49 protein-coding genes and 1 pseudogene (1 of these 50 running past the window's edge) are annotated in these 57671 nt (G+C 59.2%); 16 read left to right on the forward strand and 34 right to left on the reverse strand.

Translation table 11 applies throughout. The annotated features are described in order from the left end of the window. From AC1DNI_RS10070 to lexA, 3 genes are all read left to right on the forward strand, one after another. Positions 1–2775: DUF7507 domain-containing protein (locus tag AC1DNI_RS10070; protein WP_477691795.1), on the forward strand; the 2775-nt coding region annotated here is incomplete at its 5' end. Continuing rightward, the gene (locus AC1DNI_RS10075) at positions 2772–6590 is read left to right on the forward strand and encodes a TonB-dependent receptor (protein ID WP_477691796.1); all 3819 of its coding nucleotides are present in this window, start codon (positions 2772–2774) and stop codon (positions 6588–6590) included. The genes AC1DNI_RS10070 and AC1DNI_RS10075, both read left to right, overlap by 4 nt. A 168-nt stretch (positions 6591–6758) precedes the next feature. Then, positions 6759–7478, forward strand: coding sequence for a transcriptional repressor LexA (lexA, locus tag AC1DNI_RS10080; protein ID WP_477691797.1), 720 nt, complete (start codon positions 6759–6761; stop codon positions 7476–7478). On the opposite strand, the gene AC1DNI_RS10085 is transcribed toward lexA, so the two are convergent. Further along, entirely contained in the window at positions 7472–8593 is a 1122-nt protein-coding gene (locus AC1DNI_RS10085) for a ComEC/Rec2 family competence protein (protein WP_477691798.1), read from the reverse strand. The genes lexA and AC1DNI_RS10085 overlap by 7 nt on opposite strands. Next, positions 8524–9774, reverse strand: coding sequence for a ComEC/Rec2 family competence protein (locus AC1DNI_RS10090; RefSeq protein WP_477691799.1), 1251 nt, complete (start codon positions 9772–9774; stop codon positions 8524–8526). Before AC1DNI_RS10090 ends, AC1DNI_RS10085 begins: the two co-directional genes overlap by 70 nt. Positions 9775–10031: 257 nt before the next feature. Between AC1DNI_RS10090 and gltX the strand changes: the two genes are divergently transcribed. The 3 genes from gltX to AC1DNI_RS10105 all read left to right on the forward strand — a co-directional run bounded on the left by gltX (position 10032) and on the right by AC1DNI_RS10105 (position 13356). After that, the gene (gene gltX / locus AC1DNI_RS10095) at positions 10032–11456 is read left to right on the forward strand and encodes a glutamate--tRNA ligase (protein WP_477691800.1); all 1425 of its coding nucleotides are present in this window, start codon (positions 10032–10034) and stop codon (positions 11454–11456) included. Between the two features lie 148 nt (positions 11457–11604). Then, the gene (gltA, locus tag AC1DNI_RS10100) at positions 11605–12897 is read left to right on the forward strand and encodes a citrate synthase (protein WP_027232616.1); all 1293 of its coding nucleotides are present in this window, start codon (positions 11605–11607) and stop codon (positions 12895–12897) included. Between the two features lie 108 nt (positions 12898–13005). After that, positions 13006–13356: a P-loop NTPase family protein gene (locus AC1DNI_RS10105; protein ID WP_477691801.1), complete on the forward strand. Its 351-nt coding sequence runs from the start codon at positions 13006–13008 to the stop codon at positions 13354–13356. A gap of 177 nt (positions 13357–13533) precedes the next feature. On the opposite strand, the gene lpxB is transcribed toward AC1DNI_RS10105, so the two are convergent. The 14 genes from lpxB to AC1DNI_RS10175 form a co-directional block, all read right to left on the reverse strand. After that, positions 13534–14709 carry a lipid-A-disaccharide synthase gene (lpxB, locus tag AC1DNI_RS10110; RefSeq protein WP_477691802.1) on the reverse strand — a complete coding sequence of 392 codons (1176 nt, stop codon included), beginning with the start codon at positions 14707–14709 and terminating at the stop codon, positions 13534–13536. Next, entirely contained in the window at positions 14699–15586 is an 888-nt protein-coding gene (locus AC1DNI_RS10115; protein ID WP_477691803.1) for an LpxI family protein, read from the reverse strand. Before AC1DNI_RS10115 ends, lpxB begins: the two co-directional genes overlap by 11 nt. After that, a complete protein-coding gene (gene lpxA / locus AC1DNI_RS10120; RefSeq protein ID WP_477691804.1) occupies positions 15570–16403 on the reverse strand; it encodes an acyl-ACP--UDP-N-acetylglucosamine O-acyltransferase in 834 nt (277 codons plus the stop codon). The genes AC1DNI_RS10115 and lpxA overlap by 17 nt, the downstream gene beginning before the upstream one ends. Further along, a complete protein-coding gene (gene fabZ / locus AC1DNI_RS10125; protein WP_091949539.1) occupies positions 16403–16888 on the reverse strand; it encodes a 3-hydroxyacyl-ACP dehydratase FabZ in 486 nt (161 codons plus the stop codon). Before fabZ ends, lpxA begins: the two co-directional genes overlap by 1 nt. Continuing rightward, positions 16881–17936 carry a UDP-3-O-(3-hydroxymyristoyl)glucosamine N-acyltransferase gene (lpxD, locus tag AC1DNI_RS10130; protein WP_477691805.1) on the reverse strand — a complete coding sequence of 352 codons (1056 nt, stop codon included), beginning with the start codon at positions 17934–17936 and terminating at the stop codon, positions 16881–16883. Before lpxD ends, fabZ begins: the two co-directional genes overlap by 8 nt. Positions 17937–17988: 52 nt before the next feature. Then, positions 17989–20364 carry an outer membrane protein assembly factor BamA gene (bamA, locus tag AC1DNI_RS10135; RefSeq protein WP_027232610.1) on the reverse strand — a complete coding sequence of 792 codons (2376 nt, stop codon included), beginning with the start codon at positions 20362–20364 and terminating at the stop codon, positions 17989–17991. A gap of 230 nt (positions 20365–20594) precedes the next feature. After that, complete coding sequence (gene rseP, locus AC1DNI_RS10140; RefSeq protein ID WP_477691806.1) at positions 20595–21725, reverse strand: RIP metalloprotease RseP; 1131 nt, start codon at positions 21723–21725, stop codon at positions 20595–20597. Between the two features lie 69 nt (positions 21726–21794). Beyond that, positions 21795–22622, reverse strand: coding sequence for a phosphatidate cytidylyltransferase (locus AC1DNI_RS10145; RefSeq protein WP_477691807.1), 828 nt, complete (start codon positions 22620–22622; stop codon positions 21795–21797). Beyond that, complete coding sequence (locus AC1DNI_RS10150; RefSeq protein WP_027232607.1) at positions 22619–23338, reverse strand: isoprenyl transferase; 720 nt, start codon at positions 23336–23338, stop codon at positions 22619–22621. The genes AC1DNI_RS10145 and AC1DNI_RS10150 overlap by 4 nt, the downstream gene beginning before the upstream one ends. A 47-nt stretch (positions 23339–23385) precedes the next feature. Beyond that, positions 23386–23946 carry a ribosome recycling factor gene (gene frr, locus AC1DNI_RS10155; protein ID WP_027232606.1) on the reverse strand — a complete coding sequence of 187 codons (561 nt, stop codon included), beginning with the start codon at positions 23944–23946 and terminating at the stop codon, positions 23386–23388. A 47-nt stretch (positions 23947–23993) separates the two neighbouring features. After that, positions 23994–24713: a UMP kinase gene (gene pyrH, locus AC1DNI_RS10160; RefSeq protein ID WP_027232605.1), complete on the reverse strand. Its 720-nt coding sequence runs from the start codon at positions 24711–24713 to the stop codon at positions 23994–23996. Between the two features lie 98 nt (positions 24714–24811). Further along, positions 24812–25735, reverse strand: coding sequence for a translation elongation factor Ts (gene tsf / locus AC1DNI_RS10165; RefSeq protein WP_477691808.1), 924 nt, complete (start codon positions 25733–25735; stop codon positions 24812–24814). A gap of 117 nt (positions 25736–25852) precedes the next feature. Beyond that, on the reverse strand, positions 25853–26638 hold the full coding sequence (rpsB, locus tag AC1DNI_RS10170; RefSeq protein WP_027232603.1) for a 30S ribosomal protein S2: 786 nt from the start codon (positions 26636–26638) through the stop codon (positions 25853–25855). Positions 26639–26836: 198 nt separating this feature from the next. After that, positions 26837–27601, reverse strand: a complete 765-nt coding sequence (locus AC1DNI_RS10175; RefSeq protein WP_477691977.1) for a cell envelope integrity EipB family protein — start codon at positions 27599–27601, stop codon at positions 26837–26839. A gap of 177 nt (positions 27602–27778) precedes the next feature. Here AC1DNI_RS10175 and AC1DNI_RS10180 point away from each other — a divergent pair, with 177 nt between their 5' ends. From AC1DNI_RS10180 to AC1DNI_RS10195, 4 genes are all read left to right on the forward strand, one after another. Continuing rightward, positions 27779–28243 (forward strand): RidA family protein, encoded by a 465-nt coding sequence (locus AC1DNI_RS10180; RefSeq protein ID WP_477691809.1) that lies wholly within the window; start codon positions 27779–27781, stop codon positions 28241–28243. A gap of 2 nt (positions 28244–28245) precedes the next feature. Further along, entirely contained in the window at positions 28246–28965 is a 720-nt protein-coding gene (locus AC1DNI_RS10185; protein WP_477691810.1) for a glycerophosphodiester phosphodiesterase, read from the forward strand. 116 nt (positions 28966–29081) lie between these two features. Continuing rightward, positions 29082–30266: a GNAT family N-acetyltransferase gene (locus AC1DNI_RS10190; protein WP_477691811.1), complete on the forward strand. Its 1185-nt coding sequence runs from the start codon at positions 29082–29084 to the stop codon at positions 30264–30266. Between the two features lie 80 nt (positions 30267–30346). Continuing rightward, positions 30347–30781, forward strand: a complete 435-nt coding sequence (locus AC1DNI_RS10195) for an HIT family protein (RefSeq protein WP_477691812.1) — start codon at positions 30347–30349, stop codon at positions 30779–30781. A gap of 28 nt (positions 30782–30809) precedes the next feature. Here the strand turns inward: AC1DNI_RS10195 and AC1DNI_RS10200 are convergent, their stop codons facing one another. The 6 genes from AC1DNI_RS10200 to AC1DNI_RS10225 all read right to left on the reverse strand — a co-directional run bounded on the left by AC1DNI_RS10200 (position 30810) and on the right by AC1DNI_RS10225 (position 36330). Further along, positions 30810–31736 carry a phosphatase PAP2 family protein gene (locus tag AC1DNI_RS10200; RefSeq protein ID WP_477691813.1) on the reverse strand — a complete coding sequence of 309 codons (927 nt, stop codon included), beginning with the start codon at positions 31734–31736 and terminating at the stop codon, positions 30810–30812. 68 nt (positions 31737–31804) lie between these two features. Next, entirely contained in the window at positions 31805–32146 is a 342-nt protein-coding gene (locus tag AC1DNI_RS10205; protein ID WP_477691814.1) for an AzlD domain-containing protein, read from the reverse strand. Beyond that, positions 32143–32907 carry an AzlC family ABC transporter permease gene (locus tag AC1DNI_RS10210; RefSeq protein WP_477691815.1) on the reverse strand — a complete coding sequence of 255 codons (765 nt, stop codon included), beginning with the start codon at positions 32905–32907 and terminating at the stop codon, positions 32143–32145. The genes AC1DNI_RS10205 and AC1DNI_RS10210 overlap by 4 nt, the downstream gene beginning before the upstream one ends. Positions 32908–32973: 66 nt before the next feature. Beyond that, the gene (gene clpA, locus AC1DNI_RS10215) at positions 32974–35436 is read right to left on the reverse strand and encodes an ATP-dependent Clp protease ATP-binding subunit ClpA (protein WP_477691816.1); all 2463 of its coding nucleotides are present in this window, start codon (positions 35434–35436) and stop codon (positions 32974–32976) included. A gap of 6 nt (positions 35437–35442) precedes the next feature. Next, positions 35443–35796 carry an ATP-dependent Clp protease adapter ClpS gene (gene clpS / locus AC1DNI_RS10220; protein WP_081815938.1) on the reverse strand — a complete coding sequence of 118 codons (354 nt, stop codon included), beginning with the start codon at positions 35794–35796 and terminating at the stop codon, positions 35443–35445. A gap of 201 nt (positions 35797–35997) precedes the next feature. Beyond that, positions 35998–36330: a phasin family protein gene (locus AC1DNI_RS10225; protein ID WP_091949502.1), complete on the reverse strand. Its 333-nt coding sequence runs from the start codon at positions 36328–36330 to the stop codon at positions 35998–36000. A 302-nt stretch (positions 36331–36632) separates the two neighbouring features. Between AC1DNI_RS10225 and AC1DNI_RS10230 the strand changes: the two genes are divergently transcribed. Both AC1DNI_RS10230 and AC1DNI_RS10235 read left to right on the forward strand, forming a co-directional pair. Beyond that, positions 36633–37940 (forward strand): D-alanyl-D-alanine carboxypeptidase family protein, encoded by a 1308-nt coding sequence (locus AC1DNI_RS10230; RefSeq protein WP_091922687.1) that lies wholly within the window; start codon positions 36633–36635, stop codon positions 37938–37940. Positions 37941–37988: 48 nt separating this feature from the next. Continuing rightward, the gene (locus AC1DNI_RS10235; RefSeq protein WP_051615159.1) at positions 37989–38258 is read left to right on the forward strand and encodes a hypothetical protein; all 270 of its coding nucleotides are present in this window, start codon (positions 37989–37991) and stop codon (positions 38256–38258) included. Between the two features lie 12 nt (positions 38259–38270). Here AC1DNI_RS10235 and AC1DNI_RS10240 read toward each other — a convergent pair whose 3' ends face one another. The 3 genes and pseudogenes from AC1DNI_RS10240 to AC1DNI_RS10250 form a co-directional block, all read right to left on the reverse strand. Beyond that, entirely contained in the window at positions 38271–38708 is a 438-nt protein-coding gene (locus tag AC1DNI_RS10240) for a DUF1489 family protein (protein WP_477691817.1), read from the reverse strand. Positions 38709–38881: 173 nt separating this feature from the next. Continuing rightward, positions 38882–40354, reverse strand: a pseudogene (locus AC1DNI_RS10245) (nucleobase:cation symporter-2 family protein); the annotation flags it as partial. 208 nt (positions 40355–40562) lie between these two features. Next, positions 40563–41963 (reverse strand): L-serine ammonia-lyase, encoded by a 1401-nt coding sequence (locus AC1DNI_RS10250; protein ID WP_477691978.1) that lies wholly within the window; start codon positions 41961–41963, stop codon positions 40563–40565. A 240-nt stretch (positions 41964–42203) separates the two neighbouring features. On the opposite strand from AC1DNI_RS10250, the gene AC1DNI_RS10255 reads away from it, so the two are divergent. Continuing rightward, positions 42204–42920, forward strand: a complete 717-nt coding sequence (locus AC1DNI_RS10255; RefSeq protein ID WP_477691818.1) for a DUF599 domain-containing protein — start codon at positions 42204–42206, stop codon at positions 42918–42920. Here AC1DNI_RS10255 and AC1DNI_RS10260 read toward each other — a convergent pair. Then, positions 42915–44114 (reverse strand): MFS transporter, encoded by a 1200-nt coding sequence (locus AC1DNI_RS10260; RefSeq protein ID WP_477691819.1) that lies wholly within the window; start codon positions 44112–44114, stop codon positions 42915–42917. The genes AC1DNI_RS10255 and AC1DNI_RS10260 overlap by 6 nt on opposite strands. Positions 44115–44332: 218 nt before the next feature. Here AC1DNI_RS10260 and AC1DNI_RS10265 point away from each other — a divergent pair, with 218 nt between their 5' ends. Further along, positions 44333–45304 (forward strand): heparan-alpha-glucosaminide N-acetyltransferase, encoded by a 972-nt coding sequence (locus AC1DNI_RS10265; protein ID WP_477691820.1) that lies wholly within the window; start codon positions 44333–44335, stop codon positions 45302–45304. Positions 45305–45309: 5 nt separating this feature from the next. Here the strand turns inward: AC1DNI_RS10265 and AC1DNI_RS10270 are convergent, their stop codons facing one another. From AC1DNI_RS10270 to AC1DNI_RS10295, 6 genes are all read right to left on the reverse strand, one after another. Beyond that, positions 45310–45696: a MerR family transcriptional regulator gene (locus AC1DNI_RS10270; protein ID WP_027232585.1), complete on the reverse strand. Its 387-nt coding sequence runs from the start codon at positions 45694–45696 to the stop codon at positions 45310–45312. A gap of 123 nt (positions 45697–45819) precedes the next feature. Continuing rightward, complete coding sequence (gene mgtE / locus AC1DNI_RS10275) at positions 45820–47232, reverse strand: magnesium transporter (protein WP_153667529.1); 1413 nt, start codon at positions 47230–47232, stop codon at positions 45820–45822. Positions 47233–47347: 115 nt separating this feature from the next. After that, a complete protein-coding gene (locus AC1DNI_RS10280) occupies positions 47348–48796 on the reverse strand; it encodes an aldehyde dehydrogenase family protein (protein WP_477691821.1) in 1449 nt (482 codons plus the stop codon). A gap of 149 nt (positions 48797–48945) precedes the next feature. After that, positions 48946–49542: an anthranilate synthase component II gene (locus AC1DNI_RS10285; RefSeq protein WP_477691822.1), complete on the reverse strand. Its 597-nt coding sequence runs from the start codon at positions 49540–49542 to the stop codon at positions 48946–48948. Beyond that, entirely contained in the window at positions 49539–50942 is a 1404-nt protein-coding gene (gene pabB, locus AC1DNI_RS10290; RefSeq protein WP_477691823.1) for an aminodeoxychorismate synthase component I, read from the reverse strand. Before pabB ends, AC1DNI_RS10285 begins: the two co-directional genes overlap by 4 nt. A gap of 27 nt (positions 50943–50969) precedes the next feature. Next, a complete protein-coding gene (locus AC1DNI_RS10295) occupies positions 50970–51395 on the reverse strand; it encodes an Lrp/AsnC family transcriptional regulator (RefSeq protein WP_027232580.1) in 426 nt (141 codons plus the stop codon). Positions 51396–51565: 170 nt separating this feature from the next. Between AC1DNI_RS10295 and rocF the strand changes: the two genes are divergently transcribed. Beyond that, a complete protein-coding gene (gene rocF / locus AC1DNI_RS10300) occupies positions 51566–52555 on the forward strand; it encodes an arginase (RefSeq protein WP_477691824.1) in 990 nt (329 codons plus the stop codon). A 24-nt stretch (positions 52556–52579) separates the two neighbouring features. Next, positions 52580–53788, forward strand: coding sequence for an ornithine--oxo-acid transaminase (gene rocD / locus AC1DNI_RS10305; RefSeq protein WP_477691979.1), 1209 nt, complete (start codon positions 52580–52582; stop codon positions 53786–53788). A gap of 48 nt (positions 53789–53836) precedes the next feature. Here the strand turns inward: rocD and AC1DNI_RS10310 are convergent, their stop codons facing one another. Together AC1DNI_RS10310 and AC1DNI_RS10315 are read right to left on the reverse strand one after the other, a co-directional pair. Next, on the reverse strand, positions 53837–56281 hold the full coding sequence (locus AC1DNI_RS10310) for a GcvT family protein (RefSeq protein WP_477691825.1): 2445 nt from the start codon (positions 56279–56281) through the stop codon (positions 53837–53839). After that, on the reverse strand, positions 56278–57671 hold the 3' portion of the coding sequence (locus AC1DNI_RS10315; protein WP_477691826.1) for a GcvT family protein. 1054 nt of this gene lie beyond the right edge of the window; 1394 of the gene's 2448 nt are visible here — the last part of the coding sequence; its start codon lies off the right edge, out of view; it ends in the stop codon at positions 56278–56280. Before AC1DNI_RS10315 ends, AC1DNI_RS10310 begins: the two co-directional genes overlap by 4 nt.

Below are 57671 nucleotides of genomic sequence, written 5' to 3' on the forward strand. Positions count from 1 at the left end.
GTGCTCGAAAAGAAGGTCACATCGCTGTCGGGCAATACGGTCGGCTCCACCATTGCCTATAGCTTCACCGTCAAGAACACCGGCAATGTGACGCTGAAGAACATCAGGCTCACCGACAAGCTTGCCGATGCCGTGGTCAGCGGCGATGTCATTGCCGAGCTCGCCCCCGGGGCTTTCGACGACACGACCTTTACCGCGCTCTATACGCTGAAGCAGGCCGACATCGATGCCGGCAAGGTCGACAATGCCGCCACCGTCACCGCAACGCTGCCGTCGGGCGACGACATCAGCAGCGACGGCGCGGTGACGACGCCGATCACGGCAGCGCCGGGGCTCAGCCTCGAAAAGAAGACCGGACCGCCATCGGGCACAACCGCCGGCTCGACCATTGCCTATAGCTTCACCGTCAAGAACACCGGCAATGTGACGCTGAAGAACATCAGGCTCACCGACAAGCTTGCCGATGCCGTGGTCAGCGGCGAGGTCATTGCCGAGCTTGCGCCGGGGGCATTCGACGACAAAACCTTCACCGCGCTCTATACGCTGAAACAGGCCGATATCGATGCCGGCAAGGTTGAAAACACGGCGACAGCTTCCGGAACGCTGCCAGACGGCAAGGTCACGACAAGCAATGCCAGTAAGGTCACAACCACCTTCAGCCAGGGCGCGACGCTCGAACTCTTAAAGACCGCAAGCCTGCCAACCGGCAACGTTGCCGGGGCAACAATTGCCTACAGCTTCACCGTCAAGAACACCGGCAACGTCACTCTCACTGACGTCAAGCTCACTGAAGCGCTGTCCGGCATCGTGGTCAGCGGAAATCCCATCGCTTCGCTCGCACCGGGAGCGACCGATTCGACAACATTTACGGCGATCTACACGCTTACTCAGGCCGATATCGATGCCGGCAAGGTTAAAAACACGGCGACAGCCACCGGCACCATGCCCGATGGCAAGTTCGCGACAAGCAACGCCAGCACGGTCACGACCAATCTCGGCCAGGGCGCGACGCTCGAACTCTTAAAGACCGCAAGCCCGCCATCCAAAAATGCCGCCGGCGCAACGATCACCTATTTCTTCACCGTCAGGAACACCGGCAACGTCACGCTCAACAATATTTCGATCAGCGACGATCTGCCGAATGTCGTAGTCAGTGGCGGACCCCTCGCCTTGCTGGCGCCGGGGGCGGAAGACACAAGCACTTTCACGGCGCGCTACACGCTGACGCAAGCCGATATCGATGCCGGCGGGGTTGCCAACACAGCGACCGCCACAGCGAGGGTTACAGGATCGCCAACGACGGCGACTGTAACCAGCACGGCCAGCGAAGTGCGGACGCCCATCGAGCAGAACGCGACGATTGCGTTGGTCAAAACTGCCAAGCTCAACGATATCGATGGCAGTGGCCTATACGAGGCGGGCGAAACGATCAGCTATCGTTTCGAAGTTACCAATACCGGAAATGTCGTCGTCAACGACGTCATTCCCACCGATCAGGGTCCGACGTTCAACAAGCAGCCTGCCACCAACAAACTCAGCGCGGTTACGCCGGGGCCGACCGCCCTTGCCCCGAAACAGACGCAAGTGTTCGAGGCGACCTACACGCTGGCGCAGTCCGATATCGATGTGGCTGCAGGTATCGCGAACGGGATTGTCAACAAGGCAAAAGCCGAAGGCACCTATACGCGGCAACAAGCTCCAGAAAGCAATGCCGGGCGCGGCTTTGCCTACACCAATCCGGGGCAAGGCAAGATCACCGTCGTCGATTCGGCCGAGGCGACTGCAGTTCTCGAATTGCCAGCGGCCCAAGCGTCTTCCGTAACGATCACCAAACAGGCCGGACTGCGGCAGATACGCCGCGGCGAGAAGGCGCCGTTCACGATCAAGGTTACCAACAAGAACAACAGCAACGTCGCAGGATTGATGGTTCTTGACCGTCTCCCCGCAGGCTTCCGCTATGTCGACGGATCGGCGACGCTCGATGGCAAAGCCGTCGAACCGCGCATTGACGGTTCCAACTTGCGTTTTGACAATCTGACGCTTGGTCCGAAAGGCGACGCAGTCATCCGCCTGCAAATGCTGGCGCTGAGCACGGCCGGACCGGGCAAGCACGTCAACAAGGCGCAAGCGCTTGGTGCAAGCGGCAAAAGGCTCGCCCCCGAGGCGAGCGCTGCCGTCGAGATCATGGTCGAACCGGTCTTCGATTGCGGCGATCTCGTCGGCCGCGTGTTCGATGACCTTAACAGCGATGGCTACCCGAACGACGGCGAACCGGGCCTGCCCGGGGTGCGTATTGCAACCGTGCGCGGCTTGCTGGTGACCACCGACGAATTTGGCCGCTTCCACGTTGCCTGCGCTGATCTTCCGGATGCGCGTATCGGCTCCAATTTCATCATGAAGCTGGATACGCGCACCCTGCCTGCCGGCTACCACCTGACCACCGAGAACCCGCGGGTGATCCGTCTCACCGCCGGCAAGATGTCGAAGCTCAACTTCGGCGCGGCGCAAGGCCGCGTGGTGCGGCTCGATCTCAAGGACGAAGCCTTCGAACCTTCTCTCACGACGCTGAAGCCGCGATGGGACAAGGGCCTGGATGCGTTGATCGAGATGCTGATGCAGCAGGAGGCAACGCTGCGGATCAGTTACCCCACGCGTTCCGGCGACCTCGCCACCAAACGCATGCAAGCGATTGAGGACGCCATCGCCAAGCGATGGCAGGCCGCCGGAGGCCGGTATGAGCTCAACATCGAAACGCGGGTGGAGGCGGGTCAATGAGCCAAGACCGCTTTGAAGTGTCCACCCGGCCTCAAAATCACGCGGTTGCATGGCGCAAAGCGCGGTTGCTTATGGCGGGTTGTACCGTTCTCTTGGTGCATCTCACGACGTCCAGAGCCACAGCGCAGGAAGGAGCGGCGGCAGCGAAGCCGAGCGCCTGCATAGAGACCGATTGCGCTGCCGGGACAGTGCAAACCGCTCCAGTAGCCAAAGGCTCCCGCGTCACGGTGCCTGATGCCCGGTCCGCATTCGATAGTGCTGGGGACATTCCCTTTGCGATCAGCGTCGAGGGTGAGACGGTCGTCAAAAGCAATGAACCGCAGCCCGGGATCGGGCCCAAGGAGAGCAACGCACGAACCCACTCTGCAGTGCAGGCTGGATCTGACAGAGCCACGCCAAAACAAGGGCTCAACGCGGTCGATATCCAGGTCAAGTTCGATGGGCTGGACGCGCGCCCGGTACTCAATGTTTCGACGTCGCCGGTGCGCACAGCATATCGGACGGGCGAGCCGATCCGCTTCCTTGCGACCAGCAACTACCCTGCCTTCATCCAGCGTTCCGAAATTCGCGTCTTCGAGGATGACGAGCAGCTCACGGACAAGCCGGTCGCAGTCATTGCGATTCCGGTCAACGGCGAAGCCGGCTGGACCATGCCGGCAACCGAGAATGACGACCAGCGCTTCAAATACGTGCTGCGGGTCTATGATGCCGACAACCGCTATGACGAGACGTTGCCGCGCCCGCTTCGCCGCATGGATCGCGACCTGCCACGGGAAGAGGAGAATGCGGTCGCGCCGGGCATGACCGAGGATAATACCGGATCACGCGACATCCCGGTTCGTGGCGGTGCTGTCACCGTCTACGGCCGCAACGTTCCGGAAGGCTACAGGGTGCAGGCGCTCGACGATACGATTCCCGTCGATCGCGAACGTTCCTTCGTCATGCAGCGCATTTTGCCGCCCGGCGATCATGATGTGGACGTGACTGTCGTCGGCGCGAAGGGCAGCGCCCTCGACTTTCGCCGCCAGATCAACATCCCCAATAATGACTGGTTCTATGTGGCGCTGGCTGACCTCACCATCGGCAAGAATAGCGGCAGCAATCATATTGAGACCGTGCGGCCGGGCGAATATGACGACATTTATACGAAGGGTCGCCTCGCCTTTTACGTGAAAGGCAAGATCAAGGGCAAATATCTGCTGACCGCCTCGGCCGACACAGGAGAAGACAGTCTCGATCATATGTTCCGCGGACTCGATGCCAAGGATCCGCGGCAATTGCTGCGGCGGCTCGACCCGAACGACTATTACCCGATCTATGGTGACGATTCCACGGCGATCGACGACGCTCCCACCAAGGGCAAATTCTACGTGCGGCTCGAGCGCGGCGACAGCCAGGTCCTGTGGGGGAGCTATAAGGCGATCATCCAGGGTACGGAGTTCATGCGCTCGGACCGTGCACTCTACGGCGCGAGCTCGGCCTATCGCTCGGAGAAGACGACGCCGTTCGGCGAGCGCAACACCGAGGTGACGATCTATGCCGCGCAACCGGATACGCTGCCGCAACGCGACGAATTCCTCGGGACCGGCGGATCCGCCTATTTCATGCGCCGGCAGGACATAACGATCGGCTCCGAAACCGTGACGGTGGAAGTCCGCGATTCGACAACCGGACAGATCATAGAGCGGCGCACCTTGCGCTACGGCGAAGACTATTCGTTCGATTACCTGCAGGGCATGCTGATCCTGAAGCGGCCGCTTTCCTCTTCGACCGGGACGACGGGCCCGGTGCGCGAAGGCGCGCTTGGCGGCAACAAGGTCTATCTCGTTTCCCAATACGAATACACGCCCATCGCTGGCGACCTTGACGGCTATGCCTATGGCGGACGGGCGCAGCAGTGGTTGGACGACAAGGTCCGGGTCGGCGTCACCGGCATGAACGAAAATACGGGCCTCGCCAACCAGAAGGCCTATGGCGCCGACATCAAGGTCCGCCATTCCGATACGACCTTCATCGAAGGCGAAATATCGCGGTCCGATGGACCGGGCTTCGGCACGTCCCGCTCCACCGATGGCGGGTTGACCTTGAGCGACGTGCAGACGACGGGCACGCGGGGCCGTCTGGCGACGGCGTGGCGCACACGGGCACAGCTCGACCTGGAGGATATCAGCAAGAGTGGTATCAAGGGCACGCTCGGCGGATATTTCCAGGAAAAGGATGCGGGCTTTTCCACCCTTTCGGAACAGGTCGCTGCGGATCAGCGGATCTGGGGACTTTCGGCAGATATCGATATCAAGAAAGATCTGAGCCTCGACCTCACCTATGACGATTTCAAGGAAGGTGAAGCGACCGATGATTTCTACGATCAGGCCGTCGGCGGCAGGTCGAAGCGCAAGGGCGCTGCCGCGATCAGCAAGCAGCTGAACGAATACTGGAAGGCCTCGTTCGGCGTCACCTATCTCGAACTCAGCAATCCGCTGGCAACCGCTTCGAACAAGTCCGGCTATGACGGGTCGCGGCTCGATGCCGGCGCTCGTCTGGAATATGCACCCGATGCCGACCATACCTATTACGGTTTCGGCCAGGGAACTTTGTCGCGATCCGGCGACATCGAACGCGGCGACCGTCTGGGCGTCGGCGCCGAATATCAGATCACCGAAAAGATCGGGCTGAGCGGCGAAGTCTCCTATGGCGCGACCGGGCTGGGCGCCCTCGCCGCCGTCACCTATGAGCCGACAGCGGAGGATAGTTACTATCTCGGCTACCGCCTCGACCCGGATCGCGCCTTCGACCTTGACCGTAGCTACGATCTTGATGGGACTGATTATGGCGCGATCGTCATCGGTGCGCGGCGCAAGCTTGACGATTATTGGTCGACCTATGCTGAAAACAATTACGACCTTTTCGGCAGGCGCAATTCGCTCGCCCAAACCTACGGTGTCGTCTATACGCCCGATGCCAAATGGACGGTCGATGGCGGGCTCGAGATCGGCACAGTCGAAGACGATACGATCGATCCCTCCACAAATCTCGAACGTTCCGATTTCGACCGCAAGGCGATCTCCCTGTCGGTCGGCTACAAGGATGAGGATCGCATTGCCGCGCGCATTCGCGGTGAGACTCGTTTCGAAGATTCCGACGATGATACCCGCGATCTCAACACCTACCTCTTCGCAACGGGCTTCAGCTGGAAAACGAACGACAACTGGCGGCTGCTCGTCAATATCGATTCAGTTCTCTCAGACTCGAACGGTGATGGTTCGTTCAGGGATGGCGACTATGTCGAAGCCTCGCTTGGATATGCCTATCGTCCGATCACGAATGACCGGCTGAACGCCCTTTTCAAATACACCTGGCTTTACGATCTTCCGGGCGAGGATCAGGTCAGCGCGGTAACTGGCGACGAATACGGGCCAGCACAGCGCAGCAACATTCTTTCCGCCGATTTCACCTACGATCTCGTTCCCTGGCTGTCCGTCGGCGCGAAATATGGCTTCCGCTACGGCGAAGTGCGCGAGCGGCTTCAGGACGATCTCGACGCATTCTCCGATTGGCAGACTTCGTCGGCGCATCTCGGCATTGTTCGAACCGATTTTCACATCGTCAAGAAATGGGACGCCTTGCTTGAAGGGCGCGTCATGTACATGGCCGAAGCGGATACGACGGACCTTGGTGTGCTCACCGCCGTCTATCGCCACGTCGGCGATAACTTCAAGGTCGGCGTCGGCTACAATTTCGGCAATTTCTCGGACGATCTGCGCGATCTGACGCTCAACGACCGTGGTGTTTTCTTCAACCTCGTCGGCAAGTACTGACACATCGTCATTATTTGCGTCGCTGTGGTACCGGCGCGGGGTCATTTCCGCGATTTTCGATATCGGCGCACTCCTTCTACACGACATATTAATACTTGTGGAACACAACTGGAACAGATAGTGTTTGTTCTGGTTTTGTTTTTCCGATTCCGTTTCGAAGGATCGCCGATGCTCACGCGTAAACAACACGAACTTCTGCTCTTCATCCATGAGCGCCTGAAGGAAACCGGCATCCCTCCATCCTTTGACGAGATGAAGGATGCATTGGACCTTGCGTCCAAATCAGGCATACATCGGCTGATAACGGCGCTCGAGGAACGTGGATTCATTCGCCGGCTTGCTAACCGCGCGCGGGCGCTGGAAGTTCTGCGCTTGCCGGATTCGATTGCGCCTGGCCTCAATGCGCAAAAGAAATTTTCGCCAAGTGTGATCGAGGGAAGCCTCGGCCGCAACGTGGCCCCGCCCCGCCCGCAGCCGCGCGCTTCGGATGATGAGGGTGCGCCGACGATCATCAACATACCCGTCATGGGCCGGATCGCGGCTGGTGTGCCGATATCCGCCATCCAGAACCAGACCCATATGATCGGCCTGCCGCCGGACATGATCGGCAGCGGCGAGCACTACGCGCTGGAGGTCAAGGGCGATTCCATGATCGAGGCGGGCATCTTCGACGGCGATACGGTCGTCATCCGGCGCGGCGACACGGCCAATCCCGGTGAAATCGTGGTAGCGCTGGTCGATGACGAAGAGGCAACCTTGAAGCGCTTTCGGCGCAAGGGAGCGTCGATTGCCCTCGAGGCCGCCAATCCGGCCTATGAGACACGCATATTCGGGCCGGATCGGGTGCGCGTGCAGGGCAAGCTGGTCGGTTTGATCCGCCGTTACTGACGTATCGGATTTTCCTGATCGTCTGCCGGTGGCTTGGTCTTTGCAGCACGCCGTTGCGGTTTTTGCTCCGCAAGATTACGGGCGGTGCGGGAAAAGACCCGATAGGCATTCCATGGGCGCTCCGGAGAGCTTACGGCGTAGGTGGTTTTCGCAGACTGGAGGCGTGCCTGCAGTTGTTTTAAAGTAATTGTAGCCGCATCAAGGCCGGCGGGTGAATCGACCTTGCTATCGCCGAGCCTTATTTCTGCGGAACCGCGTAACGCCAACTCCTGCGCCGTAATTACAAGAAGTTCCCCCGGGTCGCAGGTTGCAGCGGGACCGGTGAAGGCAAGGACAACGATATCGCCCTCGGCACAAGCCGTTGATTTTTTGGTCGCATCATCCGTATAGGCGACAATCAGGCCGCCGGTTTCCCTCGCTAGGCAAACGCCGTCCACGCACTCAAACTGCCCGTCGGTCGGCGGTGCACCATTCTTTGCCGGCGTGAGCACTTGATTTGCGCCGTACCCCTGCTGCCAGTTATCGAGGGTGAAACGGCTTGCCGTGCCGCGGTTCACCGTCAGCGCGTCGTCGGGGGCGCTCAAGGCGACAAGCCTGCCCTCTTCGGCAATCACTATATCCGGCGGACGTGCCGAGAGGAGCGGTACTATCGCTAGGGCCATCACCGCGAATCCGACGAGCCGCAGCCGTGTTGTCAGCAACATAAGCAGGACCAGTCCCGCGGTCATCAAAAGCAGGCTCGTTTGCGGCATTGATCCCAAACTGCCGCTTGGCGAATGCGCGCTGACGATCTTCGCGATCGCAATGACCCATTCGATGCCGTGTTCCATGACCGCAAACGGCAGCCAATCGAGATCAAATGGCATCGCAAGAACAGCAAGCACCGCAAACGGCATCACAAAGATCGAGACAACGGGCAGCGCCAGCGCGTTGCCCACAAGCCCGAGCGGCGCTGTGTTGTTGAAATGGTAGGCGGCGAAGATCGAGCTCGCCGTCCCGGCAACCAACGACGTCATGGCGATGGCGCCGACATGGCTTGCCGCCATCATCGGCAAACGCAGAAGAAGTCCCTCGCCTTTCGTCCGGTTGACCTGTCCTTCCGGCGCGATCTCCATCCGTAATATGCGATGAGCGCGCCTGTCGCCGAATATGACATCTGGAAACTCGGCCCCAGAATTTCATGCGGCAGCAGCGCTATCGTTATCAAAGCGCCGATGGCGAGATTGCGCATGGAGATTGCCGCGCGATCGGCCATCATGGCAATGAGCATCACCGCCAGCATCACGAAACTGCGCTGCGCCGCGACATCGGCGCCGGACAGTAGAAGATAGAAGCCGGAACCGGCAAGGGCGACGAATGCCGCCAGTTTTTTCATCGGATAGCGGGCGGCAAATCCGGGAAAGAGGGCCATGCTGGCGCGAAGCGAGCCGACGATGATACCGGCGACCAGCGCCATGTGAAAACCGGAAATCGAAAGAATATGCGAAAGGCCGCTCAGTCGCATTGCATCGTTCGTCGCCTCGCTAATGCCGTCGCGCTGGCCGGTAATCAGCGAAGCCGCAATATCGCCCGGCTCCCCCTTGATACGGGAAAGCACGCGCTGGGTAAGTTGTTGGCGGATATTGGCCACCGTCTGCCAGGCTTGAGACGCAAGCGCCTCATCGGCCGGCACTGCGGCGAGTTGAGGTTTTCCGAGGAAAAAACCGTTGGCGCCTATGCCCTTATAGTAATTATTGAATGCAAAATCGTAATTGCCGGGCCGTACCGGACCTCGCTGCGGCCGCAGGTGGACGAGGCCCTGCAGTCCCGCTCCGATCTTCGTTCCAGCAGGCACTGATCGCGCCGACACGACAACCCGTTGCGGCGAATAGCGGAGCGTCGGCCGCTCGGTTGCAACAATATCGAGGGTGACGCGCCACCCGCCTCTTGCGTCTCGGGCCATGGTCACGACGCGCCCGGTCAAACGGGTGGTAATCTCCGACCCCAGCATCCTCGTATCCGCACGCATGGTTTCGAGCTTGCCGGCGACCATTCCCGCGACAACGGCAACCGCAAAGGCGAGCGCCAGTCTGGTCCTCGGACGGGCGTGTGCGAGCTGCATCAGCCCGACAAGCAGGGTCAGCCCGAACAAAATGGCGCTCAGTCTCGGCTCCGCAGATACGCCGAAATAGATGATGGCGCCGATGCCGCAACACACCGGGAGAAACAAAAACAGCGTGCCGCACTCGATCTCCTGGCTAAAAAGCGTCGGCGCTTTGATGAAGGCGCGCCTCGTCGCCGCCATGGCAATCGCCATGGGTCGCCTACCCGCAGAGAGTTCGGTCCCTCGGCCCAGAACGCCCGTTGCTGTGCCTGGATAGGTCACAACGGCGTTCTCAGTGTCGTGAGCACTGAAAAAGAATAGCCGCTCATCGATTTTTGATCTGGTCTGCGGCTCCTCCATTTGCCCCCAAGCACCAATACCCTTGCACCTCAGCGGTGCTATGCTACATGAACGCCAGATCAATTCGATTGGACGTTCGTCTGATAGTGCGACGCGTCCCTGGAGCTCCCATGTCGTCCCCTGTCGTTACACGTTTTGCCCCATCCCCTACCGGCTACCTCCACATTGGCGGTGCCCGCACGGCACTGTTCAACTGGCTCTATGCAAAGCATACGGGTGGCAAGATGCTGCTGCGGATCGAGGATACGGATCGCGAACGTTCGTCGGAGGCGGCGGTAACCGCCATCCTCGACGGTTTGACGTGGCTCGGCCTCGATTGGGATGGCGAGGCAGTGTCCCAATACGCCCGCGCCGGTCGCCACCGCGAGGTCGCCGAGGATCTCGTTACCAAGGGCAAAGCCTATTATTGCTACGCATCGCCGGCCGAACTTGAAGAAATGCGCGAGAAAGCCCGCGCCGAAGGCCGGCCGCCGCGTTATGACGGACGCTGGCGCGACCGCGATCCCAAGGAAGCACCTGAGGGCATCAAGCCGGTCATTCGGGTCAAGGCGCCGCAGGAAGGCGAAACTGTCGTGCACGATCAGGTGCAGGGGGACGTACGTTTCCCTAACAAGGATCTCGACGATTTCATCATCTTGCGCTCAGATGGTACGCCTACCTATATGCATGCAGTGGTCGTTGACGACCACGACATGGGCGTTACGCATATCATTCGCGGTGACGACCACCTGACCAACGCAGCGCGTCAGACCGTTATTTATAACGCCATGGGTTGGGATGTACCGGTTATGGGCCATATTCCACTCATTCACGGCGCGGATGGCGCCAAGCTTTCGAAACGCCACGGTGCGCTCGGGGTTGAGGCGTATCGCGCAATGGGCTACCTGCCCGCCGCACTGCGCAATTATCTCGTCCGCCTGGGCTGGAGCCACGGCGACGACGAGATCATGTCGGACGCACAGATGATCGAGTGGTTCGAGATATCAGACATTAATCGCGGTGCCTCCCGCTTCGATTTCCAGAAGCTCGAGGCAATTAACGGCCATTATATGCGCATCACGGACGATGCCGCGTTGGTCGATGCCATGATCGCTATCCTGCCCGAGATCGAGGGCGGCGAAGCAATTCTCGCCCGGCTCAACGATACGACGAGGCAGCAACTCGTGGCGGCCATGCCCGGCCTCAAGGAGCGCGCAAAGACGCTTGTCGAACTTGCCGACAGCGCGAAATATCTTTTCGTTGATCGTCCGCTGACGCTCGACGACAAGGCAGCGGCACTGCTGAATGACGAAGGTTTGGGCGTGCTGGCCGGCGTGTTGCCCGAGCTTGCTGCGGTCGATGACTGGACGGCGTCCGCGCTCGATGCCGCAGTGCGGGTCTATGCCGAAAAAACCGGGCTCAAACTCGGCAAAGTGGCACAGCCGCTGCGTGCCGCATTGACAGGAAGAGCAACGTCTCCGGGTGTTTTTGACGTACTTGAGGTGCTGGGAAGGGACGAATCCCTCGGCCGGATCAAGGACCAGGTAAAAGGATGAGAAGTGCGTCCTTCAGGCGAATTTTGCATTGCAACATCGCGCCGTTTGAGTACGGTGTCGTGCCTGAGGAATTCACGATCTACGGCCTCGCTTGAGGCAAGTGCTTTTGCGCTGGATCAGCGCAAGCTGAAGCAAGAAAGGAACGGCAATGTCTGAAAACAACGTCAACATCGATCTAAATGGTCACCAGTTCTCAATGCCCGTGCGCAAGGGGACCATTGGACCGGATGTCGTGGACATTGGGACACTCTACAAGAACACGGGCGCGTTTACCTATGATCCCGGTTTCACGTCCACGGCGTCCTGCGAGTCGCAGATAACCTATATCGACGGCGATGAAGGCATCCTGCTGCACCGCGGCTATCCTATCGAGCAACTGGCCGAGCATGGCGATTTTCTCGAAGCCTGCTATCTGCTGCTCTACGGCGAACTGCCGACGAAGAGCCAGAAGGCCGATTTCGATTACCGCGTAACGCATCACACGATGGTGCACGAGCAGATGTCGCGTTTCTTCAGTGGTTTCCGCCGCGACGCGCATCCCATGGCGGTCATGGTCGGCTGCGTCGGCGCGCTGTCCGCGTTCTACCACGACTCGACCGATATTTCCGATCCGCATCAGCGCATGGTCGCCTCGATCCGCATGATCGCCAAGATCCCGACCCTCGCTGCCATGGCCTACAAGTACCACATCGGCCAGCCATTCGTTTATCCGCGCAACAACCTCGATTTCGCGACCAACTTCCTGCACATGTGCTTTGCCGTGCCCTGTGAAGACTATGTGCCAAATCCAGTGCTTGCACGCGCGATGGACCGGATCTTCATTCTTCATGCGGATCATGAGCAAAACGCGTCGACGTCAACCGTGCGCCTCGCAGGCTCTTCCGGCGCAAACCCGTTTGCGTGTATCGCAGCAGGCATCGCCTGCCTGTGGGGTCCTGCCCATGGCGGCGCCAACGAAGCCGCACTCAACATGCTCGGCGAAATCGGCTCGGTCGACCGCATTCCGGAGTTTATCGCCCGCGCCAAGGACAAGAACGATCCGTTCCGCCTTATGGGATTTGGCCACCGGGTCTACAAGAACTACGATCCGCGCGCGAAGATCATGCAGCAGACCACCAAGGAAGTCCTTGGCGAACTCGGCATCAAGGACGATCCGCTGCTCGACGTTGCCATGGAGCTCGAGAAAATCGCGCTAACAGATGAATATTTCATCGAAAAGAAGCTTTATCCGAATGTCGACTTCTATTCGGGTATTACATTGAAGGCTCTCGGCTTCCCCACCACCATGTTCACCGTGCTTTTCGCCGTGGCACGTACGGTTGGCTGGATCGCCCAGTGGAAGGAGATGATCGAGGACCCGCACCAGAAGATCGGTCGTCCGCGCCAGCTATACACCGGTGCGACACAGCGCGACTATGTCAGCGTCGAGAATCGCAAGTAAGCTGCCTGCAGCCGTAATGAATAAAGGGGCGCCGTTTGGCGCCCTTTTTTGCTCCAACTACATTTTTTCATTCGTGTTTTGCAAAAGCTATTAATAAAGGTGCGCAGCATGAAGCGCGTATTGGTTGTTGGTTGTTCCGGTGCCGGTAAATCAACGGTGGCGAAGCAACTTGCGGAGATTACCGGACTTCCGCTGATCCACCTCGACCGCCACTATTGGTTGCCCGGATGGGAAGAGCCCAGCAGAGATGCCTGGAGGGTCATCGTAGAATCTCTGTCGGCTCAGCCGGAATGGATCATGGATGGGACTTACAGCGGCACGCTTCAGCAAAGGCTCGCTCGTGCCGACGATTATTCACCTGGATTATCCTACTTGGTGTTGCCTTTGGCGCGTCATTCTAAGAACGGCCCGTGGCTTAGGAGAAATCCGGGGCAACGAACTTGGGCCTGGATGTCCTGAGCGCTTCGATTGGCAGTTTCTGCGCTATGTCATTAGGTACAGAAGAGATCATCGCGAACGCGATCTCGCGCGAATGAGTGGATTTTCAGGTAAAGTTTACCGGTTTACGACGCCGTCAGCCCTTGCATCATTCGTTAAGCTTCAACGTGAACGTCTTTGCAGCGGCAAGCGTTCAGCTTAGCTGCGCTTTGCCAGCTCCAGCACTTTCTGCGCTGCGATTTCGCCGGACGGGCGTTCGGTCTGCATCAGACTGGAAATCTTGTCGAAACTTTCGAGCTGAGCGCTGCGGCGATGGCCGGGAACCAGCAATTGTTCGAGCTGGCGGGCCAGAGATCCAGCGCGAACGAACACGTTAAAGTATTCCGGCACGACCGGTGCATCTGCGATGATGTTCGGCAGAGCCGCGCTCCAGATGGTAATGCGCGGTGCCAGAAAGGTGCGCGCGAGCCAGTCCGGCCGGTAAGAGAGAACGGTCGGGATGCGGGCGAGCGCAAGCTCAAGCGACACGGTGCCGGACGCCGCAAGCGCGGCATCGGCGGCCGCAAAAGCATGCAGACGCTGTGCCTCGCCGACGACTATGTCCGGCTGGATTTTCCAGCCCGCTGTAAGCTCCCTGACCAGTGGCTCGATCTTCGGCAAAGTGGGCAGCGTCACCTTGATCCGATTGCCGCGTTTGGCGAGAAGTTCGATGGCTTCTCCAAACGGCTCCGCAAGGCTCGTTACCTCGGACCGGCGCGATCCCGGCAAGACAACGAGATTCTTTTCGGTGCGTTCGCCAAGCTGCGCTTCGCGCGAGCGGTTCTGCCGGGCAGCTTCAAGAAGCGGCGCGTGCGAAACGAGCCGATGGCCGACATAGGTCGCAGGCGGACCGTCAAGATCCTTCAAGGCCTCCACTTCGAAAGGCAGGATTGCAAGCACATGGTCGATATAGGATCGCATCGCCTTGGCCCGCTCCGGCCGCCAGGCCCAGACCGAGGGGCTTATGTAGTCGACGATAGGGATCGAAGGGTCGGCCGCCCTCACCTTGCGCGCTACGCGATGCGTGAAGTCGGGGCTGTCGATGATCACCAGGCAATCGGGTTTGGCGGCGACAATCGCATTGGCAAGTTGAGATATGCGCCGGATGAGTTGCGGCAGCTTCTTGACGATGGCACTCAGGCCCACAAGGGCGATTTCATGCTGATCGAACAGGCTGTCGAGACCAAGTGCGGCAAGATGCTCGCCGCCAACGCCTGTCAGCGTCACGGCGCCGGGGAAGCTGCGACGCAGTGCCTCGACGAGATCGGCACCGAGCAGATCACCGGATTCCTCGCCCGTTACGATCGCGAGGCGCAGCGGTTTTTCAGCTGCCATCGGTGCGCGTCTCCTGGACAAAGGTCTCGACGAACAGGCCGGCCTCATTGGCGGCCTTTATCGTTTCCTCGTAGCCGAGGATCAATGTACGCCCGCTCTCGATGGCGATGCCTTTGAGGCCGGCCTTTGCGGCATTCTCAATGGTGCTGATGCCGATCGCCGGAAGATCCACCCGCACCTCCTGCTGCGGTTTGGCGCATTTGACGAGCACGCCGCCCGTGCTGTGTATGCGTTTCGCCAGACGCAACTCAGCGACGCGCTGCAGCATTGCGTCGGTTCCTTCGACCCCCTCGAGCGCAACTACGCGGCCACCCACCGCAACTGCCCCCTGGCCGATATCGAGCGCGCCGATGGCAGCAGCAGCCCGCCGAGCGGCCTGCATATTGGCGATGCTGTCCTGATCCGGCTGTTTGCGCGTAAGCGTCGATGGCTCAGGCGTTAGAATGTCAGGGACGATCTCATGGGCGCCCACAACCCGAAATCCATAGGATTCGATGGTTGCGATAACGGCGCGCAGAAGCCCGTCATCACCAAGCCGGAACGCGCGCAGGAAGCGGTAGAGGGCCACAAGATTGCCGTTGCCGGGGCGCAAGGCGTGGCGAAACTCCGGGCGGTGACGAACGCCGCCCGCCAGTACCACATTCGTGATGCCTTCGGCCTTCAGGATCCTGACGAGCCCACCGAGTTCGACGATTGAAATCTCGGCGTGTTTTCCCTGATAGATCGAAGGCTCCGCCTCGCCCTTGATGGCGATCATCAACGGATCGGCGCCCTGCTTTCGCAGGCTCTCGGCCACGGCCAGAGGGAGTTGGCCATTGCCAGCGACGATGGCTGTCCGGCCTGAAATCGCGGGAGGCGCTTTAGCTGTTGTCGTCACTGTCACTGATCTCGATAGCGGAATCGAGCGGCGGCGTGCAGTAAGCGCGCTTGGTATCAGTGGTGATGAAGTCGATCAGGTCCGCGACAGCCGGCGAATCCGGATAGGCAGCGCGAACGTCGTCTGCCCTCGCCCTGATCGACTTCGTACGATCGAATAGCATGCGCACGGCGTGACGGAGCTTGTGAATCTCCGGACGGGCCATGCCAGACCGCTTCATGCCAATGATGTTCAGTCCACCAAGATAGGCGTGGTTGCCTATTGCCATTCCATAGGGCACGAGATCGCTCGCCAGCGCCGCAAGCCCGCCGATGAAGGCATGGTGGCCAACGCGCACAAACTGATGAATCCCCGCGCCGCCGCCGATAATCACATTATTGCCGATGGTGACATGGCCGCCGATCATGACATTGTTGGAAAAAGTCACGTTGTCGCCGATGATGCAATCATGCGCGACATGTGCATAGGCCAGGAACATGCAGTCATCGCCGACCGTAGTTATGCCGCGGCTTCCGTCCGTGCCGCGGTGCATGGTGACGCCTTCGCGGATGACGCAGTTCCTGCCGATGACGAGGGTTGTGCGCCCACCCTTATGCTTGGTGTTCTGCGGCTCGCCGCCGAGTACGGCGTTCGGATAGACCTTCGCGCCATTCCCCAGCGTCGTCGGGCCCATGATGACCACGTGGCTCAGGAGTTCAACATCATCGCCGATAACGGCATCGGGACCCACATGGCAGAACGGGCCGATCGAAACCCTCTCACCAATGACTGCGCCCGGCTCGATGATCGAGGTCGGGTGAATAATGGACAAGGACATCAGGCGCCGGTCTCATCTTCATCAGGGAAACTGACCATGGCGGCGACTTCGGCTTCCGCCACCTTGAAACCGTCAACCTCGGCGATGCATCCATATTTATGGATGTTGCCCCGCTGCTTGAGCTTGGTGACGCGCAGTTTCAACTGGTCTCCCGGAACGACCGGTTTTCTGAACTTGGCATTGTCGATGGTCATGAAGAAGACCTTGCCTGGCTTGCCGCTGCCATTATGGAATAGCACGATTGCGCCGGCTGTCTGCGCCATGGCTTCGATGATCAAAACACCAGGCATGATCGGCAGTTCAGGAAAGTGTCCGGCAAAATGTGGTTCGTTGATCGACACATTCTTGATACCGGTGGCCGAAACGTCGCGATCGATATCTACAATGCGATCGATCAGCAGAAATGGATAACGATGCGGCAGGTTCGCAAGAACCTTCTGGATGTCGGCAATACCGAGACTGTCCACCTTCACATTGTCACTCATCTGAACCGCTCTCCTTCTTGGTCCTCGTCATCGCACGAACGCTGGCGATTTCACGAAACCACTGCTTGAATGGCTGGGCGGGCGCGCCGGCCCATCTCTCGCCATCCGGAATATCATTCATCACGCCGCTCGCCGCCGCAATCTCGACGCGCGATCCAATATTGACGTGATCAGCAATGCCGACGCTTCCTCCAAGCCTCGTCATATCGCCGAGTTCAACGCTGCCGGAAATGCCACACTGTGCGGCTATAACACAATGACGGCCGATGCGTACATTGTGGGCAATCTGCACCAGATTGTCGATTTTAGTGCCTTCGCCGATGACCGTATCCGCCAGTGCCCCCCGGTCGACCGTGGTATTCGCGCCAATCTCCACATTGTCCTGGATAATGACACGGCCAAGCTGCGGCATTTTTTCCAGCCCTGCCCTGCCAGCGACATAGCCGAAGCCATCCTGTCCGATACGCACGCCAGGATGCAGCAGCACGCGATTGCCAAGAAACGCATATTGTATGGAAGAATTTGGTGCCACGTAGCAATCGCGGCCGATCTTGCAGCCATTGCCGATAACCACGTTTGCCGCAATCACCGTGCCCGACCCGATCGATACATTACTGCCGATAATCGCGCCGGGCTCGATCGTTACATTGTCTTCGATTTCAGCGGACGGATCGACGATTGCATGCTCGGAGATACCTGTCTGGCCACTCCACAAATGCGCTGTGACGGCATTCGGGTACAGCGCACGGCCAATCGCAGCGAAATCCTGTTGGGGATGCCGCGTCACAATGACAGCCACGTTCTTCGGGACACTTGCCTTGATTTCATCGGTGCAGAGGATGCCCGCCGCCTTCAATCCCGCGAGATTGTGCGCATGTTTCTTACTTTCGACGAAAACAAGCGCATCAGGCCCCGATTCCGTGATGGAAGCCAAACGCTTCACAAGGCGATTGGCTAATGAGCCATCCACAAGTACGCCATTGGTCAGACCAGCGATCTGACCAATAGTCACATTCTTGAGTGGCTCATAAAAAATCGGATCGGCCATCGACTAACTTTCTCCCCCGGGGAAGTTTGTCCCCCGGGAGGTCAGCAATCTATCAGAATTTGCTCGACATGCCGAAGTTGAAGTTCTGCTCCTGATCGCCGTCAACCTTCTTGACCGGGACCGCATAGTCGAAGCGCAGCGGGCCGAAGGGCGAGGCCCACATGATGCTGGCGCCAAGCGATGCGCGCCATTCGGAACCAGTCGTGCCCTGCGCTTCCGGAAGGTCGTTACCATAGAGCGTTGCCGCATCCGCGAAGACCGCGCCACGGATGCCGAGGCTTTCCGGTATCACGGGCATCGGGAACTGAGCTTCCGCCGAGGCATTGAAGTAAGTTGTGCCGCCGAGGAAGCTGCCCTTAGAATCGGTAACGGTGGTATCGCGAGGACCGATACCGGCATATTTGAAGCCGCGGATCATTTCCGAATTGTTCTTGAACAAGTCGAACACGCGAAGATCTTCGTCGCCGAAGCCGGCAATATAGCCAGCACCGACACCGAGGAGACCGACAATGTCCATCTCGTCAGACAAGGTCTTGTAGTACTGGCCCTTGAAGGTCGACTTCAAGAAGTTCGCGTCGCCGCCGAGACCAGCATATTCCTGGTTGAACTTCGCATAGATACCGTCATGCGGGTTCTTGGTGTCGTCGATGGTGTTGTAAGTCAACGACCAGCTCACGGACGACTTGATCCACGGGCTCTCTTCAGCCGCATCGATGAACGCCTGCGAGATTTCGGTCGGATCCGGGATGTTCGTGCCCGGGATCATCGCTTCGTCGTCGATCGTGTATTCTTCGCGCGACAGGTTATAGGCAACGCCTGCAACCAGTGCCTCCGAGATCGGCAGACCAAAACGTATCGTGCCACCGGTCACATCGGTTTCATACTTGTCGCTGACGCCGGACTGGCGCTTGTAGATGTCGAAACCCGCTGCAATGCGCTGACCGAGGAAGTAGGGCTCGGTGAATGACAGCGAGTAGGAACGGTTGTTGTCGAGACCGGCACCTGCCGCAATGCGGATATACTGGCCGCGGCCAAGGAAGTTGCGCTCGGTGATCGAGCCTTCCACCGTCGGGCCAGGATTTTCGCCACCGGTCGTATAACCACCACCGATCGAGAATTCACCGGTTGATTTCTCGACGACGTCCACGACAAGGATCACCTGATCCGGCTGCGAACCGGGAGCGGTCGAAATGTTGACGGTGGTGAAGAAATCAAGGGCTTCGAGCCGGCGCTTGGCGCGCTGGATGAGAACCTGATTGAAGGCATCGCCTTCGCTGACATCGAATTCGCGGCGAATGACGAAGTCACGCGTCTTTTCGTTGCCGCGAATTTCGATGCGCTCGACATAGGCGCGCGGGCCCTGATCGATGGCATAGGTAACCGAAATCGTGTGATTCTCGAAGTTGCGGTCGCCGCGCGGCTCAACCTTGGCGAAGGCGTAGCCCTGACCGGCAACGCGCTCCGAAACCTTGATGATCGAATCTTCGACGTCCTTGGCGCTGTAGGTATCGCCTTCGCGCGTCTTTACGAGACCATTGAGCTGCGAGGTATCGACACCTTCAACGGAGCTTTCGATCTGGATCGGGCCGAATGTGTACTTCTCACCCTCTTCAACCGTGATGGTGATGGTATAATCGTTCGTCGCCGGATCAAGATCGGCAGTCGAGGAAACGACGCGGAAATCCGCATAGCCGCGGTTGTAGTAGAAGCGGCGCAGCGCTTCTTCGTCAGCGCGCAGGCGGTCTTCACTATAGACGTCGTTGCGGGTCAGCCAGGACAGCGGATTGGAACGCTTGGTCGAGATCACGTCGCTGAGGCGACGGTCGCCGAATGCCTGGTTACCGACAAAATTGATTGCAGTGATCTTGGTGCGATCGCCTTCGTTGATCTCGAAAACGACGTTAACACGTCCTTCGCCGAGATCCATCGTGCGGGCGTTGACGGTCGCGTCGCTGCGGCCGACATTGCGATAGGCAGCGCGTACGGCTTCCACATCAGCATCAAGCGTTGCCTGATCGAACGAAGCGCGCGGCTTCAACTGAACGGCATTCTGCAGCTGCGGGTCCTTGATCTTCTTATTGCCCTGGAAGATCACCTGGTTGACAACCTGATGCTCGGACACCTGAACGATAAGCGCGCCGCCTGCCTGGCTGATGCGCACATCGCTGAACAGGCCGGTCGCAAACAGACGCTTGGTGGCCTCATCGATATCGGCATTGGTGAAAGGCTTGCCTGGGGTAATGCCGAGATTGTCGCGCACCGTCTGGGCGTCGACACGAGCATTACCACGCACTTCAATGCGGCTAACTGTTGCTGCCTGCGCGACTGTTACGCCTGCAACCGTGGTCACGATTGCACCAGAACTTACCAGCGCCGCTGATATGGCGAGCGCCGACGCTGCACCAACAAATCTTGAACTTGCCGCCATAGGCCTTATGAACCTTCGTTTTCTCGTTGTCCCCGGGCGAGATCCCGGACTAAGCACTTACTCGCACACCGTCATAACCGGTTTTTACATACACGCAAGGCTTACGGTTAAAATCTGTTTACTTCACGCGAAAGCGTGGCATCCCTGCCACGCCAATAAGGGCTTATAGTAAACAGATCATGTCCATTTGCCAGCCCAAGCCTCTAATTTTCATCAATGTTTAATCTTTGTCACCGGCAGGCGAAGAGATCGTTGAAGATGACGAATCCCATGAAACCAAGCACGAGAAAGAAGCCAAAGCGGAAGAACAGCTCCTGCACGGCCGGTTTGACGGGCCTGCCGATGACTGCCTCGGCGGCGTAGAAGACGAGATGCCCGCCATCGAGCGGCGGCAACGGGAAAAGATTGAGGAGGCCAATTCCGATCGACAGCATCGCTGTCAGCTGTATAAGCCAGTCCACTCCCTGGCTTGCCGCCTGCCCCGCCATTGTCGCGATCTTCACGGGGCCACCGAGCTGGCATTTATCCTCGCGTCCGGCGAAGAATCGTCCGAAGAACTGCCCGGTGCGGGCCATGATGAAGCCGCTTTCCCGCACGGCCTGCACGACTGATTCGACCGGGCCGTACTCAATGCGCCGGAAGTTGCCGAGTTCCTGGTTGTTGACGACGCCGATCACTGCGATTTTGACAGTGTTCCCAAGCGGGTCCTTTTGTTCAGTCAATTCCGGCGTCGCCGTCAGCTTGACGTCCTGTCCGTTGCGTTCGACGACGAAGTTCAGCGAATCGCCGCCGCGCGAGGAAACGATGCGCTGAACATCGGCAAAGGTTTCAACCTTGTCGCCGTCGACGCTGACAAACCGGTCGCCAGGCTGAAATCCTGCAATGGCTGCCGGACCTCCCGGTCGCACTTCCGCAACCATCGGATCGGCTACCATCTTGCCGTAGAGGGCAAAGAAGACGGAGAAAATCGCAATGGTGAGCAGGATATTGAACGCCGGTCCGGCAAAGACAGTCGCAGCACGCTTCCATACGGGCTGCGTATGAAAGGAAACGGCGCGCTCCTCGGCGCTCATTGCAGCGGCAGGCGCAGCGAGCGAACTCGTTACTCCTTCGTCGCCGGCGAATTTCACATAACCGCCGAGAGGAATGGCGCAGAGTTTCCAGCGCGTTCCCTTGCGGTCGTTGAATCCGATGAGTTCCGGTCCGAAGCCGACAGAGAAAGCCTTGACGCCGATTCCGCACCAACGACCGACCAGATAGTGCCCCATTTCATGGACGAAGACGACGACAGTCAAAACTATCAGGAATGGCAGGATGGTGCCGATTAGTATGCTTTGTGTGCCAAAAAGGGTGTGCAGCATGTCCGTCTATGTATCCTCCGGGCTGCAACACATTGGCACGGCCCGTATCGGGCCTCAAAGCTCAGCCGTCTAGAAAAGTATGTCGTATGGCGTTTCCGGCGACACCAGAACTGCACCGATGACGTATAGTAATGCTGCCGCAGCGACAAGCCCGTCGACCCGGTCCATCACGCCACCGTGACCGGGTATGAGGCGGCTCGAATCCTTGACGCCGAACTTTCGCTTCATCCACGATTCCCCAAGATCGCCGATCTGGGCGACCACGGACAGGAGCAGTGCGATGAGCGGAATTGGCACGCCGCCGGCAGGACCGATGAATGCCGCGCAGGCAACGCCGGCGGCGACACCGGCAGCCGCACCGCCGATGGCACCCGCCCAGGTCTTGTTGGGTGAAAACCGCGGGGCAAGTTTGGGACCGCCGAGCGCCTTGCCGTTGAAATAGGCAAATATGTCGGTCGCCCAGACCACCGCAAACAGGAAAAGAATGGCGGCAAAGCCATCGCCCGTATCGCCGCGCAGCAAGGTAAGCGCAATGCAAGGCAGCCCCGCATAGAGGAGCCCCGCCGCCGGCCAGTAGCCGGTCTCCCGTCGACCGACCGCGGCGATGATGAAGGCACCGCCGAACAGGATGGCCATCATCACGAACGCATCCTGGGCAAAAAGCAGCACGACCACGAGCAGCAGGAGGCAACCCCATGCCAGCCCCCGCGTCAAAGGAGTGGAGCGGTTCGTGATGATGAGCTGCCATTCATAGAAAACGCTGATGCCGATTGCCGAGGCCAGGAGACCGAAGGCGAATCCGCCCATCCAGGTCATCGCCACGGCAATGACGATCAGGACAATCGCGCTTATGATGCGTTTTTGCAGATTGGAAAGGCCGCTTCCGAAGAAGGTCACAGAGCGATGTCCTGGGCTGTCACGCCGCCAAAGCGCCGTTCGCGCATCTGGAATGTCTCAATCGCCTCGGCGAGATTCGACGGGCGGAAATCCGGCCAATAGCAGGGAAGGAAGACGAACTCGGAATAAGCGGCCTGCCAGAGCAGAAAATTCGAAAGGCGCATTTCGCCGCTCGTGCGGATAATCACGTCGGGATCCGGGATGCCGGCCGTATCCAGGCGCGCTGTGATCGCCTCCGGCGTTACCGCATCGGCGGCAAGAACCCCGGCAGAGACGTCGGCAACCAACCGTTGAACCGCACGGGCAATCTCGTTGCGCGAACCATAATTAAAGGCGATGACGAGCGTGAGACCGGTATTTGCGTCAGTCAGCGTCTCGGCTTCCGTCAGGAGAGCGCGAATGTCTTTCCCCAGCCCTTCGCGTTCACCGATGATGCGCACCCGGACGTTCTCACGGTGCAGATCGGCCAGATCGCGCCTGATGAAGAGCTTCAGCAAGCCCATCAGGTCGGAAACCTCGGAACGCGGACGCGACCAATTTTCCGACGAGAAGGCAAACAGCGTCATGAACGGGATGCCCATCTTGCCGGCAGCCCGGATGGTTTCACGCAGCGTCTCGACGCCAGCCTTGTGGCCTGCCGTACGGGGCAGACCCCTCGCCTTTGCCCAACGGCCATTTCCATCCATGATGATGGCAATGTGGCGTGGGATGGACATAGGCATTGACCTCCAGTTAGCGGATCGAGCACATCTCTTGCGAGATATTAGACCTGCATGATTTCCGCTTCTTTGGCTGCAACGACCTTATCCATTTCTGCGATGGTCTCGTCGGTCAGCTTCTGGACTTTTTCGGACAGGACGCGATTGTCGTCCTGGCTGATCGCCCCATCCTTTTCGAGCTTCTTCAACTCGTCCATGCCGTCGCGGCGGACGTGGCGCGCTGCAACCTTGGAATGCTCGACATACTGATGGGCGATCTTGACCAGTTCCTTGCGGCGCTGCTCATTGAGCTCGGGCAGTGGAATACGAAGATTGTTGCCGTCGGTAATCGGATTGAGACCGAGCCCTGCATCGCGAATTGCGCGCTCCACCTTGCCGACCATGGATTTGTCCCACACCGACACCGACAACATGCGCGATTCCGGTACCGTGATGTTGGCGACCTGGTTCAGCGGCATCATCGAGCCATAGGCATCGACGGTGATCGGTTCGAGAAGACTTGCGGAGGCACGACCGGTGCGCAGACCGTTAAGATCATGCCTCAATGCCTGGATGGCTCCGTCCATGCGGCGTTTCAGGTCATTTAGATCGAGTGCGTCACTCATAGTCACTGCTCCTTATTCTCGGCGAAAGGCCCGGCAGATACGATCAACTAGTCCGATACGACGGTTGCGCGTCCTCTACCCTGCAGGATTTCCGCAAATCCACCCTTCTCGTGGATTGAATAGACGATTATTGGGATATTGTTCTCGCGTGCAAGAGCAACAGCAGTGGTATCCATCACTGCAAGGCCGCGATCAAGCACATCTTTGTGGGTAAGGTGGTCAAACCGAACCGCGTGCGGATCCTTCTTCGGATCGGCGGAGTAAATTCCATCGACTTGGGTGCCCTTGAACAAGGCATCGGCGCCGATTTCCGCTGCACGGAGCGCCGCGGCCGAATCCGTGGTGAAAAAGGGATTGCCCGTGCCGCCGGCAAAAATCACGACTTTCCCCATGTCCATATAGGCCGTGGCCTGACGTTGGGAAAAGGTCTCGCACAGTTCTGGCATTGCCACCGCCGATAGAACCACGGTATCGATCCCAAGCTTCGCCAGGGACGTGCGCAATGCGAGCGAGTTGATGACAGTTGCCAGCATGCCCATGTGGTCGCCAGTAACGCGGTCGCCTCCCTTTGAGGCAACAGCCACGCCGCGGAAGATATTGCCGCCGCCGATGACGACGCCGACCTGCACGCCGAGTGCGCGCGCTTCGGCAATGTCGCTGGCAATGCGATCGGCCACTGCCACATCAATTCCAAACCCCTGGTCCCCCATCAGAGCTTCCCCGGAGGCCTTCAGCAGAACGCGTTTGTAGACAGCCGTGCCAGCCATGGGACCTCCTTGGAGTTGTTGCAAGTTTTTAGCAGAGTTCGGATACACGAAGGGCATCGCGTTGTCACGCGATGCCCTTTGAATTCAGTTGCGTAAGATTACTTCTTCACAGCTGCGGCGACTTCTGCTGCGAAGTCGCTTTCTTCCTTCTCAATGCCTTCGCCAAGAGCGAAACGGACAAAGGCCGTGATCTTGGCCGGAGCGCCGATCGACTTCTCGGCTTCCTTGAGCGCCGCCTCGACCGTCAGGTCCGGATTGATGACGAAAGCCTGCGAGAGAAGCACGACTTCCTCGTAGAACTTGCGCATACGGCCGTCGACCATCTTCTCGACGATGTTTTCCGGCTTGCCCGACTGGCGGGCCTGATCGGCGAAGATCGCCTTTTCGCGTTCGACGGCAACCGGGTCGACTTCCGATGCGGTCAGGGCGAGCGGGTTGGTAGCGGCAACATGCATGGCGACCTGGCGGCCGAATGCCTGTGCTGCTTCCACATTGCCGGCCGTCTCGATGGCAACGAGAACGCCGAGCTTGCCCAGACCGTCGGAGACGGCGTTGTGAATGTAGGTCGCTACGACGCCCTGGCTGACGCTCAGAGCAGCGGAACGGCGGAACGAAAGGTTCTCGCCGATAGTGCCGACGGCGTCCTTGATCGAGTCGACGACCGACTTGCCGGTCGGGGGATAGGTCGCGGCGCCAACAGCGGCGGTCGTACCGTCGGTCGTCAGCGCTACGTTTGCGACGTTGCGGACGATATCCTGGAAAGCGTCGTTGCGGGCAACGAAGTCGGTTTCCGAATTGACTTCGACAACAACCGACTTGGCGCCGTTCGAAGCCACGCCAACGAGGCCTTCGGCGGCCGTGCGGCCGGCCTTCTTGTCGGCCTTCGAGATGCCCTTCTTGCGCAGCCAGTCAACGGCAGCTTCCATGTCGCCATTGGTTTCGGCAAGGGCTGCCTTGCAGTCCATCATGCCGGCGCCGGTGAGTTCGCGGAGTTCTTTTACCTGTGATGCAGAAATGCTCATTAGATCGCCTCTTCTCAAAGCGAAGGCACACTGGTGAAACCAGCATGCCAACTTTGCGGCGCGTCATGCGCCAATCGAATCATTTTTAATCACCCGATAAGACGGGTGTATGAAGCCTCAAGCGGAGGCTTCACCTTCCTGTACAGGAGCGGCCTCAAGAGCCGGTTCGGCCGGAGCCTCTTCCTGAGCGCCAAGATCGACACCGAGGGAACCCTGCTGACGGGCGATACCGTCGAGCGCAGCCTTGGCGATGAGGTCGCAATAAAGCGAGATCGCGCGGGATGCGTCGTCATTGCCCGGGATCGGGAAGTCGATCTGGTCCGGATCGCAATTGGAATCGATCACGGCAACGACTGGAATACCAAGACGCTTGGCTTCCTGGATCGCGATGGCTTCCTTGTTGGTATCGATGATGAAGATGAGGTCCGGGGTCGAACCCATGTTCTTGATACCGCCGAGGGCGCGGTTGAGCTTCTCGCGCTCGCGATCGAGGTTTAGGCGCTCCTTCTTGGTGAAGCCCTGGGCGTCGCCAGCGAGAAGTTCGTCGAGCTTGCGCAGACGCTGGATCGAGTTCGAGATCGTCTTCCAGTTGGTCATCATGCCGCCGAGCCAGCGTGCGTTGACGTAATACTGGGCCGAGCGGGTCGCGGCGTCGGCAATGATGTCCGAAGCCTGACGCTTGGTGCCTACGAAGAGAACGCGGCCGCCACGGGCTACCGTGTCGGAAACCTTCTTCAGGGCCGTATGCAGCAGCGGAACGGTCTGGGCGAGATCGAGAATGTGAATATTGTTGCGGTCACCATAAATGTATGGTGCCATTTTCGGGTTCCAGCGATGTGTCTGGTGGCCGAAGTGAACGCCAGCTTCAAGGAGCTGACGCATGCTGAAATCAGGCAATGCCATCTTTATTTTCCTTTTCCGGTTTAACCTCCACAGGAAAGAGGCGGGAGACCCGCCACCGGAGGCCATATCGGATTTCTCCCGATATCAACCCAAATCCCGTGTGTGGAATGCTGCGGCTGTTAGTCGATAATTGCGGCAAACGCAAGTGCGTCGGCGATAAAAGCCATCACATCAGGCGATCTTATGCGGCAAGCATGACTATTTCTTGCACTTTGGCGTGTCGAAAAGCTGCAGATTGACCAGCTTTCCGGTCATGGAGAAATCGCCATAATCCATTTTCAGATCACGGGTTACGCCGTTCCGGTACATCTTGAAGTTGATACGGTAGCTCGGCAGACCCTCAGCTTTTTCACTTTCGTCGAAATAGGCGATCGAGACCGGCCAGGTGTTTTCCTTGGCAAGAGGGCCCATGTGCTTGGTCTCGTCCTCGCCATCCGAGAGCGAGGATTTGCCGATCACGACCGTCGTTGCCATCACCTTGTTGGCATCCTCGGAACCGTCGAAGAGCTTCGTCTGGTAGAAGACTTCGCCGGCAAGCGCCTTTTCGATCAGTTCCTGCATGTGCCGGGTCGGGAACTGCGACAATTCCAGATCCTGCTTGAGCGCCTCGGGTTTGGTCAGCGAAATTTCCGTCTTGTCTTTCAGGAGAGCAGCGTTGCCGCGCACCTCCTTGGTCAGGCTCTGATCAACGAATGTCTTGTTGACGAAGCGGAACTTGCCGCCGTCGCCGGATTCGTAGGTCGTCGTCTGCTGGTCGGTAACGCGCTGCGGCTGCTCTTCCATGTCGACGCGGGTCACAAAACGAAAGTTCGTGGTATAGCCTTCGCAATCCGAACCGTTGAACTCATAGACCATACGGCCGGTCAGTCCGGTAATGCCGCTGCTATCCTGGGCACTGTCGAGTTTCAGGTCATAGATGGCGCGATGTGGAACAAGCGTCGCCGTTCCGGCAGCCAAAGCCATGGTTGAGTGGGTCAGACCAAGGGCACCGAGGCTGAAAACGAGAGCGGACAAGACGCGCATAGACAAGATTCTCCATATTAGAACGCGCATATTAAAAAAACTCTTGGCGGAAGCGAGGCAAAAATCGCACCTTGCGTCACATTCATTACGATTCCGCTTGATAAGGACGAAGATATCATGACCAGCACCATCGAATCCCGCCTGAAGGAACTCGGCATAGAATTGCCGGTCGCCGCGGCGCCCGCTGCAAACTACGTGCCCTTCGCACAGACAGGAAAACTGCTGCTGACCTCCGGACAATTGCCGCTCTCGGGCGGCAAACTCATCCACACCGGCCTTCTTGGCGCGCAGCTCGCCGTCGCCGAGGGCCAGGAAGCCGCAAGGGCTTGCGCCATCAATATTCTCGCGCAGGCCAAAGCCGCGCTGGGTGATCTCGATAAGATCGCGCGCATCGTGAAAATCACCGTGTTCGTGGCTTCGACGCCGAATTTCACCGAACAGCACCTCGTCGCCAACGGCGCCTCGGATCTGCTGGTTGCCGTCCTTGGCGATGCAGGCCGCCATGCCCGCTCGGCGGTGGGGACAGCCGCCCTGCCCTTGAACGCGCCCGTTGAAGTCGAAGCCATCATCGAGGTCCGCTGATCATGACATCGGCTGACTGGCTCAAGGATGTGCCGATCGCCCATCGCGGTTTGCATGATCTCAACAAAACCCGCTGGGAGAATACGCTCTCCGCATTCGAAGCGGCCGCGAGCGCGGGTTACGCCATCGAATGCGACGTGCACCTTTCGGCCGACGGCGAGGCCATCGTCTTTCACGACGGAACGCTGGATCGGCTCATCGGCCGACAAGGCAATATCGACGAAGTGACGGTCGAGGCGGCGAGGGCCATGCGGGTCGGCGGCACGGACGATCATGTTCCGACGCTCGTTGAAGCGCTGGAGTTGATCGACGGGCGGGTTCCGATCGTCATCGAACTCAAGGGCATTCCTGGCCGAGACGACGGCCTCGTCAAGGCGGTCGCAGGTGACCTTGCCGGCTATGCGGGAAAAGCGGCGATCATGTCGTTCGACCATCATCTGATCCGGCTTTTCGGCACGGATGCGCCCCGCATACCGGCCGGCCTGACTGCTGAAGGACTGCGCGAGGCCGATCTTGAGGCGCATTTTTCCATGCTCGCTCACGAAATCGATTTCGTGTCCTACAACGTCCACCATCTCGACAATCGCTTCGTCAAGTTCGTTCGCGGCAAGCTCGGACTGCCGGTGATTTCCTGGACGGCAAGGAGCCTCGCGGACAAGGCGACGAGCGATGCCTTTGTCGATCAGATCACCTTCGAGGGTTTCGACCCGCACGCCGCATAGGATGCGCCCTGCCCCTTGCATCGCAGGATGAAATGCCTAGCTTTAGCTTAAGCGGTTGCACGGGTCGGCGCGTCGCCGGCCCGTAAGCTTAGGCTAAGCCAGGAACCAATCCAACGATGCATGATTCTCATCGAGGCGATTTTACCTTGCGCGCTTGCGAGGGCGTTGGCGCATTTACGCGCGAAGAATGGGCAAAGCTGAGTGGCGCCGATCGGACCGCGCCCGAATACAACCCGTTTCTCTCGCATGCCTTCTTGTCGTCGCTCGAAGATTCGGGTTGCGTCGCCCGCCGGGCCGGCTGGCTGCCGCAATTCCTGCGCCTCGATGACGACAGCGGCAATCTGATCGGTGCAATCCCGTGCTATCTGAAGGGCCACAGTCAGGGTGAATATGTATTCGACCACGGCTGGGCCGACGCTTTTGAACGCGCCGGTGGTCGTTACTATCCGAAGCTGCAGGCGAGCGTCCCCTTCACGCCGGTGACCGGTCCTCGGCTACTGGTGAACCGGGACTGGGACCAGGCGGCGGTGCGAACTGCTCTCGCCAATGGCCTGCGCCAATTGGCCAACCAGATGGGTGTTTCGTCGGCTCACTCGACCTTCGTCAACGATGACGATCTCGGCGCTTTCACGGAAGCCGGTTTCCTGCATCGCACCGATCAGCAGTTCCATTTCTTCAACGAAGGTTATGAAAGCTACGACGCTTTTCTTGAAACGCTCGCCTCTCGCAAACGCAAGGCATTGAAACGGGAGCGCCGCGAGGCCGTTTCCGACGATATCACCATCGAGCGTTTGACGGGCGACGATATCACCGATGAGGTTTGGGACGATTTCTTTGCGTTCTATATGGATACTGGCAGCCGCAAATGGGGTCGCCCCTATCTCAACCGCGAATTCTACGCCTTGATCGGCGAGCGCATGCCGCAAGATATCATGCTGGTGATGGCAAAACGGGCGGGCAGATATATTGCCGGCGCTATCAACTTCATCGGGTCCGACCGGCTTTTCGGCCGGCATTGGGGCTGCATCGAGGACCATCGCTTCCTGCATTTCGAAGTCTGCTACCATCAGGCCATCGACTTCGCCATCGAACGCAAGCTCCGCGTCGTCGAGGCCGGCGCGCAGGGCGAGCACAAGCTTGCCCGGGGTTATCTGCCGGTTACCACCCACTCTGTCCATTACCTTGCCAATGAAGGGCTGCGGCGCGCGGTGAGCGATTTCCTTCGCCATGAGCGCAGTGAAGTCGCGCTCCTCAACGAGGCGCTGAGCGAGCACGCCCCCTTCAAGAACTCCGATCGCTGACCGGCGTTACTTGAACCGCTTGACTAGCGCGCCCGCCTTGGCAAACATCGCGGCCGGTTCCCCAATGGTACAGGTGCGTGATGACAGAGCCCTATGACGACAACAACGTGTTCGCCAAAATCCTGCGGGGTGAAATTCCATCGCATAAGTTGTACGAGGATGCGGACACCTACGCATTCATGGATGTCATGCCACAGGGCAAAGGCCATTGTCTGGCCATCACCAAGGCTCCGTGCCGTAACCTGCTCGACGTTGAATCCGAACCTTTGACTGCGGTGGTGGCGACCACCCAGAAACTGGTTCGGGCGGTGAAAAAGGCCTTCGACGCGGATGGCGTCACGGTTATGCAGTTCAATGAGCCGGCCTCCGGTCAAACGGTTTTCCACCTGCACTTCCACGTCATTCCGCGCTTTGAAGGCATTCCCCTGAAACCCCATACGGGGCAGATGGAGGATCAGGGCGTTCTCGCGGCAAACGCAGAGAAGATTCGGCAGGCGCTGGCGCAGGGCAGTTGACGCACCCGATTATGGAGCCGGTGGAATTCTAATGAGACTCCGCGGCGAGAGGTGCCTTCACTTCGGACCGACCAAGGCCAAGAATTGTGCGCGCCGCAAGGAGCGCAAGGGTGAAAACCGCGACGCCGCCAAACAGATCGACGATGTTGTGTCCGCCATGAACGATGATGGCAGGGACCATCAAAATATTGATGACCGCGATGACTGGAAATATTTTACGAAAGTCCATCGTGAAGTAAACGGAAAGACAGGCCATCACGGTATGGAATGATGGAAATGCGATAAGGCCGAGCGTGTCCTTCGGCGAGATATAGGCTGCGCCTTCCCGATATAGCCGCAGAAGTTCGAGACCATATGCGTGGTCGGCAATCGCCCCCAAGCGGTTAGCGACCTCCGACGGCAACGGATAATATGCGGCGGGTCCCGCACTTGGAATAATGCGCCACACCAGAATGGTCAAAAGTGCCGACAAGGTGGCGGTAAGCAGGAAGAGGTGCAGCGACCGCTTGGATCCAAAAAAGCCGACAAGGAGAATGACGCAAGTGATCTGGATGAGCGAACTGCCGTATATCACGCGCAATATAGTCGGAAGGTAGGGGACTTCCACGACGGCCTGGACGAAATCCGGCCAGTAAAATCCAAAAGCGCGATCCCACTCGATCAGCACCCGGTCGTAACTCTCGCCTACCGGCAGCAGCAGATAATTGAACACCGACCCGACGAGCGAGAAGAGCAGGTAGAAACCCGTTGCCGTGGTCGGAACGGCGATTTTCTCATCGTGGCGGTAGAGCCGATAAAATTGTCCGATCGCGATGGCGGCGAGCCCCATGCTGCCGCCAACGGCATAGCCAAGCCAATCGACGGTGACGCCCTTAGCGCTGGCAAGTGCAATGTTGATCATAAGCAGCACAGCAATAATGCCACCGACAATTTTCTCGGCCGGATAGAGAACCATCGCTCACCCCTGTCTTTTTTAGGGATCTTAATCCGGTCCAATTAAGGATCGCTGAATCAACGCTGCGCTTACGCGAGGACAAGTCCGGCAATCAGGATAATCTCGGCAACGATAACGCCGATGATCACACGCCGGCCAAGGCTGAGATAGGCAAAGAAACCTGCTGCCGCCGCGCCGATCCGCAAAAACACTGACGATTCAGCAAGCGAACCACTCGGGTAGAGGATCAGTTGAGCGATAACGCCTGCGACAAGGGCGGTTGCCACCGCCCGCACAATGACGAGGGCTTCGGAGTCCTCGCGAACCCTTCCGCCGATAAGTACGCCGATCCACCGCCATACGTCGGTTGGAAGCCAGCCGGCGAGCAGTATGAAGAGGTACGGCCACCACCAGGCGGAGATGCTGGTCATGACGCCCTGCCCCGCGCTTTTGTCCAGTGGAGGTAGGCCATCGTAGCCGCACCGCCGGCAAGACCCGTAAGAAGCAGGTCATAGGCGGGCGCGATATGGTGGATCAGCGGAAACAGCAGCAGACCCGAAACCATGGCGACATGCACCGTACGGTCACGCGCCGAACCCCAGAGCGAGGCCAGAAAATACATTGGCGTGAGGAAAAACAGCGCGGCGAATACGAGCGGAGGAAAATCGGTCGAAAGGTAGTAAACAAGACCGACAACGAGCGTATTGGCTGTGGTCAGCGTCATGCCAAGGCCGGCAAAATAGGTCGTGCGCATTTTGACGGGTACATTGCGCAGATGCTCCATTCCCAGCACCCAGGCGGTTACCGCGATGAAGTGGGAGAGAAAAAGAAGCACGATCTTGCGCGTTTTCGGCCCGCGCATTTCGGGAACGAACGCGGCGACCATGGGGACAAATCTGATCGAGGAGAGCGCGACCGCAACCGCAGCGCCGAGGATCGAGTAGCCCGCGCCGATTGCGCCGATGAGCACGATATTGGCGGGCAGCGCCCAGATCGCCGCAACCATGAACATGGCTTCCCCAACCGTCACCCCGCTCTGGCTGGCGAGGCCGGCAAATCCCACATGCGCCGTCATCAGGATCAGTGCAGGGATGGTGCGTATCATCGCCGCGCCGGAGAGAAACCACTTGAGGTGGCTCCCCGGATCTTCTTCTCGTTCCGGCAGATGGGAGGGCAATGCGGAATCAGCCATGGGTCCAGCGATAAAGGCAAGCAGCACAGCGGGCAAGAAAAAGGCCGCCCAAAGGCGGCCTTTTCATCATTTCTTGCGTGGCACTTTTGGCACCGACGCCTTGCGCACCACGTGCGGCTCGCTCGTTGCGAGACCGGCACCGGCCTTTTCGAGCGCTGGCTTCTTCGGGGCCGGCTTGCGCTTTGCAACAGGCTTCTTCTCGACCGGAATTTCCTTCTTCGGCTTCACCACGACTTCGTCGGCGACATAGTCGAGGACGAGCCCACGCGAACCATCGGGCTTCTCGGCAACCGAGACGCGAACCGTGCCACCCTTCTTCAGCTTACCGAACAGTACCTCGTCAGCGAGCGGCTTCTTGATGTGCTCCTGGATGACGCGCGCCAGCGGCCGCGCACCCATACGGTCATCGTAGCCCTTCTCGGCCAGCCAGGCGATTGCGTCCTGCTGCAGATCGAAGGTTACGCCGCGATCGGCAAGTTGCGCCTCAAGCTGGATGACGAACTTCTGCACGACCTGATGAATGACCGGAACCGGCAGCGGCCCAAACGGAATGATCGCATCGAGACGGTTGCGGAACTCCGGCGTAAACAGCCGATTGATCGCTTCCATGTCGTCGCCTTCACGCCGCGAAGACCCGAAACCAATCGCAGCCCGCGCCATATCCGAGGCACCGGCATTGGTGGTCATGATCAAAATCACATTGCGGAAGTCGATCTGCTTGCCGTTGTGGTCGGTCAGCTTGCCGTGATCCATGACCTGCAACAGGATGTTGAACAGATCAGGATGGGCCTTCTCGATTTCATCAAGCAGCAGCACGCAATGCGGATGCTGATCGACGCCATCGGTCAAAAGGCCGCCCTGGTCGAAGCCGACATAGCCGGGAGGTGCGCCGAGCAACCGGGATACGGTGTGGCGTTCCATATATTCCGACATGTCGAACCGCAGGAGCTCGACGCCGAGCGAATGCGCCAACTGCTTGGCAACTTCGGTCTTGCCGACGCCGGTCGGGCCGGAAAACAGGTAGGAGCCAATCGGCTTTTCCGGTTCGCGCAGGCCTGCCCTTGCAAGCTTGATCGACGATGACAGCGCTTCGATGGCCAGATCCTGGCCGTAGACGACACGCTTCAATTCAGCCTCGAGATTGGAGAGGACCGCTTCATCGTCCTTCGATACGGACTTCGGCGGAATGCGGGCCATCGTCGCGATAGTCGCTTCGATCTCCTTTACGCCGATTGACTTCTTGCGCTTCGATTCGGGCAGCAGCATCTGGCTTGCGCCCGTCTCATCGATCACGTCGATCGCCTTGTCCGGCAATTTACGGTCGTTGATATAGCGCGCGGAAAGTTCGACGGCGGACTTGATCGCCTCCACAGTGTACTTGACCTTGTGGAAATCCTCGAAATACGGCCGCAGACCTTTCATGATCTCGATCGCATCGGGGATCGAAGGTTCGTTGACGTCGATCTTCTGGAAGCGGCGAACGAGCGCCCTATCCTTTTCGAAGAACTGGCGGAACTCCTTGTAAGTGGTTGATCCTATGCAGCGAATCGCCCCCGAAGATAGCGCAGGCTTCAACAGGTTGGATGCATCCATTGCACCGCCCGACGTAGCGCCGGCGCCGATGATCGTGTGGATTTCGTCGATGAACAGGATGGCGCCCGGATACTCTTCGAGCTCCTTGATGACCTGCTTGAGGCGTTCCTCGAAATCACCGCGATAGCGGGTTCCGGCAAGCAAGGTGCCCATGTCGAGCGAAAAGACCGTCGCATCCTTGAGGACGGTCGGGACCTTACCTTCGACGATGCGCTTGGCAAGACCTTCGGCGATAGCCGTCTTGCCCACGCCCGGATCGCCCACATAGAGCGGGTTGTTCTTTGAGCGGCGGCACAAAATCTGGATCGTACGGCTGATTTCCTGGTCGCGGCCGATCAGCGGATCGATCTTTCCAGCTTTTGCCCGTTCGTTGAGATTGTTGCAGTAGGCCGTCAGGGCGTCCTGCTTCTTCTTGGTGCCCTCATCGGATTCCGAAGCGTGATGTTCTTCGTTGTTGCTTTCGGTCCCAAGGGGCGTGCGCGGCTCGGATGCGCCGGGGCGCTTCGAGATCCCGTGCGAAATATAGTTGACCGCGTCGTAGCGCGTCATCTGCTGTTCCTGCAGGAAAAACGCCGCATGGCTTTCGCGCTCAGCAAAGATCGCAACCAGGACGTTTGCCCCGGTCACTTCCTCGCGGTTAGAAGACTGAACATGGATGACAGCACGCTGGATGACGCGTTGAAAAGCAGCGGTTGGCTTGGAATCCTCGTCATAACCCGTCACGAGGTTGTCGAGCTCATGATCGACATAATCGGTCACCGTACGCGTCAGTTGAGCGAGGTCGACATTGCAGGCGCGCATGACACTACTCGCGTCCTGATCATCGATGAGCGCAAGGAGCAGATGCTCCAGCGTTGCATATTCATGATGATGCTCGTTCGCGATTGTCAGCGCCTGATGGAGGGCCCGCTCGAGACTAGGTGAGAAAGATGGCATGAAACCTCACTTTTTCTCCATCACGCATTGCAGCGGATGTTGGTTTTGCCGCGCATAGTCCATGACTTGGGTCATCTTGGACTCCGCGACCTCATAGGTAAAGACACCACATTCTCCGACTCCATGATTGTGCACATGGAGCATAATGCGTGTGGCATCCTCTCTGTTCTTCTGGAAAAAACGCTCCAGAACATGGATGACGAACTCCATTGGAGTGTAATCGTCATTGAGAAGCAACACGCGATAAAGGCTGGGTTTTTTCAGCTTTGGTTTAGTCCGGGTAATGACAGCCGTGCCACGTCCGGGACCATTGCCGCCACCCTTTTCTTCATCTTGCATAATGGGTGATAACCGCATCATCTCTTCAGACACCCGCATTCCTGATAGCTATTTGTCGCTTCATGCATTCTATGTAGGTCGCACCAAGCAGATTTTAAGCCCTCTCCTGAAGCTTGCAATATCAAGTTGCCGTTGCAAAGGGCCATTTGGCCCAGCGGAACAAAAAAAGTCCGGTTGCGTGGGCAACCGGACTTTTAAACAGTGTCAGCAGCAAGTTCAGGTTTATTTGCCGACCTTGGCGACAGCCAACTCGAAGGGGCGGTAAGCCTCTTTCGCGAGATCGGCATAAAGTTCACCGAACTTAGCAGCCTGCGAGACGAAGCCCTCATAGGCCTTCTTCGAAAACAGGCTCTGTGCAGCGAACGCCTGCTCTGCCGATTTCGTCGAGGCGAGCTTTTCGAGCAGGACCGAGCCGTCGTTGAACGAACGCTTCGAATAGTCTGCAGCTTCGGTTGCAATTGCCTGCAGACCCTGGCTGAGCGCGTTTACGCTCTTCATCGTGCTGTTGATGAATTCCTTGCTGGATTCATTCAGTGCTTCAAACGGGGTGGCCATGATGCATCCTTAAATGGGTTATTGTTGCGCTTCATTTAGTGTGCAAGGCACAAAAAGTCAATTTTTTGCTGCACTGCAGCATTCGAGTAAATTTTTCGATAAAGGCGGGGGAAATCGTCAACGCGGCGGTTACCATAAACATTTTAGTAACGCTGATGCGGATAAAGTTCACGAAATCAATCTGATGCGTCAGATCAAAGAGAACCCACCCGCATATCGAACAGGTGTTGATTGTGCTCCATCCGGCCCGCCAAACAAATAAACTAATCAAAAAAGTGGCTCATGCATTTCTGGCTCTCTCGATGATCTCCGGCATCAGCGCTGCCGGCACCTCGGCAGCGTCGGCTGAAACCAAGGCGGCAGCCATCGTTGTCGATGCCAACACCGGCAAGACGCTTTATTCGTCCAACCCTGACGCCCAGCGCTTCCCGGCCTCGCTGACGAAGATGATGACGCTCTACATGCTGTTCGATGCGATGGCGGCAGGCAAGGTCTCCAAATCGACACCCATCCCGGTTTCCGCTTACGCCGCCGGCCAGCCGCCAACGAAAGTCGGCTTTCGCCCCGGCCAGACAATCAGCGCCGAAGCCGCCATCCTGTCGCTGATCACCAAGTCTGCCAACGACTCGGCAACCGCCATCGGCGAGTATCTCGGCGGATCCGAGCAGCGGTTCGCTGTGATGATGACCAACAAGGCGCGCCAGCTCGGCATGCGCAACACGCAGTTCCGCAATGCGAACGGCCTGCCTGATCCACAGCAGCGCTCTTCCGCCCGCGACCTCGCCCTCCTCGGCATCGCGCTGCGCGAGCATTTCCCCCAATATTACGACTATTTCTCCACACGCAGCTTCACCTACAACGGGCGACGCATTGTTGGGCACAACCGCTTGCTCGGAAAAGTACGTGGTGTCGACGGAATCAAGACGGGCTACACGCGCGCTTCGGGTTTCAACCTCGTCAGTTCCGTCAATGTCGACGGCAAGAAGCTTGTCGCCGTCGTCATGGGCGGCACGAGCGGCGGCGCCCGCGACGCGCAGATGGCGCAGCTCATCGACAAGTATCTTCCGAGCGCTTCACGCCGAGACGGCGGCAACCTGATCGCCTCGCGTCGCAACAGCAAGGTCGAAGTCGCTGCTGTCGATCTGCCCGATACCGCGCCCGTCCCAGTGCCGGCACGGCGCGAAGAGGTGGCGACCACCCAAGCGGCTGAAGTCGTCACGGCCTATGCAGACCCGAAGCCGGTTCCATCGGTGGCAGCGCGCGTTCTCCAGGTTCCGGCGCCCCAGCCAAAGGCCGAGATCGGCGAAGGCGATGTTTCCGAAGTCGATCCAGTGACCACCGCTTCCGCGCCGTCGGCGGGCGGATGGATGGTGCAGATTGCTTCGGTCGGCAGCTCCGAGGAGGCCAAGGCAATGCTTGCCAAGGCCGCGGCCCAGGTTGGCGGTCCCATCGCCTCGCTCTCGCCCTATACGGAAAAATTCCAGAAGGGTGCGCAGACTTATCATCGTGCGCGCTTTGCCGGCATTACCAACGCCAAGGCGGCCAACAATGCCTGTGCCGCACTGAAGCGTCAGAATTTCAACTGCTTTGCAATTGCACCACAATCGTAAGGCATCAACCCGACAGACCCAGATTGTACAGTGTAGAGGGTTTTGCGAATGTCCAGCACCACGGAAATACATGACCCGGCGGGCCTGACTGCCAAGGAATCGAAATCATCACTGTTCGGCATGCACGCCTTGCAGCAGGCTGCCTTGCGGATCGCCGACCTTCGCCACGGCAATGCGGCATTCAAGACGATGGACCTCGTCAATGTGCTGCTTTGTCAGGCTGCGCGCACCCGCCGCGCGGCGATGCCGCCGGTGCGCCTGCGCATTCACTCGGACGGCCGTAACGGGGTCAGTCCGGTTCGGCTGCGTCTCTCCTGATCGAGAATAGAATTAGAGCAGGCCCAGCGAGGCGAGTTCGTTGCGCAGTTCCGGCGGGAGTTTCGCACGGCCGGATTTGCCATGTCCTTCATCCATGGGGACATCTTCGCTGGAGAGATACCGCCATCCCTGAAACGCACGGCGCGGCTGCCATTCAGTTGGGACGATGCGCGGTTCGAGGACCAGATGGCAACGCGAAATGCCTTGGTCGTCCGTGAATGTCCGAATGTCGGTTAGTCGCTGGCGGCACTGTATGTTGCCCTTGATCACCCAGTAGAGCGAGCCGCCGTCGAGAAGCTCGTCGATGCGCTTGGGCACCATCCGGGTTGTATGAAACTGCTCGATCGAGAGTCCCGCCTGCCGGCGCTCGTCAAGGCGGAAATCGATCCAGGCCGCGAGTTCTTCAATTGCACTGCAGCCGACGCAAAGTTTGACGAGATTGAGAGCCATGTGAGAAGCATTTACGCTTTCATCCGCCAAGGTCAACCATTGCCTCGGCTTCTCCACAGGGCCACGGTTCACAAGGCGGTGGCCGGGCATTGCGCCCGGCCCCTTTGAAATCAGTGACTACTTCCGGCTACGGCCGCAGGTGCCGGATCGAACTGCCGCTTCGACAGCGCCGAGTGATTATCCGGAGCCACGACCGGCACTTCCACGCCGTTGGCATCGTAAAGCTTGCCGTTGAGGAAGTAATCGCCGTCATGCAATTGCGCGATATCCTGGTAGCGCAATGTCCGCTCGGTTCCGGCGACGAATACGGACTGCTGGTCCGAATTACCCGCCGTGAGGTGATTGAAGACCAGGTTCAACACAATCGCCATCAGGGCGGCGGAACTGATCCCCGAGTGGAAGATTGTCGCGAACCAAGCCGGAAAGTGATCGTAGAAGTTCGGCGCTGCAATCGGAATCATGCCGAAGCCAATCGAGGTCGCTACGATGATGAGGTTCATATTGTTGGTGTAGTTGACCTTGGAAAGGGTACGGATGCCGCTTGCGGCAACAGTACCGAAGAGCACGATCCCCGCCCCGCCAAGAACCGCGCTCGGCACGGCGGCCACGACCCGGCCCATGATCGGCAGGAGACCGAGGGTTACGAGCACCAGACCGCCCGTCGCCACGACATAGCGGCTCTTGACGCCCGTAACTGCCACAAGCCCGACGTTCTGGGCAAAGGCACTCTGCGTGAACGAGCCAAAGATCGGCGCGATCAGGCTCGAGAGCATGTCCGCCCGCAGGCCATCACCGAGGCGCTTCGAGTCGACCTTGGTTTCGATGATCTCACCGACCGCCAGAATATCGGCCGAGGTTTCAACCAGCGTCACCATGATGACAATGAACATCGAGATAATCGCCGCCAGATGAAAGGTCGGAAAACCGAAATGGAAGGGGGTCGGTATCGCGACGATCGGGCCTTCAGCGACTTTGGAGAAATCGGTCATGCCCAGCGCGAGCGCTATGGCGGTGCCGATGATGATGGCAAGCAGGATCGAGAGGCGCGAGATCGTGGCGCTGCCGAGCTTGCTGAGCAGCAGAACCACGACGAGCGTTACCGCAGCAAGCTGAATATTGCCGACGCTGCCGAACTCGGGGGAATTGCTATTGCCGCCCATGGCCCAGCGCACGGCAACCGGCATCAGTGTGAGGCCGATCGTCGTGATGACGATACCCGTGACGAGCGGCGGAAAGAAGCGCGTGATGCGCGAGAATATGGGTGTGATCAGCAGGCCGACCAGCGATGCCGCCATGACGGCGCCGAGCACCGCGTCCATGCCGCCACCGCCGCTGACGATGGCGACCATGGTGGCAACGCCCGAAAACGAGACGCCCTGCACCAGCGGCAGCTGGCATCCGAAGAAGGGGATTCCCATCGTTTGCAGTATGGTTGCCAGGCCGCCGGCAAAGAGCGAGGCGGCAATCAGGAGACCGATCTGGTCAGGCGCAAGGCCTGCGGCCTGGCCGACGATCAGCGGCACGGCAATAATGCCGCCATACATCGTTAGAACATGTTGCAGGCCATAGGCGAGATTGGCGCCGAGTCCAAGGTTTCGATCCTCTGGCCGCTGATCCAGCGGCCGTCCGATTGTGTTTGCTTCCAAGGTAAAGTCCTCCCAATACCTTTGATGCCCGGCTTTTCCTCCTCGCCGGGCGGGACGAAGACTATGACAACCTTTTCAAGACCTGACTTTAGCCGATTTGATGAAACTGTTTTCAAGAAATCCGCACCTATTGCAGAGGGCGGACGATTTCAGCCGCGCTGCCAAGGCGCTGCGGACATAATATAGATATTCTGAAACTGGAGAGGCGTCAGCACTCGACGACGTTGACGGCAAGCCCGCCGAGGCTGGTTTCCTTGTAGCGCTCGTTCATGTCCATGCCCGTCTGGCGCATCGTCTCGATGCACGCGTCGAGCGGCACGAAATGCGTACCGTCGCCCTTGACGGCCAATGAAGCGGCGGTAACGGCCTTGACCGCGCCAAGCGCATTGCGCTCGATACAGGGCACCTGCACAAGCCCGGCCACGGGATCGCAGGTCATGCCAAGGTGATGCTCCAGCGCAATCTCCGCGGCGTTCTCGATCTGCTCCGGCGAGCCGCCGAGCACGGCGGCAAGGCCTGCGGCGGCCATGGCGGATGCCGAACCCACCTCGCCCTGGCAGCCGACTTCGGCGCCAGAGATCGAGGCGTTGTGCTTGATCACACCGCCAATGGCGGCAGAGGTCAGCAGGAAGTCGCGAATGCCATCGGCATCCGCATCCTCGTGGAAATGGAGATAATAGCGCAGTACGGCGGGCACCACCCCGGCGGCGCCGTTGGTCGGCGCGGTCACGACACGGCCGCCAGCCGCGTTTTCCTCATTTACCGCCATGGCGTAGACCGAGAGCCAGTCATTGGCGAGGAGCGGATTGATGCGGTTCTGCCGCCATTCCTCCTGCAACCGGTCGTGCAGATAGCGGGCCCGGCGCTTGACCTTCAGGCCGCCGGGCATGATGCCCTCCTGCGCGAGCCCGCGATCGATGCATGAGCGCATGGCCGACCAGACGCGGTCGAGACCTGCATCGAGTTCCTCGCGGCTCATGAAGGTTTCTTCGTTTTGCCGCTTCATTTCAGCGATCGAAAGTCCGCTCGCCTTGGCCATGCTCAGCATCTGCGCGGCATTGATAAACGGAAACGGGACGGCCGCTTCAGCCTTTGGCGCGGAGCGGGTCTTCGCGGCTTCCAGTTCTTCCTCGGTGACGACGAAACCGCCACCGATCGAATAAAAGATACGGCGCAGAAGCAGCCGCTCGTCGGCGTCATACGCCTCGAAGGCCATGCCGTTCGCGTGTCCGGGAAGCGGGGTGCGCCGGTCCATGATCAGGTCGGTCGCGGGGTCGAAGCGGTAGGAGGGATGCCCCTCGGGCGAGATGCGCTTTGTACGGCTCACCGTCTCAAGCACCGTATCCATTGCGTCCGGATCGACAGTGGCCGGAAGGTAGCCGCAGAGGCCGAGGATGACGGCGCGGTCGGTCGCGTGGCCGACGCCGGTAAACGCCAGCGAGCCATGCAGGTGAACGCGCAAATGATCGACCTTGACGCCGCTCGGCCGTGGCCACTGGCCGCTCTTGAGTTCTTCAAGAAACTGCCCGCCCGCGGTCATCGGACCCATCGTGTGGGAGCTCGAAGGACCAATGCCGATTTTATAAAGATCGAAAACCGACAGGAACATGCGGTTACTTACCCCGAGCTGGATCGCTTCCGTTGATAATGGCCGGTTGCCGGCAAACGTCAAAGCCAGCTTCCGACCTTGCGTTGTGTTTCTACGACATAGGCGCGCTGTTGCAAAAGTCAAAGAAAAACGCCGTATCGCCTGGTTTGCGACAGTTCCAAAAATACCGTCCGGCCGCTTTGCCAAGCGCTGGAATTTCCGTACATTCGCGATTGCCGCCGCGCGTCACAGAGGACCGAAATGGAACCTGCCCAAAACACATCCTATTGGCTCGACGCCGTGGCGCTCTTCTATTTCTTCGTTGTCTGGATGGTCTATTCCTATACGACCGCGAAGGGCTTTGGTGGCAGGAAATCCCTCACCTACGAAATGAACGAAGCGCGACGCCAGTGGATGGCGACAATGGCGACACGCGAGTTGCGCATGATCGACACCAGCATCATGATCGGCCTGCAGCAAGGCACGGGTTTTTTCGCCTCCACATCGATCCTTGCGATCGGCGGCTGCTTCGGGCTGCTAAATTCTTCAGGCCGCGTATTGACGCTGTTTCACGAGATTCCTTTTCTCAACGAGACGACCCAGCAATTGTTCGAGACCAAAATTCTCGGGCTTCTCGTCCTTTTCGCCTATGCGTTCTTCAAGTTCGCCTGGTCGTATCGCCTGTTCAACTACTGCTCGATACTCATCGGCGGCGTGCCCATGGCGCGTGACAAAGGCCCCGATGATCCGCTCGTCCTTGCCAGCATCAACCGCGCGGCGGGTATCAATATTCAGGCCGGCCAGCACTTCAACAGCGGCCTGCGCGGCATCTTCTTTTCGATCGGCTATCTCGGATGGTTCCTGCATCCGCTCTTGTTCATGGCGACCACGACATTCGTCGCCATCGTCCTGCTGCGGCGGCAATTCTTCTCGACGGCGCGCGACGTCTTGATGCGCAACAGCGTGAGCGAGCTATAGGCTTCGCGGCAGGTAGCGCCAAACGAAGAAGGATGTGAATACCATGAGCCCGGCGAGTGCGATGAAGATCGCGCCGAGGTGGAAGAACGTCAGGATGATCGAATAGGTGAAGGCCGGCAATATCTCGGAAAAATCGAGATAGGTCCGGTAGACCGCGGTCATCTGCGCGCGCTCATGCGGATGGACGGCGCGGATGAAGGTTGCTGAGCCGAGCGTATCGATGGCGACGCAGAAAAACGCGCCGACAAGCAGCATGATGGCGGCAATCATCGGGAATTTCTCACCGGCGAGGCCTGCCCCGATCAGGGAGACCGCGAGGAGCATGAAGACCGCGGAAATTGTCCGCATCAGGCCCTTGGACATGCCGACCTTGCCCCAGAGGATCGAGCCGAACAGGAAGAGGTTGCCGAGCGAGACGAGAAGACCGCCGGCCAGCGTTCCCTGCCCCGTCGCCACCATGAGGATCGGCCCGTAAACGAAGAACGTGCTCCAATAGCAGGAGCGGGAGAAGGCGATAAGCCACGCCAGACGCAGGCGCGGCTGCACGACGAAGCGGCGCACATTGGCAATGGGGTTTGCAGGACGGCTCGGCCCTCTTTGCAGCGCCGGGTTGTCGCTGAGCCGGAAGTACCAGAACAAGGCCAGCAGCACGAGTGAGAAGCCGATCGACAGCACGAACGGCGCAACCATGCCCACGTGGGTATAGAGGAACACACCGAGAAACGGTCCGCCAGTCCAGGCGATCGTCGCCGTCGCCATGCGCACCGACTCGGCGCGGACGAGTTCGCCCTTCTTGATATGGTCCATGATGTAGAGGCTGAGCGTGATCGACAGGGTTCCCGCGCCGAAGGTGCGCAGGAACAGGCCCGCCGCCTGCCCCGGCAAGGTGTCGAAGGCAAAGGCCATGCAACCGATGATCAGTGATGTCACTCCGGCCGTATAGACCCAGCGGCGCGGGATACGGACGATCAGCAATGGGATCGACAGTGTCGAGATCAATCCGAACAGCGACATGCAGGTGTAAAGAATACTGACGCCGCGCTCGCTCTGCATCAGGTCATAGGTCTGGATCGGCACGACGCTGGTGATGATGGCACGCGCCATCGACTCAACGCCGAACAGGATCGCAAAGACCCGCGCCGTCGGAGGCTTGGCCGTGGTAATCCAGATAGGGTAGCGGACTTGGCTGATCACCGGAGGGACTTCGGAGGGATTGATTCGATTGTTGCAGCGAGTTTCAATCGTTGCGCCGTCATTGGCCGTCGATGGAGCGACATATTATGTCCGTTTCATGGAAACCGTTGAAACAAGTAATAAAAACCCCTGATTGATCAATGTGAAATGCAATGGATTTTGCCCGCCATGTCGCATAGCGTGCGCGGGATAGCACACCACATACGAGCATTCTCCGCATGACCGACAACCTCAGTTCGATTTCGCCCGCAAAGCCGCGTCTTGGCAGGCTCGACGTGCTGCGCGGCATCGCGCTTATCGCCATGGCCACTTACCACACGGGCTGGGATTTCGAATTCTTCGGTTATCTCGAACCGGGCACGACCGGCCAGGGAGCCTGGAAGCTCTACGCGCGTATTATTGCCTCGACTTTCCTGATGCTCGTCGGCTTCAGCCTCGTTCTTGCCCATGGGCGCGGTATAAGATGGCGGTCGTTCCTCATGCGGTTAGCGCAGGTCGCCGTGGCGGCAGCGGCGATCACCCTCGTCACCTGGTACATGACGCCCGAAAGCTTCGTATTCTTCGGGATCCTGCATGAAATAGCTGCAGCGAGCCTACTTGGACTGCTTTTCCTGAGGCTTCCAGCGATCATCGTCGCGCTTGCGGCGGTGGCAGTCGTGGCATTGCCATTCTACTTCGTTTCGCCGGCGTTCGATCCGCCCGTGTTCTGGCCGCTTGGGCTTTCGGAAGTATTGATCCGTTCCAATGACTATGTGCCGATTTTTCCGTGGTTCGGCGCGGTGCTCTTCGGGATGGCGCTTGCCAAGGTAATGCAGCAGACGGGCGCTATGAAACTGCTTGCCGGTGATATCGCGCCGGCCTGGCTGAACCGGGCGCTGCAATTTATTGGCCGTCATAGCCTTGCATTCTATCTGATCCATCAACCGGTTCTGATCAGCTGCGTGTTCCTGATCTCGCATGTGTTCCCGCCGGCGGTGGCAACGCCCGAGGAAATCTTCGGCAATGCCTGCGTGCAGAGTTGCTCGATCGACAACGACGCGGCGTTTTGCGAAAAGTTCTGCTCCTGCGTCATCAACGAAAGCAAGGCGCGCAATATTTTCGACGACGCGTTCGCCGGAAGGCGGGATCAGAACGATCCGGAGATGCAGGATATTGCCGGGCTGTGCACCCAGCTCAACATGCCGCAATGAGGTGGTTAAGTGTTGACACCGAGTTCAGCGAGACGCTCGATGCAGGCCTCCTCGACCTGGTCGAGCTCGGTTAGCGTCTCCTCGATATCGCGGCGCTTCTGGCGCAGATCCCCGCGCTTTTCCTCGACCCGCTTCATCAGCAGATGCAATTGCCCCATCTCTCCGGGGGGTTCGCGGTACATCTGGACGATTTCATGAATTTCCGCGATCGAGAAGCCGAGCCTTTTGCCGCGCAGGATCTGCTTAAGGAGATGCCGGTCCGACGGTCGAAAAAGCCGCGTGCGCCCGCGCCTGATCGGATGAATCAGTCCCTCGTCCTCGTAGAAGCGCAGCGTCCGTGTCGATACGCCGAACTCGCGTGTCAATTCGGTGATGGAGTAATATTCGCGCATACCCGACACTATTGCTAGTTCCCCACTATATCGATTGAATGTTTTGCCCACGCAATTACGTAAAAGTCAATTGGACGATTGTATAGGGTTGTGAACTTAAGTGCAAAAGCAGGTAAGTTGCTGTTACTTAAAGCCAAACCACCAGGTGGCGAGGCCAAGGAATGACGAAAATCCGACAACGTCGGTCACGGTCGTAACAAACACGGCAGAGGCAATGGCGGGGTCCGCGCCGAAACGGTGCAGGAGCAGCGGAATCAGTATTCCGCCAAGTGCCGCGGCGAGCATATTGATGATCATGGCAGCCGCAATAATGCCGCCGAGATTGGCGTGGCCGAACCAGAACCCCGCGACAAGTCCGATCAAAATGGCGAAGACCACGCCGTTGATGAGCCCGACCGACGCCTCGCGTCGGATGATACGCCCGGCATTATAGATATCCATATCGCGCGTCGCGAGAGCGCGCACGGTCACGGTCATCGTCTGCGTGCCGGCATTGCCGCCCATCGACGCGACGATCGGCATGAGCACGGCGAGCGCGACCATCTGCTGGATCGTGGCATCGAAGAGCCCGATGACGGAAGCCGACAGGATTGCTGTAAAAAGATTGACGACAAGCCAGGGCACGCGCGAACGCGATGTCGATACGACGGAATCCGAAAGCTCTTCATCGCCGACGCCGCCGAGGCGCAGGATATCCTCCTCCGCTTCCTCCTGGATAACGTCGACAATGTTCTCGATGGTGAGAACACCGACAAGGCGCTCATTCTCATCCACGACGGCCGCAGAAAGCAGGTCATATTGTTCGAAGATCTGCGCAGCCTCTTCCTGGTCCATCGTGGCCGGAATGGCATGGCGCGTCTCGTGCATGATCTCTTCGACCTTGACGTCGCGCCTTGTGCGCAGGATGCGGTCAAGATCGATGGCGCCGAGCAGCCGGAACATCGGATCTATGACGAAGACCTGCGAAAAGGATTCCGGCAAATCGTCATTGTCGCGCATGTAGTCGATCGTCTGCCCAACGGTCCAGAACGGCGGAACGGCGACGAACTCGGTCTGCATGCGGCGACCGGCCGTTTCCTCGGGATAGCCGAGCGAACGGCGCAGCCTGACGCGTTCCGTGAATGGAAGCTGCGCCAGAATCTCGTCGCGATCTTCCTGGTCGAGATCTTCGAGAATGTAGACGGCATCGTCGGAGTCGAGTTCCTGGACGGCCTCGGCGATCTGCTCGTTGGGCAGGGCATCGACGATCTCCATGCGGACCGCTTCGTCGACCTCGGTCAGCGAGGCGAAGTCGAATTCGTCACCGAGTAGTTCGACGAGTGCGGCGCGCTGCTCCGAATGCAGCGCTTCGAGAACGTGGCCGAGTTCGGATTGATGTAGCTTGCCGACATGCGAGCGCAGGAATAGGACGTCGCGATCGGCGATCGCAGCGCCGACACGGGCGAGATAGGATGTCTTTACCGCACCGTCATCGCCGTAGATGTCGGATTCATCATTGTCGGACGCGGCCTCCGGTAGGGTCTCTAGATCATCCATTCTGTCCGCACCCGTTTTCTGACAAGTCAAACGCGACGGGCGACCAACGCCGTCTATTGTCAGTTAGAGCAAAGCATGCCCAAAGGAAACTAGCGGGCATGCTTTGCGCTTATTTTCAGGCCGCGGTGTCTTCCCAGCCACTAATGGCCTTTACTTCGAGGAAGTCTTCAAGACCCCAATGGCCGCCCTCGCGCCCAATTCCCGACTGCTTGTAGCCGCCGAACGGTGCATCGGCCGCATGGGAAGCGCCGTTGATGCGGACCATGCCTGCCCGCAGCCGCTTCGACACGCGTTTGATTCGTTCCGGATCACCCGACTGGATATAAGCAGCGAGGCCATACGGCGTATCGTTGGCGATCTCGACGGCCTCCTCTTCCGTGTCGAACGGAATCATCGCGAGTACAGGTCCGAAAATCTCCTCACGCGCGATCGTCATGTCATTGTTGACGTCGGCAAAGACGGTCGGGCGCACGTAGTAGCCACGGTTGAAGCCCTCGGGACGCCCCGTACCGCCTGCAATCAGTCGCGCGCCTTCCTTGATGCCCTGTTCGATCAGGCCCTGCACCTTGTTGAACTGCATTTCGGAAACGAGCGGCCCCATGTGGTCGCCATTCTCTGACGGATCGCCAACCTTGGTGGCCTTGGCTGTCTCGGCGGCAACCTGTGTGGCCGTGTCGTAGACCGAACGCTCGACGAGCATGCGCGTCGGCGCATTGCAGGACTGCCCGGTATTGTTGAACACGTGCGCCACGCCACGCTTCACGGCGGCCTCGACGTCCGAATCGGCAAAGACGATGTTCGGAGATTTGCCGCCAAGTTCGAGCGAAACGCGCTTGACCGTATCAGCGGCCGCCTTGGTGACGGCGACACCAGCGCGCGTCGATCCGGTGAACGACATCATGTCGATGCCGGGATGGCGCGACATGGCCTCGCCGACGGTCGGGCCGTCGCCGTTGACGAGGTTGAATACACCGGCCGGAAGACCCGAAGCATCGATGATTTCCGCGAAGATGACCGAGGAAATCGGCGCGAGTTCGGACGGCTTGAGAATGACCGTGCAACCGGCAGCAAGCGCTGGAACAACCTTGAGCACAACCTGGTTCATCGGCCAGTTCCACGGCGTGATGAGGCCGCACACGCCGATCGGCTCGTAAACGATGCGCGACGACGGGTTGTGGGCGTCGAGCGGACGCTCGAATTCGAAGTTCTTCAAGGCACGGATGAAGGCCTTGATGTGCGCAGTGCCGGAAGCCGCCTGCTCGTCAAGCGCCATCTTGATCGGCGCGCCCATTTCGGCGGAAATGGCCTTGGCCATGTCGTCGATGCGTTCCTGATAGGCGCCAAGAAGACGCTGGAGCCATTCAAGGCGCTCTTCGCGGCTAGTCACGCTCCACTTGGCGAATGCCTTGCGCGCAGCGGTGACGGCCTTGTCGACATCGGCGGCCGAGCCGAGCGAAATCACGGCGAAAGCCTGTTCATCGGCCGGGTTGATAACCTCCAGCTCTTTGGCGACCGTCGGAGCTATCCATTTGCCATCTATATAGAAATCGGTCTTGCGCAGCATGGTCTGTCTCCTGCCTGTAAATGCGGATTGTCCGTTGAATGCGGTCGGCGATCGCCAACGCTTAATGATTGCAGTTGTAAAGGACGATTGCCGGTACGGCCAACAGGAATATCGAACAAAGAGGCGAAAATAGCGTCGCCCTCCGTGGCCTATGTCGTCCTGTCGTCTCTATTGAATGCGCGCACCAGCCGCAGGAAGTTTCCGAGCATGGCATGGCCATATTCCGTGAGTACCGACTCCGGATGAAATTGAACGCCGTATGTCGGGTGAGTGGCATGGGCAAGGCCCATGATTTCACCCGCCTCGGAGCGCGCCGTAATGCGAAGGTCGCCATTCGCCGGAAGGTCCTGAACGATCAGCGAATGATAACGCCCGGCGCGGAAGGGGCTTGGTAGCCCCTTGAACACGCCACGACCGTCATGGTTTATTGCCGAGGCGCGGCCGTGCATGGGCTCGCGCGCCCGCACCACATGGCCACCGAAGACCTCGCCCATGCATTGGTGGCCAAGGCAGATGCCGAGCATCGGCGTGGTACCGCTCAACGCCTCGATGATCGCCATGGATTGCCCCGCCTCCCGTGGGCCGCACGGGCCGGGCGACAGGACGATTGCCTCCGGGTCCATGCGCTTGACGTCGGCAACCGAAATCGCATCGTTGCGCACCACCTGCGTTTCGACGCCAAGCTCGGTGAAGTAGCGCGCGACGGTAAAGACGAAGGAGTCGTAATTGTCGATAATGAGGATCATTCCGGCCCGCCCTCATCGAACACGGTGAAGATGCGCGCTGCCTTGTCCAGCGTCTCCTGGTACTCGGATGCGGGGTCCGACAGGGCGGTGATCCCGCCACCCGCCTGAAATACCGCCATGCCGTTTTGGAACAAGACGGTACGGATGCCGATATTGGTGTCGAAATTGCCGTTGAAGCCAATGAAACCGATCGAGCCGCAATAGACACCGCGCGCTTCACCTTCGATCTCGGTGATAATCTCCATCGCCCTCAGCTTGGGAGCGCCGGTGATCGACCCGCCGGGAAAGGCGGCGCGAACAAGGTCTATAAGGCCCTTGTCCTCCTGCAACCGGCCGGTCACGACCGAGACGAGATGATGCACGCTGGCATAGGTTTCGAGGCCGCATAACACAGGCGTCAGCACCGAATGGGGCCGGCAAACGCGGGAAAGGTCGTTGCGCATCAAGTCGACAATCATCAAATTCTCGGCCCGGTCCTTCTCCGACTTCAGAAGAGTCTCCGCCAGTGCCTTGTCTTCATTCGGATCAGCCGAACGTGGCATTGTCCCTTTGATCGGCCTCGTCTCGACCTGGTCGCCACGCGCGACGAGGAAGCGCTCCGGCGAACTCGAGGCAATGACAATCTCGCCATGGTCGAGATAGGCGGCGAAGGTCGCGGCATTGCGCTTGCGCAGCGCCTTGTAAAAACGCCAACGATCGAAACCCTGCGGCAGCTCGGCGGTGAAGCGCTGGGCGATGTTGGCCTGGAAAATATCCCCGTCGAGTATGTACTCAACGACCCGGGCGACTGCCTGCATATAGGCGGCCCGTTCGAAATTGGACCGCCATGAGGTTCTTGCGATGCGCTGCGCCGTCATCTCGACGGAGGGCTGCGCAGCGGAACGACTGATCGCCTCGATAAAATGGTCCGAGCGCTCCTGGCTTCGCCGCTCCTGCGTCGGCCTGTCCATTTCGGGAAAACCCGAGGAAACAAGCCAGACCCGCTGTTGCGCATGATCGAAGGCAAGTACGGCATCGTAAAAGAGCCAGGCGGCGTCCGGCATCGCGCCTTGTGGTGGTGTTCCGGGCTGAGGCAAGCGTTCGAGCAGCCGGCCGAACTCGTAGGAGAAATAGCCGATCGCACCGCCTTGAAACGGCGGCAGCCCAGCCTGGTCCTCCATCCGGTATCGCCCGATGTAGTCTGCAATCGCCATGAGCGGCTCGCCCTCGACCGTTTCGCCGTTCCAGCTGACCTCGCCACCGGCAACGATCAATCTCGCGAACGGATCGGCAGCCACGTAGGAATAGCGGCCCAACTGGTCATGGCGCATGGCACTGTCGAGAAAGCTCAAGCCCCCCAACGGCCGCAGCCGTTCAGCGGCTTCGACAGGTTCGAGCCATGGAATCTCACGAACGTGCAAGCGCCGATCTCCCTTCAACCTTTGAGATTATCCGCTCTTGCGGGTCGATAAAAGAATACTTGTCTCTGTCGAGGTGATTCCGTCAATATGACGGATGTCGCGAAGCGTGCGGTCGAATGCCTCCAGCGTCTCCACCTCGATTTCAGCGACGATATCCCACCGGCCGTTCGTTGTGTGCAAGGCGCGAATCTCCGGGAAGCCCTGCAGGCGGCGGATCACCTTCTCGGCACCCTGTCCCGCTACCTCGATCATCGCCACGGCGCGCACCCCGTAAATGCCGGCGCCGGCCTTGAGCGTGACGGTGAAGCCCTGAATCGTTCCATCGGTGGTCAGCTTGTCGATGCGCGTGCGTACAGTAGCGCGCGATATGCCGAGCACGGTCGCCATCGACGAGACAGGCAAGCGGCAATCATCGCGCAGCAGCGACAGCAATTTGCGGTCTACGTCGTCCATTTAGCTCTCACTTTGCGTAACGGTCTTGAGCAAAATGCTCAATTCCTTGCGCATTTCTATCAAGATGCCGTCTATTTGTCACCGCGCCGAAATGCCAAAATCATTGCGGGACATAATATTCTCTTTCATTTCGGAACGAGACCATCCAAACGCGAAAGTGGCGGTTGTTTATGAACATGCACAGCAATTTTGAGGACACGCACAAGCAGAAGCTGACGATCATCGGTGCGCCAATCGAGGAAGGCGCGGGTCGCCTTGGCGCGCTCATGGGACCGGCGGCCTTGCGCACTGCCGGACTCGTCCGCACGCTTGAGGAATTCGGTCATCCTGTTGAGGATCGCGGCGATCTTCGACTGCCTCCGGTCTTGCCCGTGGTTCCAGCCGTGGATGGCCTCGCCCACCATATCGAGCGCATTGCCGCCTGGTCGCGCATGCTCAGCAGCGAAACCTATGACGCAATGACTAAGGGGACGTTCCCGATCACTCTCGGCGGCGATCACAGCCTTTCCATGGGCTCGGTGAGCGGCGTTGCCCGCTACTGCGAGGAACATGGCCGCGAACTCTTCGTGTTGTGGCTGGACGCCCATTCCGATTTCAATACGCCCGCCACCTCGCCTTCCGGCAACATGCACGGCATGTCGGCGGCACTCCTTTGCGGCGAACCTGGCCTCGAAGGCGTTTTCGGCGAAGAGCCGCGCGGTTTCGTCAAGCCAGAGAATTTGCACCTCTTCGGCATACGCTCGATTGATGCAACGGAGCGCGTCCTGTTGCGCGAACGCGGAATCGATGTCGTCGACATGCGCCGCATCGATGAATTCGGGGTTGCCAAGCTGATGCGCCGCATCATCGAGCGTGTGCAGAAGGCCAATGGTATCCTGCATGTCAGCTTCGACGTCGACTTCATTGACCCGACCCTTGCTCCGGGCGTCGGCACCACCGTGCCCGGCGGGGCCACGTTCCGCGAAGCGCATCTGGTCATGGAACTTCTGCACGATTCCGGCGTCGTCGGCTCTCTCGACGTGGTCGAACTCAACCCATTCCTCGACGAGCGCGGCCGAAGCGCGCTGCTGCTCGTCGATCTCGTTGCCAGCCTGTTCGGCCGGCAGATCTTTGACAAGCCAAACCTTGCTGACCAGAGCGCCGGCGCGCTCAGCATTTGATTTTGGCATTAGGAGGACATTTTGCTGCACACAGCCGCTGATCTGATTTCAACAGAATCCCGTCTCGGGGCCCATAACTACAAGCCGCTCGACGTGGTGCTGGAACGCGGTGAAGGCGTTCACGTCTGGGACATCGAGGGCAATCGCTATCTCGATTGCCTCTCCGCCTATTCCGCCGTCAACCAGGGCCATTGCCATCCGAAGATCCTCAAGGCGATGACCGAGCAGGCGTCGAAACTGACGCTGACGTCCCGCGCCTTCCGCAACGATCAGTTGGCATTGTTCTATGAAGAACTTGCTGCCCTTACCGGCTCGCACAAGATTCTGCCGATGAACAGTGGTGCCGAAGCCGTCGAAACCGCGATCAAGGCCGTGCGCAAGTGGGGCTACGAGGTCAAGGGCGTTCCGGAGAATGCCGCAGAGATCATCGTCTGCTCCGACAATTTCCACGGCCGTACCATGGGGATCGTCGGCTTCAGCACCGACCCTTCCGCCCGTGACAACTTCGGTCCCTTCGCCCCGGGCTTCAAGGTCGTACCCTTCGGCGATATCGACGCTTTCACTGCAGCGCTCAGCCCCAATACGGTCGGCTTCCTAGTCGAGCCGATCCAGGGCGAAGCCGGTGTCCTCATCCCGCCGAAAGGTTATTTCACCAAGGTGCGGGAATTGTGCACCGACAACAATGTCACGCTCATCCTCGACGAAATCCAGACAGGCCTCGGGCGCACCGGCGCGTTGCTGGCCGAGGAGCACGAGGGCATAGAGGCGGATGTGACGCTGATCGGCAAGGCGCTTTCCGGCGGCTTTTATCCGGTCTCGGCTGTCCTGTCGAACAGCGATGTGCTCGGCGTTCTCAAGCCGGGACAACATGGCAGCACGTTCGGCGGCAATCCGCTCGCCTGCGCCATTGCCCGTGCGGCGCTACGCGTTCTCACGGAAGAGAACATGATCGAAAACTCCCGCAAGGAGGGAGAATACTTCCTCGAACAGCTCAAGGGCATTCGCAGCAATATCGTGCGGGAAGTGCGCGGTCGTGGCCTGATGCTTGCGATCGAGCTCAATCCGGAAGCAGGCGGCGCCAATCGCTTTTGCTACGAACTCAAGGAACGCGGCATCCTCGCAAAGGATACGCACGGCCACACGATCCGCATCGCGCCGCCGCTCGTCATCAAGCGCGACCAGGTCGACTGGGCACTCGAACAGTTCGACGCCGTTCTCACCAGCATGAATTGATGGCTGCGAGGTGCGTGGTTGATGCAACCATGCGCCTCTCTTCTCAGCCTACATCCGGACGCGCTCAGCCTTCGGATCGTACATCGGCTTCAGCGAAGCCTCCGCCTTCACGCGCTCGCCGGCAATCTCGATCTCATATGCGGAAGCCAGGACCTCGTCCGGGCTCTCGCCTTCACTTGGAACGTAGCCAAGGCCGATCGCACCGCCGAGATGGTGGCCGTAATTGCCGGACGTTATGGTTCCGACAATGTTGCCGTCGCGAATAATGGCTTCGTTGTGGAACAGTAACGGTTCGGGATCGCTTAGCCTGAACTGCACCAAGCGGCGATTGAGGCCCTTGTCCTTCTTGCGAAGCACCGCTTCCCGGCCGATGAAATCGCCTTTGTCGGCCTTGACGGCAAAGCCCAGGCCCGCCTCGAGGACATGATCCTCGTCGGTGATGTCATGGCCGAAATGCCGGAACGCTTTCTCGATGCGGCAGGAATCGAGCGTGTGGAGGCCGCAGAGCTTCAGACCGAGATCTTGGCCGGCCTCTTCGATGGCTTCGAAGACATGCGCCGTCTGATCCGTCGAAACATAAAGTTCCCAACCGAGTTCACCGACGTAAGTCACGCGATGCGCCCGCGCCAACCCCATGCCGATCTCTATCTCGCGCGCCGTACCGAAAGGATTGGCCTCGTTGGAAAAGTCATTCGGGCTGATTTTCGTGATCAGTTCGCGCGCCTTTGGTCCCATGAGGCAAAGCACCGATTCCGCTGCCGTCACATCGGTTATGACGACAAACTCATCGTCAAGATGCTTGCGCATCCATGCGAGATCGCGCTGCAGGGTTGCGCCCGGCACAACCGCAAAGAACGCGGTCTCCGAAAGCCGAGTAATCGTAAGATCGCTCTCGATGCCACCGCGATTATTCAACATCTGCGTATAAACGATGCGGCCCGGCTCTACGTCGAGCTGGTTGGCACAGAGCCTTTGCAGGAAAGCCAGGGCATCGCGCCCCTCGATCCTGATCTTGCCGAACGACGTCATATCGAAGAGGCCGACGCCATTGCGCACGGCGAGATGCTCGTCACGCTGGTTGTCGAACCAGTTCTGCCGCTTCCAGGAATAGCGATATTCCGGTTCCTGGCCTTCGCGGGCAAACCAGTTGGCACGTTCCCAGCCGGCGACCTCGCCAAAGACCGCACCGCGCTGCTTCAAATGCTCATGGATCGGCGAGCGCCTAACATTGCGCGACGTTGCCATCTGCCGGTACGGAAAATGGTCGGCGTAGAGCAGCCCAAGCGTTTCGGAGACACGCTCCTTCAGGTATCGCCGGTTCTTCTGGAACGGCTGCGCCCGGCGGATATCGACCTCCCAGAGGTCGAACGGCGCCTCGCCGTCGTGGATCCACTGCGCCAGCGCCATGCCAGCCCCGCCCGATGACACGATGCCGATGGAATTATAGCCCGCGGCAACCCAATAGCCGCCAAGTTCCGGTGCTTCGCCGAGATAGTAACGATCGTCGGGAGTGAAACTTTCCGGACCATTGAAGAACGTATGAATGCCTGCCGTCCCGAGCATGGGCATGCGGTTGACGCCCATTTCGAGGATGGGTTCGAAGTGTTCGAAATCCTCCGGCAATTGATCGAAGCAGAAATCTTCGGAAATGCCGTTCATGCCCCACGGCTTGGCGACCGGCTCGAACGCGCCAAGCATCATCTTGCCGGCGTCTTCCTTGTAATAGGCGCATTCATCGGGGACGCGCAGCACCGGTAGCCGACCAAGCCCTTCGATCGCCTCCGTCACCAGGTAAAAGTGCTCGCAGGCGTGGAGCGGTACAGTCACACCCGACGTGGCGGCGAGATCGCGTGCCCACATGCCGGCGCAGTTGATCACGACATCGGTTTCAATCGTGCCTTGCTCATCCCCTTTCGACCAGGAAACACCAGCGACACGGCCATTCTTCTTCACAACGTTGGTCACCTTCACGTTCTCTACGATCCTCGCGCCGCGCTGGCGTGCACCCTTGGCAAGCGCCATGGCGATATTGGCCGGATCGCACTGACCGTCGAGCGGCAGGTGCACCGCTCCGACGACATCCTCGACATTAAGATGCGGATACATTTCCTTGACTTCTCTGGGAGAAATCTCCCGCACATCCACATCGAAGGCGCGGGCGAGCGATGCTTGCCGGTAGATCTCGTGCTTGCGCTCCTCGGTGAGCGCGACCGTGATCGAGCCGACCTGCCGCATACCGGTCGCGACTTCAGTTTCGGCTTCAAGCTTTACGTAGAGGTCGGCCGAGTACTTTGCGAGGCGTGTCATATTCTGCGATGCACGCAACTGACCGATCAGACCGGCGGCGTGCCATGTTGTGCCCGACGTCAGTTGCTTGCGTTCGAGGAGAACGATGTCGGTCCAGCCGAGTTTCGCCAGATGATAGGCAACGGAGCAGCCCGATACGCCGCCGCCGATGATGACGGCCCGTGCCTTGGTGGGAAGCGAACTCATGCGCGGATTCTTTCGTTCTTGGGATCCCAGAGGGGTTGGTCAGGATGCACAATAGCCTTGCGGCGCTCGCCGAAGATTTCGACTTCGATCTCGGTGCCGGGCTCGGTCAGTTCTGTCTTGAGCATGCCGAGCGCGATCGACTTGTCGATGCGGTGGCCCCAACCGCCGGACGTCGTCTCGCCGACAATATTTCCGTTGTGCCAGAGGGTCGACATATAGGGCGCATCGCAATCGCCGGCATCGACGGTCAACGTGACAAAGCGTTTGTCGACGCCGCGCTGCTTTTCGCTTTCAAGCGCAGCCTTGCCGAGGAAGTTGGGCTTTTCCCATTTGACAAATCGTTCGAGCCCGCTTTGCAGCGGCGTATAGTCCGTCGAAAGATCGCCTTTCCAGGCGCGATAACCTTTCTCGAGCCGCAGCGAGTCGAGCGCGAACATGCCGAAGGGCTTGATCCCATATTTCTGCCCGGCCTCCCAGATCGCGTCGAAGATCGCCGCGGTGTCAGCAACTTTCGTGTGCACCTCCCAGCCGAGTTCCCCAGCGAACGACACGCGCACCAGCTGGCAGTACCGTCCGGCAATCTGCGTCGACTGGTGCGACAGCCAGGGCCGGTCGAGTTCGGCGTCGCACACATCCTTGAAGAGGTCCCGCGCCTTCGGACCGGTGACGATCTGGCAGGAGAACTGCTCGGTCACATTGTCGATGCTGATTGCGTTTCCCGCGGGCAGGTGTTTGACGAGCCAGTCGCGATCATGCCACTCCGCAACAGCCGCCGTGATAAGGAAGAAGAGATTTTCGTCGATTGCCATGATCGACATTTCCGTGACGACGCGGCCCTTGTCGTCGGCGAAATAGGCAAGGCCGATCCGGCCGGGCTTGGGGACGATGCCGGTTATAAGCGTCGCGAGCCATTCGCGCGCGCCCTCGCCGCTCACGCGAAAACGCGTGAAACCAGGCAGATCGAGGATTCCGACTGCATCGCGAACCGCGTGGCATTCCTCGCGACTACGCTCGTGCCAAGGTCCATTGCGCGAGAAGGTCTGGGTCGCTTCCTCGGATGTGTCGTCACCGGGCCTCGCATACCAGTTCGCGCGTTCCCAGCCGTTGTAAGCCCCGAATTGACCGCCGAGCCTGGCGATACGGTCATGGAGCGGCGAGAGCTTCTTGTTGCGGCCCGCCGGCCAGGTGTGGCGCGGAAAATGGATCGCATATTCGTGGCCATAGACTTCGAGTCCCTTGGCAACGCAATAATCGGGATCGGTGAAACCGGTGAAGCGGCGCGGATCGCATGACCACATGTCCCACTCGGTGGCGCCTTCCGTCACCCATTCGGCAAGCACCTTACCGGCGCCGCCCGCCTGGGCGATGCCGAATGTAAAGACGCAAGCCT

It is taken from the genome of Phyllobacterium sp. 01N428 (assembly GCF_056399405.1).

Excerpts from the sequence above, each read along its gene's own strand:
- AC1DNI_RS10075 (WP_477691796.1), top strand. The coding sequence starts at position 2,772 with ATGAGCCAAGACCGCTTTGAAGTGTCCACCCGGCCTCAAAATCACGCG.
- lexA (WP_477691797.1), top strand. The coding sequence starts at position 6,759 with ATGCTCACGCGTAAACAACACGAACTTCTGCTCTTCATCCATGAGCGC.
- AC1DNI_RS10085 (WP_477691798.1), bottom strand. The coding sequence starts at position 8,593 with ATGGAGATCGCGCCGGAAGGACAGGTCAACCGGACGAAAGGCGAGGGA.
- AC1DNI_RS10090 (WP_477691799.1), bottom strand. The coding sequence starts at position 9,774 with ATGGCGATTGCCATGGCGGCGACGAGGCGCGCCTTCATCAAAGCGCCG.
- gltX (WP_477691800.1), top strand. The coding sequence starts at position 10,032 with ATGTCGTCCCCTGTCGTTACACGTTTTGCCCCATCCCCTACCGGCTAC.
- gltA (WP_027232616.1), top strand. The coding sequence starts at position 11,605 with ATGTCTGAAAACAACGTCAACATCGATCTAAATGGTCACCAGTTCTCA.
- AC1DNI_RS10105 (WP_477691801.1), top strand. The coding sequence starts at position 13,006 with ATGAAGCGCGTATTGGTTGTTGGTTGTTCCGGTGCCGGTAAATCAACG.
- lpxB (WP_477691802.1), bottom strand. The coding sequence starts at position 14,709 with ATGGCAGCTGAAAAACCGCTGCGCCTCGCGATCGTAACGGGCGAGGAA.
- lpxA (WP_477691804.1), bottom strand. The coding sequence starts at position 16,403 with ATGTCCTTGTCCATTATTCACCCGACCTCGATCATCGAGCCGGGCGCA.
- fabZ (WP_091949539.1), bottom strand. The coding sequence starts at position 16,888 with ATGAGTGACAATGTGAAGGTGGACAGTCTCGGTATTGCCGACATCCAG.
- lpxD (WP_477691805.1), bottom strand. The coding sequence starts at position 17,936 with ATGGCCGATCCGATTTTTTATGAGCCACTCAAGAATGTGACTATTGGT.
- bamA (WP_027232610.1), bottom strand. The coding sequence starts at position 20,364 with ATGGCGGCAAGTTCAAGATTTGTTGGTGCAGCGTCGGCGCTCGCCATA.
- rseP (WP_477691806.1), bottom strand. The coding sequence starts at position 21,725 with ATGCTGCACACCCTTTTTGGCACACAAAGCATACTAATCGGCACCATC.
- AC1DNI_RS10150 (WP_027232607.1), bottom strand. The coding sequence starts at position 23,338 with ATGTCCATCCCACGCCACATTGCCATCATCATGGATGGAAATGGCCGT.
- frr (WP_027232606.1), bottom strand. The coding sequence starts at position 23,946 with ATGAGTGACGCACTCGATCTAAATGACCTGAAACGCCGCATGGACGGA.
- pyrH (WP_027232605.1), bottom strand. The coding sequence starts at position 24,713 with ATGGCTGGCACGGCTGTCTACAAACGCGTTCTGCTGAAGGCCTCCGGG.
- tsf (WP_477691808.1), bottom strand. The coding sequence starts at position 25,735 with ATGAGCATTTCTGCATCACAGGTAAAAGAACTCCGCGAACTCACCGGC.
- rpsB (WP_027232603.1), bottom strand. The coding sequence starts at position 26,638 with ATGGCATTGCCTGATTTCAGCATGCGTCAGCTCCTTGAAGCTGGCGTT.
- AC1DNI_RS10175 (WP_477691977.1), bottom strand. The coding sequence starts at position 27,601 with ATGGCTTTGGCTGCCGGAACGGCGACGCTTGTTCCACATCGCGCCATC.
- AC1DNI_RS10180 (WP_477691809.1), top strand. The coding sequence starts at position 27,779 with ATGACCAGCACCATCGAATCCCGCCTGAAGGAACTCGGCATAGAATTG.
- AC1DNI_RS10185 (WP_477691810.1), top strand. The coding sequence starts at position 28,246 with ATGACATCGGCTGACTGGCTCAAGGATGTGCCGATCGCCCATCGCGGT.
- AC1DNI_RS10190 (WP_477691811.1), top strand. The coding sequence starts at position 29,082 with ATGCATGATTCTCATCGAGGCGATTTTACCTTGCGCGCTTGCGAGGGC.
- AC1DNI_RS10195 (WP_477691812.1), top strand. The coding sequence starts at position 30,347 with ATGACAGAGCCCTATGACGACAACAACGTGTTCGCCAAAATCCTGCGG.
- AC1DNI_RS10200 (WP_477691813.1), bottom strand. The coding sequence starts at position 31,736 with ATGGTTCTCTATCCGGCCGAGAAAATTGTCGGTGGCATTATTGCTGTG.
- AC1DNI_RS10205 (WP_477691814.1), bottom strand. The coding sequence starts at position 32,146 with ATGACCAGCATCTCCGCCTGGTGGTGGCCGTACCTCTTCATACTGCTC.
- AC1DNI_RS10210 (WP_477691815.1), bottom strand. The coding sequence starts at position 32,907 with ATGGCTGATTCCGCATTGCCCTCCCATCTGCCGGAACGAGAAGAAGAT.
- clpA (WP_477691816.1), bottom strand. The coding sequence starts at position 35,436 with ATGCCATCTTTCTCACCTAGTCTCGAGCGGGCCCTCCATCAGGCGCTG.
- clpS (WP_081815938.1), bottom strand. The coding sequence starts at position 35,796 with ATGATGCGGTTATCACCCATTATGCAAGATGAAGAAAAGGGTGGCGGC.
- AC1DNI_RS10225 (WP_091949502.1), bottom strand. The coding sequence starts at position 36,330 with ATGGCCACCCCGTTTGAAGCACTGAATGAATCCAGCAAGGAATTCATC.
- AC1DNI_RS10230 (WP_091922687.1), top strand. The coding sequence starts at position 36,633 with ATGATCTCCGGCATCAGCGCTGCCGGCACCTCGGCAGCGTCGGCTGAA.
- AC1DNI_RS10235 (WP_051615159.1), top strand. The coding sequence starts at position 37,989 with ATGTCCAGCACCACGGAAATACATGACCCGGCGGGCCTGACTGCCAAG.
- AC1DNI_RS10240 (WP_477691817.1), bottom strand. The coding sequence starts at position 38,708 with ATGGCTCTCAATCTCGTCAAACTTTGCGTCGGCTGCAGTGCAATTGAA.
- AC1DNI_RS10250 (WP_477691978.1), bottom strand. The coding sequence starts at position 41,963 with ATGTTCCTGTCGGTTTTCGATCTTTATAAAATCGGCATTGGTCCTTCG.
- AC1DNI_RS10255 (WP_477691818.1), top strand. The coding sequence starts at position 42,204 with ATGGAACCTGCCCAAAACACATCCTATTGGCTCGACGCCGTGGCGCTC.
- AC1DNI_RS10265 (WP_477691820.1), top strand. The coding sequence starts at position 44,333 with ATGACCGACAACCTCAGTTCGATTTCGCCCGCAAAGCCGCGTCTTGGC.
- AC1DNI_RS10270 (WP_027232585.1), bottom strand. The coding sequence starts at position 45,696 with ATGCGCGAATATTACTCCATCACCGAATTGACACGCGAGTTCGGCGTA.
- mgtE (WP_153667529.1), bottom strand. The coding sequence starts at position 47,232 with ATGGATGATCTAGAGACCCTACCGGAGGCCGCGTCCGACAATGATGAA.
- AC1DNI_RS10280 (WP_477691821.1), bottom strand. The coding sequence starts at position 48,796 with ATGCTGCGCAAGACCGATTTCTATATAGATGGCAAATGGATAGCTCCG.
- AC1DNI_RS10285 (WP_477691822.1), bottom strand. The coding sequence starts at position 49,542 with ATGATCCTCATTATCGACAATTACGACTCCTTCGTCTTTACCGTCGCG.
- AC1DNI_RS10295 (WP_027232580.1), bottom strand. The coding sequence starts at position 51,395 with ATGGACGACGTAGACCGCAAATTGCTGTCGCTGCTGCGCGATGATTGC.
- rocF (WP_477691824.1), top strand. The coding sequence starts at position 51,566 with ATGAACATGCACAGCAATTTTGAGGACACGCACAAGCAGAAGCTGACG.
- AC1DNI_RS10310 (WP_477691825.1), bottom strand. The coding sequence starts at position 56,281 with ATGAGTTCGCTTCCCACCAAGGCACGGGCCGTCATCATCGGCGGCGGC.